This window comes from Halomonas sp. LBP4, assembly GCF_003202205.1.
Classification (GTDB): Bacteria; Pseudomonadota; Gammaproteobacteria; order Pseudomonadales; family Halomonadaceae; genus Halomonas; species Halomonas flagellata.
Window position 1 is genome coordinate 152,641 of the sequence record NZ_PDOG01000004.1, and the last position, 56,446, is coordinate 209,086.

The 56,446-nt window shown below is 67.1% G+C and carries 51 protein-coding genes (1 of these 51 cut by a window edge); 19 read left to right on the forward strand and 32 right to left on the reverse strand.

Annotation, left to right across the window (positions count from 1 at the left end; translation table 11 throughout):
- From CR157_RS23070 to CR157_RS14130, 4 genes are all read right to left on the reverse strand, one after another.
- The coding region (locus tag CR157_RS23070; protein ID WP_258364179.1) for an aconitase family protein at window positions 1-1,083 on the reverse strand (1,083 nt) is incomplete at its 3' end.
- A gap of 76 nt (window positions 1,084-1,159) precedes the next feature.
- On the reverse strand, window positions 1,160-3,109 hold the full coding sequence (locus CR157_RS14120) for a tripartite tricarboxylate transporter permease (RefSeq protein ID WP_110284173.1): 1,950 nt from the start codon (window positions 3,107-3,109) through the stop codon (window positions 1,160-1,162).
- A gap of 78 nt (window positions 3,110-3,187) precedes the next feature.
- A complete protein-coding gene (locus CR157_RS14125) occupies window positions 3,188-4,306 on the reverse strand; it encodes a Bug family tripartite tricarboxylate transporter substrate binding protein (protein WP_110284174.1) in 1,119 nt (372 codons plus the stop codon).
- Between the two features lie 64 nt (window positions 4,307-4,370).
- Entirely contained in the window at window positions 4,371-5,504 is a 1,134-nt protein-coding gene (locus tag CR157_RS14130; RefSeq protein WP_219999955.1) for a 4-oxalomesaconate tautomerase, read from the reverse strand.
- A gap of 144 nt (window positions 5,505-5,648) precedes the next feature.
- Here CR157_RS14130 and CR157_RS14135 point away from each other — a divergent pair, with 144 nt between their 5' ends.
- Complete coding sequence (locus CR157_RS14135; RefSeq protein ID WP_110284175.1) at window positions 5,649-6,557, forward strand: LysR family transcriptional regulator; 909 nt, start codon at window positions 5,649-5,651, stop codon at window positions 6,555-6,557.
- Between the two features lie 417 nt (window positions 6,558-6,974).
- Here the strand turns inward: CR157_RS14135 and CR157_RS14145 are convergent, their stop codons facing one another.
- Window positions 6,975-7,214, reverse strand: coding sequence for a hypothetical protein (locus CR157_RS14145; protein ID WP_181422069.1), 240 nt, complete (start codon window positions 7,212-7,214; stop codon window positions 6,975-6,977).
- A 238-nt stretch (window positions 7,215-7,452) separates the two neighbouring features.
- Between CR157_RS14145 and CR157_RS14155 the strand changes: the two genes are divergently transcribed.
- Window positions 7,453-7,908 (forward strand): thioesterase family protein, encoded by a 456-nt coding sequence (locus CR157_RS14155; RefSeq protein ID WP_110284177.1) that lies wholly within the window; start codon window positions 7,453-7,455, stop codon window positions 7,906-7,908.
- Here CR157_RS14155 and CR157_RS14160 read toward each other — a convergent pair.
- Entirely contained in the window at window positions 7,905-9,974 is a 2,070-nt protein-coding gene (locus tag CR157_RS14160; protein ID WP_110284178.1) for a prolyl oligopeptidase family serine peptidase, read from the reverse strand. The two genes, CR157_RS14155 and CR157_RS14160, sit on opposite strands and share 4 nt — an antisense overlap.
- Window positions 9,975-10,301: 327 nt before the next feature.
- On the opposite strand from CR157_RS14160, the gene CR157_RS14165 reads away from it, so the two are divergent.
- From CR157_RS14165 to CR157_RS22635, 5 genes are all read left to right on the forward strand, one after another.
- Window positions 10,302-11,453: a TRAP transporter substrate-binding protein gene (locus tag CR157_RS14165; RefSeq protein ID WP_110284179.1), complete on the forward strand. Its 1,152-nt coding sequence runs from the start codon at window positions 10,302-10,304 to the stop codon at window positions 11,451-11,453.
- A gap of 135 nt (window positions 11,454-11,588) precedes the next feature.
- Window positions 11,589-12,200, forward strand: a complete 612-nt coding sequence (locus CR157_RS14170; protein WP_110284180.1) for a TRAP transporter small permease subunit — start codon at window positions 11,589-11,591, stop codon at window positions 12,198-12,200.
- Window positions 12,197-13,618 (forward strand): TRAP transporter large permease, encoded by a 1,422-nt coding sequence (locus CR157_RS14175; protein ID WP_110284181.1) that lies wholly within the window; start codon window positions 12,197-12,199, stop codon window positions 13,616-13,618. The genes CR157_RS14170 and CR157_RS14175 overlap by 4 nt, the downstream gene beginning before the upstream one ends.
- Window positions 13,608-14,963, forward strand: a complete 1,356-nt coding sequence (locus CR157_RS14180) for an amidase (protein WP_110284182.1) — start codon at window positions 13,608-13,610, stop codon at window positions 14,961-14,963. Before CR157_RS14175 ends, CR157_RS14180 begins: the two co-directional genes overlap by 11 nt.
- On the forward strand, window positions 14,960-15,124 hold the full coding sequence (locus CR157_RS22635) for a hypothetical protein (protein ID WP_181422070.1): 165 nt from the start codon (window positions 14,960-14,962) through the stop codon (window positions 15,122-15,124). The genes CR157_RS14180 and CR157_RS22635 overlap by 4 nt, the downstream gene beginning before the upstream one ends.
- 128 nt (window positions 15,125-15,252) lie before the next feature.
- Here CR157_RS22635 and CR157_RS14185 read toward each other — a convergent pair whose 3' ends face one another.
- From CR157_RS14185 to CR157_RS14230, 10 genes are all read right to left on the reverse strand, one after another.
- Window positions 15,253-15,657 (reverse strand): putative zinc-binding protein, encoded by a 405-nt coding sequence (locus tag CR157_RS14185; RefSeq protein WP_110284183.1) that lies wholly within the window; start codon window positions 15,655-15,657, stop codon window positions 15,253-15,255.
- A gap of 22 nt (window positions 15,658-15,679) precedes the next feature.
- A complete protein-coding gene (locus CR157_RS14190) occupies window positions 15,680-16,417 on the reverse strand; it encodes a Crp/Fnr family transcriptional regulator (protein ID WP_110284184.1) in 738 nt (245 codons plus the stop codon).
- Entirely contained in the window at window positions 16,383-17,648 is a 1,266-nt protein-coding gene (locus tag CR157_RS14195) for a molybdopterin molybdotransferase MoeA (RefSeq protein ID WP_110284185.1), read from the reverse strand. The genes CR157_RS14190 and CR157_RS14195 overlap by 35 nt, the downstream gene beginning before the upstream one ends.
- Window positions 17,645-18,217: a molybdenum cofactor biosynthesis protein B gene (gene moaB, locus CR157_RS14200; protein ID WP_110284186.1), complete on the reverse strand. Its 573-nt coding sequence runs from the start codon at window positions 18,215-18,217 to the stop codon at window positions 17,645-17,647. Before moaB ends, CR157_RS14195 begins: the two co-directional genes overlap by 4 nt.
- Before the next feature lie 13 nt (window positions 18,218-18,230).
- Window positions 18,231-19,052 (reverse strand): peptidylprolyl isomerase, encoded by an 822-nt coding sequence (locus CR157_RS14205; RefSeq protein ID WP_110284187.1) that lies wholly within the window; start codon window positions 19,050-19,052, stop codon window positions 18,231-18,233.
- Window positions 19,053-19,228: 176 nt separating this feature from the next.
- Window positions 19,229-19,912, reverse strand: coding sequence for a respiratory nitrate reductase subunit gamma (gene narI, locus CR157_RS14210; RefSeq protein WP_110284188.1), 684 nt, complete (start codon window positions 19,910-19,912; stop codon window positions 19,229-19,231).
- 12 nt (window positions 19,913-19,924) lie between these two features.
- A complete protein-coding gene (gene narJ / locus CR157_RS14215; RefSeq protein WP_110284189.1) occupies window positions 19,925-20,695 on the reverse strand; it encodes a nitrate reductase molybdenum cofactor assembly chaperone in 771 nt (256 codons plus the stop codon).
- Window positions 20,688-22,244, reverse strand: coding sequence for a nitrate reductase subunit beta (gene narH, locus CR157_RS14220; protein ID WP_110284190.1), 1,557 nt, complete (start codon window positions 22,242-22,244; stop codon window positions 20,688-20,690). The genes narJ and narH overlap by 8 nt, the downstream gene beginning before the upstream one ends.
- Window positions 22,241-26,008 (reverse strand): nitrate reductase subunit alpha, encoded by a 3,768-nt coding sequence (locus CR157_RS14225; protein ID WP_110284191.1) that lies wholly within the window; start codon window positions 26,006-26,008, stop codon window positions 22,241-22,243. Before CR157_RS14225 ends, narH begins: the two co-directional genes overlap by 4 nt.
- Window positions 26,009-26,226: 218 nt before the next feature.
- On the reverse strand, window positions 26,227-27,525 hold the full coding sequence (locus tag CR157_RS14230; RefSeq protein WP_110284192.1) for an MFS transporter: 1,299 nt from the start codon (window positions 27,523-27,525) through the stop codon (window positions 26,227-26,229).
- 181 nt (window positions 27,526-27,706) lie between these two features.
- Here CR157_RS14230 and CR157_RS14235 point away from each other — a divergent pair, with 181 nt between their 5' ends.
- From CR157_RS14235 to iadA, 10 genes are all read left to right on the forward strand, one after another.
- Complete coding sequence (locus CR157_RS14235; RefSeq protein WP_110284193.1) at window positions 27,707-29,656, forward strand: type IV pili methyl-accepting chemotaxis transducer N-terminal domain-containing protein; 1,950 nt, start codon at window positions 27,707-27,709, stop codon at window positions 29,654-29,656.
- 3 nt (window positions 29,657-29,659) lie between these two features.
- Entirely contained in the window at window positions 29,660-30,328 is a 669-nt protein-coding gene (narL, locus tag CR157_RS14240; protein WP_110284194.1) for a two-component system response regulator NarL, read from the forward strand.
- Between the two features lie 280 nt (window positions 30,329-30,608).
- A complete protein-coding gene (locus CR157_RS14245) occupies window positions 30,609-32,237 on the forward strand; it encodes an MFS transporter (RefSeq protein ID WP_110284195.1) in 1,629 nt (542 codons plus the stop codon).
- 229 nt (window positions 32,238-32,466) lie between these two features.
- Window positions 32,467-33,849, forward strand: coding sequence for an MFS transporter (locus tag CR157_RS14250; RefSeq protein WP_110284196.1), 1,383 nt, complete (start codon window positions 32,467-32,469; stop codon window positions 33,847-33,849).
- 175 nt (window positions 33,850-34,024) lie between these two features.
- Window positions 34,025-34,465, forward strand: a complete 441-nt coding sequence (locus CR157_RS14255) for a DUF4870 family protein (protein WP_110284197.1) — start codon at window positions 34,025-34,027, stop codon at window positions 34,463-34,465.
- Window positions 34,462-35,031, forward strand: coding sequence for a cytochrome c oxidase subunit 3 family protein (locus CR157_RS14260; RefSeq protein WP_110284198.1), 570 nt, complete (start codon window positions 34,462-34,464; stop codon window positions 35,029-35,031). Before CR157_RS14255 ends, CR157_RS14260 begins: the two co-directional genes overlap by 4 nt.
- 31 nt (window positions 35,032-35,062) lie before the next feature.
- Window positions 35,063-35,356: a cytochrome C oxidase subunit IV family protein gene (locus tag CR157_RS14265; RefSeq protein ID WP_110284579.1), complete on the forward strand. Its 294-nt coding sequence runs from the start codon at window positions 35,063-35,065 to the stop codon at window positions 35,354-35,356.
- Between the two features lie 249 nt (window positions 35,357-35,605).
- Entirely contained in the window at window positions 35,606-36,454 is an 849-nt protein-coding gene (locus tag CR157_RS14270) for a cyanophycinase (protein ID WP_110284199.1), read from the forward strand.
- The gene (gene cphA, locus CR157_RS14275) at window positions 36,451-39,084 is read left to right on the forward strand and encodes a cyanophycin synthetase (RefSeq protein ID WP_110284200.1); all 2,634 of its coding nucleotides are present in this window, start codon (window positions 36,451-36,453) and stop codon (window positions 39,082-39,084) included. Before CR157_RS14270 ends, cphA begins: the two co-directional genes overlap by 4 nt.
- On the forward strand, window positions 39,081-40,256 hold the full coding sequence (gene iadA, locus CR157_RS14280) for a beta-aspartyl-peptidase (protein ID WP_110284201.1): 1,176 nt from the start codon (window positions 39,081-39,083) through the stop codon (window positions 40,254-40,256). The genes cphA and iadA overlap by 4 nt, the downstream gene beginning before the upstream one ends.
- Window positions 40,257-40,290: 34 nt before the next feature.
- Here the strand turns inward: iadA and CR157_RS14285 are convergent, their stop codons facing one another.
- From CR157_RS14285 to CR157_RS14360, 16 genes are all read right to left on the reverse strand, one after another.
- Complete coding sequence (locus tag CR157_RS14285) at window positions 40,291-40,512, reverse strand: hypothetical protein (RefSeq protein WP_110284202.1); 222 nt, start codon at window positions 40,510-40,512, stop codon at window positions 40,291-40,293.
- 10 nt (window positions 40,513-40,522) lie between these two features.
- Window positions 40,523-42,469: a nitric oxide reductase activation protein NorD gene (locus tag CR157_RS14290; protein WP_110284203.1), complete on the reverse strand. Its 1,947-nt coding sequence runs from the start codon at window positions 42,467-42,469 to the stop codon at window positions 40,523-40,525.
- A 284-nt stretch (window positions 42,470-42,753) separates the two neighbouring features.
- Entirely contained in the window at window positions 42,754-43,566 is an 813-nt protein-coding gene (locus CR157_RS14295) for a CbbQ/NirQ/NorQ/GpvN family protein (RefSeq protein WP_110284204.1), read from the reverse strand.
- Between the two features lie 54 nt (window positions 43,567-43,620).
- Entirely contained in the window at window positions 43,621-44,976 is a 1,356-nt protein-coding gene (locus CR157_RS14300) for a cbb3-type cytochrome c oxidase subunit I (RefSeq protein ID WP_110284205.1), read from the reverse strand.
- Window positions 44,977-45,015: 39 nt separating this feature from the next.
- A complete protein-coding gene (locus CR157_RS14305; protein ID WP_110284206.1) occupies window positions 45,016-45,468 on the reverse strand; it encodes a c-type cytochrome in 453 nt (150 codons plus the stop codon).
- Window positions 45,469-45,704: 236 nt separating this feature from the next.
- Window positions 45,705-46,025: a carboxymuconolactone decarboxylase family protein gene (locus CR157_RS14310; protein ID WP_110284207.1), complete on the reverse strand. Its 321-nt coding sequence runs from the start codon at window positions 46,023-46,025 to the stop codon at window positions 45,705-45,707.
- 241 nt (window positions 46,026-46,266) lie between these two features.
- Complete coding sequence (locus tag CR157_RS14315; protein WP_110284208.1) at window positions 46,267-46,659, reverse strand: SirB2 family protein; 393 nt, start codon at window positions 46,657-46,659, stop codon at window positions 46,267-46,269.
- Window positions 46,660-46,738: 79 nt separating this feature from the next.
- The gene (locus CR157_RS14320; RefSeq protein WP_306766781.1) at window positions 46,739-47,917 is read right to left on the reverse strand and encodes an NnrS family protein; all 1,179 of its coding nucleotides are present in this window, start codon (window positions 47,915-47,917) and stop codon (window positions 46,739-46,741) included.
- A 137-nt stretch (window positions 47,918-48,054) separates the two neighbouring features.
- Window positions 48,055-49,626 (reverse strand): nitrite reductase, encoded by a 1,572-nt coding sequence (locus tag CR157_RS14325; protein ID WP_306766782.1) that lies wholly within the window; start codon window positions 49,624-49,626, stop codon window positions 48,055-48,057.
- Entirely contained in the window at window positions 49,623-50,471 is an 849-nt protein-coding gene (cobA, locus tag CR157_RS14330; protein WP_110284210.1) for a uroporphyrinogen-III C-methyltransferase, read from the reverse strand. Before cobA ends, CR157_RS14325 begins: the two co-directional genes overlap by 4 nt.
- 18 nt (window positions 50,472-50,489) lie before the next feature.
- Complete coding sequence (gene nirJ / locus CR157_RS14335) at window positions 50,490-51,707, reverse strand: heme d1 biosynthesis radical SAM protein NirJ (RefSeq protein WP_110284211.1); 1,218 nt, start codon at window positions 51,705-51,707, stop codon at window positions 50,490-50,492.
- Between the two features lie 2 nt (window positions 51,708-51,709).
- The gene (gene ahbB, locus CR157_RS14340) at window positions 51,710-52,276 is read right to left on the reverse strand and encodes a siroheme decarboxylase subunit beta (RefSeq protein ID WP_181422071.1); all 567 of its coding nucleotides are present in this window, start codon (window positions 52,274-52,276) and stop codon (window positions 51,710-51,712) included.
- Window positions 52,251-52,724 (reverse strand): Lrp/AsnC family transcriptional regulator, encoded by a 474-nt coding sequence (locus CR157_RS14345; protein ID WP_258364180.1) that lies wholly within the window; start codon window positions 52,722-52,724, stop codon window positions 52,251-52,253. Before CR157_RS14345 ends, ahbB (CR157_RS14340) begins: the two co-directional genes overlap by 26 nt.
- Window positions 52,705-53,256, reverse strand: a complete 552-nt coding sequence (ahbB, locus tag CR157_RS14350) for a siroheme decarboxylase subunit beta (protein WP_181422072.1) — start codon at window positions 53,254-53,256, stop codon at window positions 52,705-52,707. Before ahbB (CR157_RS14350) ends, CR157_RS14345 begins: the two co-directional genes overlap by 20 nt.
- Window positions 53,253-53,783 carry an Lrp/AsnC family transcriptional regulator gene (locus CR157_RS14355; protein WP_110284213.1) on the reverse strand — a complete coding sequence of 177 codons (531 nt, stop codon included), beginning with the start codon at window positions 53,781-53,783 and terminating at the stop codon, window positions 53,253-53,255. Before CR157_RS14355 ends, ahbB (CR157_RS14350) begins: the two co-directional genes overlap by 4 nt.
- Before the next feature lie 57 nt (window positions 53,784-53,840).
- Complete coding sequence (locus tag CR157_RS14360; protein ID WP_306766783.1) at window positions 53,841-55,562, reverse strand: nitrite reductase; 1,722 nt, start codon at window positions 55,560-55,562, stop codon at window positions 53,841-53,843.
- Window positions 55,563-55,909: 347 nt separating this feature from the next.
- On the opposite strand from CR157_RS14360, the gene CR157_RS14365 reads away from it, so the two are divergent.
- Both CR157_RS14365 and CR157_RS14370 read left to right on the forward strand, forming a co-directional pair.
- Complete coding sequence (locus CR157_RS14365; RefSeq protein WP_110284215.1) at window positions 55,910-56,263, forward strand: c-type cytochrome; 354 nt, start codon at window positions 55,910-55,912, stop codon at window positions 56,261-56,263.
- 23 nt (window positions 56,264-56,286) lie between these two features.
- Window positions 56,287-56,446: the start of a cytochrome D1 domain-containing protein gene (locus CR157_RS14370; protein ID WP_110284216.1), read on the forward strand. It continues 1,058 nt past the right edge of the window; 160 of the gene's 1,218 nt are visible here — the first part of the coding sequence; the start codon lies at window positions 56,287-56,289; its stop codon lies beyond the right edge, outside the window.

Below are 56,446 nucleotides of genomic sequence, written 5' to 3' on the forward strand. Positions count from 1 at the left end.
ATCGCTGAAGATCGGCTCATGGCCCGGCTCGCGCCACAGCCCCTGGGCCTTGCTGTAGGCCTCGACCAGGGCGATCTGGGCATCGTCGCGGCCGGTCAGGCGCATGTAGGTGAGGGTCTCGTCGTCCACCGGGAAGAAGCCGCAGGTGGCGCCGTATTCCGGGGCCATGTTGGCGATGGTGGCGCGGTCCGCCAGCGGCAGGTCCGCGAGGCCGTCGCCGTAGAACTCCACGAACTTGCCCACCACGCCCTTCTTGCGCAGCATCTCGGTGACCGTCAGCACCAGGTCGGTGGCGGTGATGCCCTCGCGCAGCTTGCCGGTGAGCTTGAAGCCCACCACCTCGGGGATCAGCATGGAGACCGGTTGGCCGAGCATGGCGGCCTCGGCCTCGATGCCGCCCACGCCCCAGCCGAGCACGCCCAGGCCGTTGATCATGGTGGTGTGGGAGTCGGTGCCCACCAGGGTATCGGGGTAGGCGAGCGTCTTGCCGTCCTCCTCCCGGGTCCATACCGTCCTGCCCAGGTACTCCAGGTTGACCTGGTGGCAGATGCCGGTGCCGGGCGGTACCACGCGGAAGTTGTCGAAGGCCTGCTGCCCCCAGCGCAGGAATTCGTAGCGCTCGCGGTTGCGCTCCATCTCGATGGCCACGTTGTCCTTGAACGCCGTGGGGTTGCCGAACTTGTCGACCATCACCGAGTGGTCGATGACCAGGTCCACCGGCGACAGCGGGTTGATGCGCGCCGGATCCTCGCCGAGTTTCTCCACGGCGGCGCGCATGGAGGCGAGGTCCACCACCCCGGGCACGCCGGTGAAGTCCTGCATCAGGACCCGCGCCGGACGGTAGCCGATCTCGCGATCGGAGCGCGCTTGCTTCTGCCAGTCCACCAGCGCCTGCATGTCCTCCCGGGCGACGCTCGGGTCGTCGGCGAAGCGCAGTTGGTTCTCCAGCAGGATCTTCAGGGTCTTGGGCAGGCGGTCGATGTTGCCCAGCGCGTCGGCGGCCTTCGCCAGGCTGTGGTAGTGGTAAGTGTGGCCACCGGCCTCGAGGGTCTGCAGTGTCTCCGGTAGGGACGAGGTGCTCATGTTGTCTCCTTTCGTTGCGCGGGCCGATGTCGCTAATGGTCGTCGGCCCGCGGTGGACGTTCATGACAGGACTGATTCAGCCGAGCAGCCAGGGATCGATCAATCCGCTCGGGTAGGTCAGGGTCAGGAACTCGGCCATGCCAACCAGAAAAGCTGTGACCCCAAGCGCCATGACAGCTGCCACCCAAGGCTTGAGTCGCGCAATGGTCAGCAGGAAAACGAAGCAGAACAGCGTCGCCACAGTGATAAAGCCCAGTAGCAACATGGCACCTACCAAGGTAAAGAAGCCCACCAGCCAGAGGCCCTGCAGACCGATAGCCTGATGCTCCAAACGGGGCCGGCGAATCACGCAGCGGACGATCTCCGCCAGACAGGAAAGGGCCAAGATCGCGATGGCCAGCCGCGGCATGATGCCACCAATCAAGGTCAGGTCGGCGACATCCACCCAGGCGACGACCGCGGTACCCAGCAGTGCGGCGAAGAGCACCGTATCGATGACGCCCAGGGTGGGGGGGTCGGCCTTTTGGGTGGCCGCCGCGCCCACGGAGACGGCTTCCCGGCGCTTGCGCCACGCGGCAGTGATCATGGGAATGAACATGGCGCCGAGGATCAGAGCACCGATGATCATCACGCCGGGGCGCATGAAGGCGTCCGTACCCTGGAACTGCACCGCCTGATAGAAGTACCCCTCCGCTCCCGGAGCCAGCACGAAACCGATCAGGAAGGCAGGGCGCGACCAATTCGCCTGCTTGAACAGGACGCCTAAGACGCCGACTGCCCCTAGGGCGAGCAGGTCACCCGTGGAACGCGTGGCCTGAAAGGCGGCGAACATGATCAGCACCGTGATCAAAGGTGCCAGCGTGGCGAAGGGCACTCGGGTCAGGCTGGCCACCGGGCGAGCGAGCACCAGGCACAGCGCGGCCCCCAGGATATTGGCCAGGGCCAGTGACCAGATGATGGTGTAGGTCAGGTCCAGGTGAGTCTCGATCATCCCGACACCGGGCTGCAGCCCAAGCAATAACAGTCCACCCAGGAAGACCGCGGCCGTGCCCGAGCCGGGCACGCCGAACAGCAGGGTCGGTACCATGGCGCCGCAGGCGCAGGCATTGTTGGCGGATTCGGGAGCGATCACCCCGCGGATATCCCCCTTGCCAAATTCGGACTTGTCCTTGGCACTTTGCACCGCGTGGCCATAAGTGAGCCAGTCGACCACCGAGCCGGCCAGGCCGGGAATGGTACCAATCAGGCTACCGATGGCGGCACAGCGCGCGACAAGTCCGCGCTGCTGGCCAACATCTCGTATGCCTTGCCGCCAGCCCTCACCGAGCTTGCAGGGCTCTTCGGCGATGGCCCCCCGCTTGACCAGCAGGTCGATAATCTCCGGGAGTGCGAAGATCCCTAGACCCACCACTACCAACGGCAGGCCATCGTAGAGATAGTCGAGCCCCAAGTTCATGCGGAACTCGCCGGTCGCCGGCGCCATGCCGATGGCACCCACCAGCAGGCCCAGGCCACAGGCGGCCAGTCCCTTGAAGAGGTCGCGCCCGGAGAGCACGGCCACCATCGACAGGCCGAGCAGGGTCAGCATGAATAGCTCGGAGGAAGAGAACGACAGCACCAGCGGCCGAGCGATCAGGATGAACCCCGTCAGCACGACGGCGCCGATCAGGCCCCCGATCATCGAGGACAGGAAGGCGCTGGACAGCGCACGTGCCGCCTGGCCCCGCTTGGCCAGCGAGAAGCCATCGATGACGGTGGCCTGGGAAGCACTGGAGCCGGGAATACCCAACAGCACGGAGGCGAAGGTATCACCGGTGGGAATCACGGCGACTAGTCCCATCAGCATGCCTAGGGCCACCGTCGGCTCCATGCCGTAGAGGAAGGGCAGCAGCAGCGACATGCCGGCGATACCACCGAGGCCGGGAATGATGCCGACGACCAGACCGACCAGCACACCCAGGACCATGAAGAGCAGATGGGACAGGGTGAAAAGTTGCCCCAGGCTGGAGAGAAGGATATCGAGCATGGCGTATGGCTCTTATATTGTGTGATCGGGAGGAGCCGGGGCTGCCGGCCCCAAGGGGCCGGCACATCCCGCTGCGCGTTAGATCTTGGCCCCGTGCTCCGACTGCAGCCAGTCGGCCAGCCAGTCACGAGTGGCGTCATCGATGGACATGGCATCATCAAGGTGGCGCTGGACGGTGTCGCCGATAACCGGCGTGTATGGCCCCAGCTGGGCAGCGGCCGCCTCCTTGAACGCTGCGGTGTTCACGAAGTCGCGAGCCGCCTGACGATAGGTGTCGATCAGGGCCTGCGGGGTGTCCTTGGGCACCATGATCAGCTTCTGCAGGGCATAGCCGGAAGCAAAGAACTTGCGAAACGCCTCGTAGGCGTTGCCCGACGGTGCCTCGCCATGCCGGGTCTGGTAGACCTCGTTGAAGGTAGGCAGATCAGGGAAAGCCGGGTCGCGGACGATCTTTCCTTCGTCGTTCAGCACCCCGAGCGTGAACAGCGGCACCGCCTTGCCGGCCTCCACCAGCGGCTCTACGTTGCTCAGATAGGCGGAGGTGGTCTGGAAGTCGATATCGGCTTCACCACGCTCGAATGCCAGACGGCCCTCACCGCGGCTGCGCATGCCGAACACCGCCTGGACATCGGCCCCCAGCATGTCCAGGGCGATCAACACCGGCAACTCGACGCCGGTGGGGTTCTGAGCTGCCAATTTGACCGGCTGTTCCAGCAGGGCGTCCAGCGCGGTATCGGCCGTCTCACCGAGGCTGGGTTGGGCATAGACCACCCCACCCGTCGGCGTGGCCAGGATGGGAGTCCAATCGCTGTAGTCGTAGCGGACGCGGGGATCGTCGAGCATGGCCGGATACTGGGTCGAGGCCGAGGTCCCTAACCAGTCGCTACCATCCGACTTGGCACGCACGGCGAACAGATTGGCACCATTGATGGAGCCGCCACCGGGCACGTTATCGATCATGATGGTCGGCTCTCCCGGCAGGGACTCGCTAAGCCAGGGGGAGAAGAAGCGCGCCCAGACATCCGTACCACCGCCAACGCCAAATGGAATGGTCCACTTGATATTACCGGGCACTTCGGCGTCCTGAGCCTGAGCGGCGGCCGTCAGGCTCAGCCCGGAGATCGCAAGCCCAAGCAGTGCGGCTTTCTTAAGCCGTCCGAGCGTGGGGTTAGAAGTCGCAATCTTGTTGATCATCATGGTATTTCTCCTGGCGTGTTGTCGTTGTCATGGTGGTTGATGAGGGCCCTGTCGATACGAGGACTCAGCTGGCCTTTGAAGTCAGCGTATTTCGACTGGGCGTGGCAGGAAGCGAGTAGAAGATGGTCCCACTCATGATCTTCCTGGCGGTGCGGATGAGGGAAACGCGGGCGATGTCGACGGGATTTCCATTGCGGTGCTCGACGTCCAGTTCGATGAATCCAGAGGGGTGTTCCAGCCTTACCTGCGACAGCTGACCATCGGCCTCCAATTTTCCTGCCTCAAGCGCGATTCGGTTTGCCACGGTGCCAGGAACACTGACGGCCGTGGCCACCGCGATGGCGCCCGTAACGGCAATAGCCTTATGACAGCGGTGAGGCACGAAGTAGCGGGTGCACAGCGTGCTGGTGTTGTCGGACGGTGCTGACACCAATACGGGCTTGGGCAAGACACTCTGGCTAACATCCCCCAGCCCCATTCGTAGTCCGGCCTGGCGACGAATCAGCTCCAGCCGCTCGAGCATGGCGGGATGAGCGTCTAACTCCGCCGCGGACTCCCGGCCGCTGAGGCCCAGATCGGCCGCGTTGACCATCATGATGGGAGTGGCGGCATCGAGGCAGGTGACCTCGATACCATCGATCGTGTCGATGGCGTTCCCGGTCGGCAGCAGCGCGCCCGTCTTGGTGCCAATGATATCCAGGAAGCTGAGCTGAATGCCGGCGGCACGCCCCGGGACGCCGCTGATGGTCGTATCGCCCTCGTAGGAAACTTGGCGCCCTGGCGTCGGCACGCGACATTCGATCAGGCGCTGAGTATTGAGGTTGCGAACACGCACGACGGTGGTCCCTTCCTGAGGCTCCACCAGCCCCGTCTCGATGGCATAAGGCCCCACGGCCGACAGCATGTTGCCGCAATTCGGATTGAAGTCGACGCGCCGGTTGAGCACATCGACCTGCGCGAACAGGTAGTCGACATCCGCCTCGGGATGGGAGGAGTGCTCCACGATGGCTACCTTGCTAGTCAGCGGATCCCCTCCCCCGATGCCATCTATCTGGAGAGCGTGGCCCGATCCCATGAGATTAAGCAGGATCTCGGCTTGCGCTTCCTGGCTGTCGGGAAGGTCTCTCATGCGCAGGACGGGGCCTCGGGAGGTGCCGCCGCGCATGATCATGCAGGGAATGCTGTTCATCATCGTCATGCCATATCGCGTTTCAAAGTTGTGATATGAGCATGTCAGGGGGCATTTGATGCTTCAAATGCAAATAAAGATCTCTATCAATGTCATAATCGCATTAATGTGCTATAATTATTAATCGTCACTACTCCATGCAAGAGTGAGGATATGCAACATCGGCTAGAATTTCTTGATCTGCAAGCCTTTATTCAGGTCGCAGAGCTGGGTTCCTTCCACGAGGCCGCGCAACGTCTGCACCTCTCTCAGCCAGCGCTTTCTCGCCGCATTCAGAAGCTCGAGGAACTCCTAGAGATCGAGCTGCTGGAACGCACCACCCGGCGGACGCGGCTGACCCCCATCGGCACGGACTTCCTTCCCCGCGCGAGACGCATGATCGAGGAGTACGAATCATCGATCCTGGGCATCCGTGAGCTGGCCACACATCAGAAGGGGACGGTCACCATCGCCTGCATTCCCACTGCGGCGTTCTATTTCTTGCCTAGTGTGATCCGTGGCTTCAGCGAGGCATGGCCGAGGATCCGCATCAGGATCCTCGATGTCAGTGCCAAGGAAGGTCTGGAAAAGGTGATCAGCGGCGAGGCCGACTTCGGTATCAATATGTTCAGCGCCCAGAGTCCTGAAGTCTCCTTCACACCACTATTACGAGATCCCTTTGTCCTGGCACTACGTTCCGACCACCCTCTGGCGGATAAAGGTCGCATCGAGTGGTCGGATCTCGAACAGGTCAGGTTGATCACCGTGAGCCGAGACAGTGGCAACCGGATGCTGCTGGACAATACCCTCTCGGCTGAGGGCATCCGGTTGAATAGTTTCTACGAAGTCCAGCACCTTTCCACCTCCCTTGGCCTTGTCGAATCTGGTCTCGGAGTGGCGATCCTGCCCAAAATGACAATGCCTGGCCCCGACCATGACATCCTGTGTTCACGTGAGCTGCCTGAACCACACATTCAGCGCACCATCGGTCTGGTGAGAAGTAATTCGCACAGTATTTCCAGCACAGCCCAGCTGTTTATCGATATGCTCCTCGAGCATTGGGGAAGCTCCACATGCTCCTGAACGATCGGCGGTCTTAAACTGCACTGACCGCTGTGCCTTCTGCTACATGACAATGGCTCTTGGCGATACTCACTCACCACGAGCTTTATCACGAAAATGCAGAGTGGCCAGATCACAGGCCCGCAGCTTGCTATCTATCGCTAGATTAAATTGCGATAGATCGTGTGTCTTCCCGGAAAATTTTGCCGAACACGTATGGATCAAATGACTTTAAGTCGAACTGGTACTTTCCAACCGACCTGTTTGCCTTTGTTCCATGGCTCACGGATTCCAGTTGTTGAGGGGTTCATGGCATGATTCGCCACAGCTGTAGAGGAAAGGGGGGACTCAGTCCATGCTTGACGTGTTTTTGATCCTGCTGGCGGTCGCAGGCGATCCGATCATCCCGAACCATACACGTACCTGTAGCTCCCAAGCCTAGATATACCTGAACCTCCCCAGCCACAAGCATATACAGCATGAACAATATGGTTTTGGTCCTCCTAAGCCCTGCACCGGGATCAGGGCGGTGGCCGGCATCACCTGGGCCATCACCATGATCAGCAGGGTGCCACCGCCGATGCCGGCCGCGGCGGAGAGCCCCGAGGTCAGCGCCGAGAGCAGCACCAAGCCCAGGTTCAGGCTAGCCGACAGCGGTGAGAGCCATTCCAGCATCATGAACGGATCACTCGATTCGTCCCTCCTCCTCTACGGCGTGACTGGCCACCTCGCTGCCGTCATCGCGGGCGATCAGCCGCGGCACCTCGCGCGGGCAGCGTGGGAAGGCGCAGCCCTTGTGACCGTTTCTCCCACACCATAGACAAGAATGCCAACGCCTCCCCGTGCAACCTTGCAGCCGACAACCCGGCACAGGGATACTCGGGCCTGGCTGGCAAGACCGGGGAGGAGACGCCGCATGCCTCTGCTTGAAACCCGTGTGGCCCCGGAGTGGGTCGACTACAACGGACACATGAACGATGCCGAATACGCCCGGGTCTTCTCCCTGGCGGTGGAGGCGCTGATGGACCGCATCGGCCTGGATGTCGGGGGCCGGGCCCGCCACGGCTATACGCTCTACACCCTGGAGACCCACCTCTGCTACCGCCGCGAGGCCCATGAGGGCCAGCCGCTGGCGGTGGATGTCATCCTGCTCGACCATGATGCCAAGCGGTTGCACGTCTACTTTGACATGCGCGATGCACAGGGAGGCCTTCTGGCCACCAGCGAGCAGATGCTGATGGGCATGAGCCAGGAGAGCGGCCGCCCCGCCGCCTTCCCCGCCCCGGTGGCCGAGGCCATCGCCGCCCTACCCCGCGCCGACCGGGATGACTGGCCGGAGCTCGCCGGGCGGCGGATCGGGATCAGAAGCTAGCCGCCGAACAGCGTCTGCACGAGGAAGGTGAAGGCCAGCGCCTGCATGTGGGCCCGCTGGCGGTTGTCGGCCGCGCCGCCGTGGCCGCCCTCGATGTTCTCGTAGTAGAGCACCGGGTGCCCCTGTTCGCGCATGCGCGCCGTCATCTTGCGGGCGTGGCCGGGGTGGACCCGGTCGTCGCGGGTGCTGGTCATCAGCAGCAGCGGCGGGTAGTCCGCCGTGGCGTCGAGGTTGTGGTAGGGCGAATAGTCGCGCAGGAAGGCCCAGTCGTCGCCATCGGGATCGCCGTACTCGGCCATCCAGGAGGCGCCGGCGAGCAGCTCGTGGTAGCGGCGCATGTCGAGCAGCGGCACCTGGCAGACCACGGCGCCGAACAGCCGTGGATACTTCACCAGCATGTTGCCCACCAGCAGGCCACCGTTGGAGCCACCCTGGATGCCCAGGTGCCGCGGTGAGGTGATGCCGCGGGCGATCAGGTCTTCGGCCACCGCGGCGAAGTCCTCATGGGCCCGATGGCGCTTCTCCCGCAGCGCGGCCTGGTGCCAGCGCGGCCCGTACTCGCCGCCACCGCGGATATTGGCGACAACATAGACGCCGCCCCGGGAGAGCCAGCCGCGGCCGACGCCGGGGCTGTAGGACGGCAGCAGCGACACCTCGAAGCCACCGTAGCCGTAGAGCAGGGTCGGGTTGGTGCCGTTGGCCTCGATACCCTCCCTGCCCACCAGGAAGTAGGGCACCCGGGTACCGTCCCGGCTGGTGGCGAAATGCTGGCTGACGGCGAGCCCCGAGGCATCGAACAGCGCCGGCGCCTGCTTGAGTGGCTGCGGCACCTCGCCGACCCGACCGTGGTAGAGCGTGGTCGGCGTGAGGTAGTCGGTGACCACCATGAACAGCTCGTCGGACTCCTCGTCGTCCACCGCCGAGAGGCTCACCGTGCCGAGTTCGGGCGCCCCGGCCAGCGGCTCGCACGGCCACTCGCCGTCGCCGGGCGTGAGCACGTAGAGCCGGTTCCTGACGTCGTCGAGGACATTGAGCACGAGGTAGTGCCGGGTCCAGGTGGCATCCGCCAGGGAGGTCCGCTCGGTCGGCGTAAACAGCACCTGCAGGCCCCGGGCCCCCGCCATAAAGGCCTCCAGGTCGGTGGCCAGCAGCGCCCCCGCCGGGTGGGTCGTGCCGTCGAGCGTCCAGGGCTCGCGCAGCTCCAGGGTCAGCCAGCGCCGGTGCACCTGCTTGCGGGCCGAGTTCGGCACCTCGACCCGATGCAGGGTACCGTCGGCCTCGCGCAGGTAGAGTTCGTTATCGTAGAAGGCTCGGGCACGGCTGACGAAATCACGCTCGTACCCGCGGGTGTGGTCGCGCATGGCGCCCACCACCATGTCATCGGCGTCGCCCTCGAAGACGGTGGTGGCCTCGGCAAGCGGGGTGCCGCGCCGCCACGCCTTGACGATGCGGGGGTAGCCCGAGGCGGTCAGCGATCCCTCGCCGAAGTCGGTATAGACGTAGACGCTGTCGTGGTCGATCCAGGCGAGGCCACCCTTGGCCTCGTCACGGAAGAACCCGTCGCCGACCCAGCGCTGCTCGACGAGATCGAACTCGCGGGTCACGTCGGCGTCGGCGCCACCCCGCGACAGCGAGATCAGGCAGTGTCGCCACGGCGCGTCCGGATGGCGTGGCTTGAGGCAATGGGCGCCATGCCAGACCCAGTTCTCGCCCTCGGCGGCGTTGAGGGCATCGAGGTCGATCAGCACCTCCCAGGCCGGACGGGGCTGGCGGTACTCCGCCGGCGTGGTGCGCCGCCACAGCCCCCGCGGATGCGCCCCATCCTGCCAGAAGTTGTAGTAGTGCGCGCCACGCTTGACCACGAAGGGGATGCGGTCGTCGGCCTCGAGGATCGCCAGCAGGTCGGCCTGCAGGGCAGCGAAGCCGGGATCGGCCTCCAGGCGGGCCCGGGCCACCGCATTGTGCGTTTGCACCCATTCCAGTGCCCGCTCGCCTTCGACCTCCTCGAGCCAGCGATATGGGTCGGGCGCCGCGCTTTCCGGGCTCCCGGTGGGTTGGCTGGGCATGTCGACTCTCCTTACGTTGCCCGATCGAATCACATTAGCAGAGTTGCCAACCCACGGTGCGGCGCCGTCGCGAGATGGCGACCAAGGCGGGTGCGATGCACCGGAGACAAAACGGCAACGGGCACCACCCCGGCATACGACATGTAGTCATTACCTGCCGGGGGAAAGGCGGGGCTGACCCGGTCGTGGCGAGAGGGAGGGGGAACTTTTTATTACGATGTTCTTGACTATACTTCGAGGCATTGCAGGGACGTAAGTGGCCCGCCGGCCTCGCGGCGATCGGACCGCGAACGATAACGACGTTGCGTGCAATGGGAGAACACGACAATGAAAAATGCAACAGCCGCCAGCATAGACACGAAGCCGACCTCGCGCCGCCAGTTCCTCAAGGGCGGCCTGCTGGCCACCGGCGGGGTGGCAGCCAGTACCATCGGCGCCCCAGCGGTGCTGGCGCAGAGCCCGATCGTCATCAGAATGCAGACCTCGTGGCCCTCGGGCGACATCTGGATGGACTTCGCTCGCGAGTATGTCGATCGCGTCCACCGCATGTCCGGTGGCCGGCTACGGATCGACCTGCTGCCCGCGGGCGCGGTGGTCGGTGCTTTCCAGGTACTCGATGCCGTGCATGACGGCATCCTCGACGCCGCCCACACCGTGCCGGTCTACTGGTATGGCAAGCACAAGGCCGCGTCGCTGTTCGGCACCGGTCCGGTCTGGGGCGGCAACGCGACCACCATGCTGGCCTGGTTCTACCAGGGCGGTGGCAAGGAACTCTACCGCGAACTGACCCAGGACATCCTGGGGCTCGACGTCTATGGCTTCTACGGCTTCCCGATGCCGGCCCAGCCCTTCGGCTGGTTCAAGGAGCCGGTGACTACGGTCGAGGAGGTCCGGGGCCTCAAGTACCGCACCGTGGGGCTTGCCGCCGACCTCATGCAGGAGCTCGGCATGAGCGTCACCCAACTCCCGGGTGGTGAAATCGTGCCGGCGATGGAGCGCGGCGTCATCGATGCCTTCGAGTTCAACAACCCGTCCTCCGACCTGCGCTTCGGTGCCCAGGACGTGGCCAAGAATTACATCCTTTCCTCGTATCACCAGGCCAGCGAGTCGTTCGAGTTCCTGTTCAACCGGGACTTCTTCGACGACCTCGACGAGGACCTGCAGGCGATCCTGCAGTATGGCGTCGAGGCCGCATCGACCTCGAACACGGCGTTGGCGCTCGATCAGTACTCCAAGGACCTGCAGGCGCTGCAGGAGGAGCACGGCGTCACCGTACACCGCACCTCGCAGGAGATTCTCGACGCCGAGCTACAGGCTTGGGACAAGCTGATTCCTCAACTGGAAGAGGACGACTTCATGAAGCGCTGCATGGAGAGCCAGCGCGAGTGGGTCGAACGCGTTGTCTTCTATGAGTTGATGAACGCGACCGATCTTGAGCTAGCCTACGAGCACTACTTCCCGGGCAAGCTGAAGCTCTGATGGCGTCGCCTGCACCCTTCCTCGGCCCTGCGCCGGGGAAGGGCGGGATGACGCGGCATACATCAGGTTTCTCCATCCCCCGTGCGACGGTCGCCTGATCGCCGCGCGACCCGATCCGGCAGGTGCTCGCGTATCATGATCAACGTCATTCGTTTCATCGATCGCCTCACGGGTTGGTTCGGCCGAGCCTTTGCCTGGCTGATCCTGCTGATGGCATTCGGCATGGGCTATGAGGTGGTGTCGCGCTACGTCTTCAATGCGCCCACCGCCTGGGCCTTCGACATGTCCTATATCCTCTACGGCACGCTGTTCATGGTGGGGGGCGCCTATACGCTGGCGCGCAACGCCCATGTGCGTGGCGACTTCCTCTATCGGCTGTGGCAACCGCGCACCCAGGCCAAGGTCGAGTTGGTGCTTTATTTCATCTTCTTCTACCCCGGTATCACCGCGCTGGTGGTCGCCGGCTGGAAGTATGCCGAGCGCTCCTGGCGCTATATGGAAGTGAGCACTTTCTCACCGGCGGGCGTGCCGGTATTCCATTTCAAGACCATGCTCATGGTGGCCGGGATCCTGCTGTTCATCCAGGGCATCGCCCAGGTCTGCCGCTGCATCCTCTGTATCCGCACCAATGAATGGCCGCCCAGCGTGGAGGATGTCGAGGAACTCGAGGACAAACTGATCAAGCAGGCGGCTGCCGGAGAGATCGACAAGGCCGAGAAGTTCGCACACGGGAGAGACGACACATGACCGATCCGCAGATCGCCATCATGATGCTGGGGATCTTCATCCTCATCATCTTTCTCGGCTTCCCGATCGCCTTCACCCTGATGGCGCTGGGCATCATCTTTGGCTACTACGCCTATTTCAATCCGGGCCGCATGTGGCGCGACCACGACCGCGCGCTAGAGGCTGGTGCCGGTAACTGGGAACTAGCCGAGACCTGGGTCGGCGGGTTCTTCAACAACCGGATCTTCGATCTGTTCGTCAACCAGACCTACTCGGTGATGGCGAACGAGGTGCTGACCGCGGTGCCCCTGTTCCTGTTCATGGGCTACATCGTCGAGCGTGCCAACATCGTCGACCGGCTGTTCTCGACGCTCTACATTGCCGCCAAGCGATTGCCCGGCGCCATGGCGGTGGCGGCACTGATCACCTGTGCGCTGTTCGCCACGGCTACCGGCATCGTGGGTGCGGTGGTGACGCTGATGGGCCTGCTGGCCTTTCCGGCCATGCTCAAGGCGCGCTACAACACCGGTTTCGCCTCGGGCGTGATCTGCGCCGGCGGCACGCTCGGCATCCTGATCCCGCCCTCGATCATGCTGATCGTCTATGCGGCGGCGTCGGGGGAATCGATCGTGCGGCTCTACGCCGGGGCGCTGCTTCCCGGCTTCCTGCTCGCCGGGCTCTACCTGCTCTACATCATCGGACGCTCGGTGCTGCAGCCCTCAGTGGCACCCAAGCCGACGGAAGAAGAGACCGGCGACATCCCCACGCTGAAGTTGGTGGTGATGATCTTCACCTCCTTCGTGCCGCTGGCGGTGCTGATCATGGCGGTGCTGGGGTCGATCCTGTTCGGATTGGCGACGCCCACCGAGGCGGCCTCGGCGGGTGCGCTCGGCGGGCTGATGCTGGCGGTGGCCTATCGTGCACTGACCTGGCAGCGCCTGCGCGAGGCGGTCTACCTGACCATGAAGACCACGGCCATGGTGTGCTGGTTGTTCGTCGGTTCCTGGACCTTCTCCTCGGTGTTCTCCTACCTGGGAGGCGAGCAACTGATCACCGAATTCGTCACCGGACTCGACATCACCCCGCTCACCTTCCTGATCCTGGCGCAGTTCATCATCTTCCTGCTGGGCTGGCCGTTGGAGTGGTCGGAGATCATCATCATCTTCGTGCCGATCTTCCTGCCGTTGCTGCCGCACTTCGGCGTCGACCCGCTGTTCTTCGGCATCCTGGTGGCGCTCAACCTGCAGACCTCGTTCCTGACGCCACCCATGGCGATGTCGGCCTATTACCTCAAGGGGATCGCACCGCCCCACGTACAACTCGTCGAGATCTTCCGCGGTTGCATGCCCTTCCTGGCCATGGTGTTCCTGGCCATGATCGTGCTGTACAACCTGCCGCAAATCGTGTTCTGGCTGCCGGAGTTGATCTATGGGCGTTAAGAAAAATTCAACGCAGGAGCTTGCCGCGCTGACGGCGTGTGAGGCGGCCCGGCGCATCGCCGAGGGGGGCTTGACTTCGAGTGAGCTGGTGGCGGCTTGCCTGGAGCGCATCGCGGCGGAGGAGGAACGGATCCAGGCCTGGGAATTCATCGACCGCGACAAGGCGATGGCCGAGGCCGAGGAGCGCGACCGGCGCCGCCGGCGCGGGCTGCCGCTCGGGCCCCTGAACGGGGTGCCCGTGGGGCTCAAGGATATCATCGACGTCAAGGGCATGCCGACAGCGAACGGTACCGCCATCGACGCCGGCAAGCGGCCCTCCGTGGACGCCACGGTGACCCGGCGGTTGAGGGCCGCCGGGGCGGTGATCCTCGGCAAGACGGTGACCACCGAGTTTGCCTATTACCAGCCGGGCAAGACGCGCAACCCGCACGACCCGGGACGGACGCCCGGCGGTTCGTCGAGCGGCTCGGCGGCCGCCGTGGCGGCCGGCATGGTGCCGCTGGCGCTCGGCAGTCAGACCAATGGTTCGGTGATCCGACCGGCCGCGTTCTGTGGTGTGGTCGGGTACAAGCCTTCCTTCGGCGCCATCCCGCGCAGCGGTGTGCTGACCCTGGCGCCGAGCCTCGACCAGCTCGGCGTCTTCGCGCGCACGATCGAGGATGCGGCGCTGGCCGAACTGTTGATGGGGCCGGACGGGCAGGATGCGGACGCGCGGGAAAGCCCGGGGCCGCTCACCGCCACCGCGCTGGCCGAGCCGCCGGTGACGCCGGCGCTGGCTTTCGTCAAGACACCCTTCTGGGAGCGTGCGGATGCTTCGACACGGGATGCTTTTGGCGAGCTTGGCGAGGCGCTGGGCGAGCAGGCCGACGAGGTCGAGTTGCCCGAGGTCTTCGCCCGCGGCGCGGGCTGGCTCGGCGGCGTGATGGCGGCCGAGATGGCGCGCAATCTCGGCCACTATGTCGACCGCGCACCACAGGAGACCAGCGAGACGTTCCGCGAATTGATCGCCGACGGGCGGTCGATGAGGGCGCCTGACTACCTGGCGGCACGCGATATGCGCCAGGTGTTGCACGACTCGCTCGGCCCCATCTTCGACCGCTTCGACGCCATCGTCACGCCGGCAGCGCCGGGCGAAGCGCCGGCGGGGCTGGAGAGCACCGGCGATGCAATATTCTGCAGCCTCTGGACCTTCTGCGGACTGCCGGCCATCAGTCTTCCGCTGATGACGGGGGCGAACGGGATGCCGCTGGGGGTGCAACTGGTCGGCCGGCACGGACAGGACGCCCGGCTGCTCAGAACCGCGCGGTGGCTGGTGCGCACGCTCTCGGGGGAGGGGGAAGAATGACCGACAAGGTTCTGGCCATCGCGGCGTTGCTGGGGCTGATCGCCTTCCTCATCACGGTGCCGCTGTTCGTGCCGCATATCGACCTGATCATCTTCACCGTCCTCTGCGTGCTGCTGGCCGCCTTCGACTTCTGGCGCGAGTTGTTTCGCGGTAAACGTTGATCTCTCCCCTGAGTCCGCATGGTGCCGCTAGGCGGACTCGAACCGCCGACCCTCGGCGGTGACCCGCACGCGGTTGCAGGCATCGCAGGGGGAGCGGATGGCGCGGCCGAAGCCGCCGACCTGAGACGTCAGGAGGGGCGCTCCGCCGCCGGCCCGTCCATGGGCAGCCGGGCAATCAGCTCGCCGACGCCCTGGGTGACCGAGGCGATGGTGGCCTCGTCGTAGAGCCGGCCCTTGCGCTTGCGCAGGCCCTGCTCATAGAGCCTGACGTGCTCGGTGGGCGTCACCCCGGCGCTGGCCAGGCAGTGGCTGGCGCAATGCAGCTGGCAGCCGTCGATGGCCACGATGGGCCGGCCGGAGCGGGCCACGCGCACCAGGGCGGGCACGCCGCCGCCCACCCCGGCGATGCAGGACATCTCCGCCACGCCGCCGTGGTCGAGGTGCAGGGCCACTTCGTTGGCCAGCTGGGCCACGTCGGAACAGCCGGAGCAGGCATAGACCAGGGTGCGTGGCCGGTTCGCTTTGCGGGACATCTCGCCTCCCTCGTTGCGGGGTTCAGTCGTCGGCCAGCAGGGTGTCGCGCAGTTTCTGCTCGTCGAGCACCACCAGCCGCTGACGGTCGATGTTGATGGCACCGCTGTCGCGCAGCTTGCCGAGCAGGCGCGACAGGGTCTCCGGGGTCATGGCCAGCTGGGCGGCCAGCCAGCGCTTGGGAATGGTCAACCGCACCACCCGCGGTCCCTTGGCGCGGCTGCCGGGCAACTGGCGCAGGATGTAGCTGACCAGCCGCGCCATGGCATCGGCCTGGGTCAGCAACGCCATGTCCTCCAGGCGTTCGGTGAGCTCCAGGGCCAGGCGGCTCATGAACACCACCCGGCAGGCCGGATGGTTGTCCATGAGCGCACGGCAGCGGGGGGCGGGAATCGCCAGCACGTGGGTGCGGCGCAGTGCCTCGGTGGAATAGAGGTAGACGCCCTCGCTGGACACCATGCTCAGCTGGCCCAGGGGCCCGCCACGCTCCACGCAGCGGATGGTCGCCTGGCGGCCGTCGATGGTGTCGCGCACCAGCCTGACCACCCCGCTGATGACGATGTAGAGCCAGTGCGCCGGGGCGTCCTGGCGGAACAGCCACTCGCGGGTCTTGAGGGTGCGCACCTCGGTGTCTTCCAGCAGGGCGTCGACCTCGTCGTCGTCGAGGGCGGAGAGCCAGGGCACCCCGCGCACCAGGTCGCGCAGCTGCCGGGGCCGGAACAGCAGCTCAGTCGAGGAACTGGGCGACGGGACAGAATCCATGGGCATTCCCTTCCTCCGCGTGGGTATCGGCATCGATCATCAGGTAGCCGTGGGCCTGGCTGGCGGCGCCGAGCATATGGGAGCCCTGGCCTCCCGCGAGGGTCGCGACGGGGGCGCCGCCGGTCCAGTCCAGCACCACCCGCAACAGTTCGCGGCGTCCGCGCGGGCCGCGCCGCGAGAAACCGGCCGCCACCGGGTAGTGCTGCAGCGGTGCCGGGGTACGGCCCTGGCGACCGTGCACGAAGGGCAGGGCCAGCAACTGCCAGCCGACCAGCGAGGCCACCGGGTTGCCGGGCAGGCCGATCAGCGGCGTGCCACTCGCGGCACCGGCGCCGAGCCAGCCGAAGACGAAAGGCTTGCCGGGCTTGATGGCCACGCCATGGAAGGCGATGCCACCCAGGCGCTCGACCACCGGGCGCACATGGTCCTCTTCCCCCACCGAGACCCCGCCGGTGCAGATCACCAGGTCGGCGCTGTCCCGCGCGACGATCAACGCCTCCTGCACGGCCGAGGCCGTGTCGTCGACGATGCCCAGGTCGAGTACCCGGCACTGCTGCTGCGCCAGCAGGGCACGCAGCATGGCGGCGTTGCTGTTGTAGACCTGCCCCGGCACCCGGGGCGAACCCGGTTCGATCAGCTCGTCGCCGGTGGAGATCAGCGCCACCGTCAGGCGCGGGCGCACCACCACCTCGGCGATGCCGTGGCTGGCCAGCAGGGCGATGGCCGCCGGGGTCAGGCGCGTGCCGGCGACCAGCACCCGCTCGCCGGCACGGGCCTCCTCGCCACGGCGGCGGATATTGGCAGCGGCCGACACCTCCCCCTCGACATGCACGAGCCCTTGGGCATCGATTCGGGTGCGCTCCTGGGGCACCACGGCATCGGCGCCCAGCGGCACCGGCGCCCCGGTGAAGATCCGCGCGCAGCCGCCCGGCGGCAGGTGCAGCACCCCGGCACCGGCGGGCACCCGCTGTGCCACCGTCAGGCCACGGCCCTTCGCCTTGGCGTCCTCGAGATCGGCCAGGCGCAGGGCGTAGCCGTCCATGGCGCTGTTGTCGACGCCCGGCAGGTCGAGATCGCCCAGGGCGTCCCCGGCCAGCACCCGCCCGGCCGCCTCGCCCAGCGCCAGGCGCTCCCGGCCGGCCACCGGCACCGCCGCGTCGATCATCCGGGCACGCGCATCGAAGAGATCGAGCAGGCCCGGGGTGACGACCTCCGCACAGCCGCAGTTCATGTCGTCGCTCCGGCCGGGCCGGCCGACTGGCGGCTCGCGCAAGGCTCGGCCTCGGGCAGCACCATGGCGACGAAGTTGCACGGCCGGGTGCGGGCGTCGAGCTGGGCTTTGATGATGCCGTCCCAGGCCGTGGCGCAGGCCTTGGGCGAGCCCGGCATGGCGAAGATCAGGGTGCGGTTGGCCCCCCCGGCCACGGCCCGGGACTGGATCGTCGAGCTGCCGATGGTCTCGAGGGAGAGCTGGCGGAACAGCTCGCCGTAGCCGTCGATGGCCTTGTCGAATAGCGGCGTCAGGGCCTCGGGCGTGGTATCGCGGGGCGTGAAACCGGTGCCGCCGTTGACCAGGATCGCCTGGATGTCGTCGCGTGCCACCCAGGCGGAGACCTCCGCGCGGATGCGGTAGAGGTCATCGGGCACGATGCGCCGTTCGACCAAGCCGTGGCCGGCCGCGGTCAGGCGCGCGCTCAGCAGGTCGCCGCTGCCGTCCGCGTCGAAGCCGCGGGTATCGGAAACGGTCAGCACCGCCATGCCCAGCGGCACGAAGGGGGCATCGGCATGCACATGGGCCATCGGGAATCCTCCGTCACTGCATCAATGAGCGGCCGGCATCGTCGTCCAGGGTGACCCCCTCGACGCCGATCTCGGTCTCCAGCGCCAGCAGGTAGTGGCGCAGGGCACGGCGGGTGGCCTGTTCGCGCAGGCTGTGACGGACGTGCTCGGCGACCCGCTCGTAGGGCAGCTCGCGCCCCTCGACGCGCTCGTCGATGCTGACCAGGTGCCAACCGTAGCGCGAGGCCAGCGGCCGTTCATGGAGCCCCTCGGGCAGGTGCTGCAGGGCGCGGTCGAGCTCGGCCACGGTCTGTCCCGGGGCCAGCCAGCCCAGCTCGCCACCCTGCTCCTTCGATGGGCACGCGGAGTGACGCTGGGCGAACTCGGTGAAGCGCTCGGGCACTGCCTGCAGCTCGCGGATCAGCGTCTCGCCCAGGCGATAGCCGGCATCGCGGGCCTCGGCATCGTCCGGGGCCGCGGCCAGCAGCACGTGGCGTACCCGCAGGCGGGTGGGCTCGCTGAAGCGCTCGGGATGGGCGGCGTGGAAGCGCCGGCAATCCGCCTCGGCGGGGTCCGGCACGTCCAGCTCCTGCTCCAGCAACTCGGCGATGGCGGCATCGGCCTCGTCGAGTTCGCCATTGGCCGCATCACTCAGGCCCAGGGCCGCGGCGCGCTGGCGCAGCAGCTCGCGCACCACCAGCGCACGGGCCGCCTTGAGCTGGGCACTGCCGGCGCTGTCGGCCGGGTGGTACTGCATCTCCTGGGCGATGGCGGCCTCCTCGATGGTGGCCTCGCCGACCCGGATGGGCGGGGGGCTGGCGCCCCCCGGGATCTGCTCGATATCGATCTTTTGCATGGCTAAATCCTTGGAGCTCTTCTCAACGGTCTGGTAGGAGGGGGCTTTTCCGGCGGCAGGGCTGCGAGGAGGCGCTGTGGCCCCCTCCCTGGGCGCTACATTTGCCATCCATGGCAAATGACCTCCTCTTCGCCCTGCCCCCGGCGCCCCTGCCGGAGGTGTGGGCAAGGCCTGTCTCAGCCCCGCTTGCGGACCAACTGATAACGGCGCGTCACATAGCCGAAGGGCACGCTCCAGACATGCACCAGGCGCGAGAACGGGAACAGCAGGATGATGGTCAGCCCGAGAAAGACGTGGAGCTTGTAGATCCAGGAGACCTCGGTCATGTAGTCCGCCGCACCACCGCCGAAGAAGACGATGGCCTGGGCCCAGGCGGCCAGGGTGAGCATCATCTCGCCGTCCAGGTGGCCCAGCGAGAAGTACACGCTGATCACGCCCAGCGCCGCCTGGAAGACGATCAGCCCGAGGATGACGTTGTCCATGATGCTCGACGAGGCCTTGACCCGCGGGTTGGTCAGGCGACGGTAGAGCAGCATGGCGCCGCCCACCAGGCACATCACCCCGGCGATGCCACCGATGACGATGGCCAGCATCTGCTTGGCACCCGCCGACAGGAAGGGCGCATAGGCCCAGTGGGGGGTCAGCATGCCAAACAGGTGGCCGAAGAAGATCACCAGGATGCCGATATGGAAGAGGTTGCTGGCCAGGCGCATGTGCTTCGACGAGAGCATCTGGCTGGAGCCGGTCTTCCAAGTGTACTGGCCATGGTCGTAGCGCAGCAGGCTGCCGACCAGGAACACCGTACCGGCCAGATACGGATAGTAGCCGTAGATCAGGTGTTGCAGGTATTCGGAAAACATGGCGATTCTCCTTCAGCTGGCAGCCGGGCCGGTGCCAGGCATGATACGGACGGGGTCACTGGGCACCTCACGCTTGCGCTCGGCGAGTCGGCGTCCCTCGGCGGACTGCAGGGCGCAGTCCTGGTCGGACTCGGCGGAGAAACGCACCGCCTCCTCCTCCCAGACCTCGTCCAGCGCCTCGGGGGTGTCGTCGCGGGGCTCCTCGACGACCCGCTCGCGGTGGGCGTCGACGTCGGCCTCGGCGCCGATCAGCGCCAGCAGCGCCAGGGGCACCAGGGCGTGGTCGGCGTCGCGCTCCTCCAGCCGGGCGGCGAGCAGCGCCAGGATATGGCGGATCTCGCCCAGCCAGCGGCCGATGTCGGCCTCCGGTCGGGTGGAGAGGTACTCCAGGAACAGCGGCAGGTAGTCCGGCAGCTCACGGGCGTCGAGCTCGAAGCCCGCGGCGCTGTACTCGGCCAGCAGGTCGACCATGGCCTGGCCGCGGTCGCGGGACTCGCCGTGGACGTGTTCGAAGAGCAGCAGCGAGGTGCTGCGCCCGCGATCGAACAGCGCCACGTACTCGGCCTGCAGGTCCATCAGGTCGGCATCCAGCAGTCGCTGGCACCAGTCCATCAGGGCGGTGCGCAGCGTCGCCGGCAGCCGGAGCTCGGCATCGGTGATCTCGATCATCTCCGGCGCCGCGGCCTGCAGCGCCTCGGTGGGGTAGTCGAGCAACCGGGCCAGCACGCGCAGGCTCAGCATGTCCGGCTCCGTCGCGGGGTATTGCATCGCGGCCTCAGCCATGACGGACCTCCTCGGCTTGCGGGTCATAGGTTTCCACCGGCTTGACCAGGGTGGTGGTCGTCTTGCGACCACCGAACAGGCTGTCGCCGCTCTCGCCGTGGCAGCCGTCGCCGAAGCTGAAGCCGCACCCGCCGCGCTCCGGGAAGGCCTCGGTGGCCATCTCGCGGTGGCTGGTGGGGATCACGAAGCGGTCCTCGTAGTTGGCGATGGCCAGGTAGCGGTACATGTCCTCCACCTGGGCCTCGGTCAGGCCGACGCTCTCCAGCACTTCGGTCTCGGCCTGGCCTTCGACATGCTTGCCGCGCATGTAGAGACGCATCGCCATCAGGCGCTTGAGTGCCAGCACCACGGGCTCTTCCTCGCCGGCGGTGAGCAGGTTGGCCAGGTACTTCACCGGGATGCGCAGCGACTCGATCCTGGGCATCACGCCGTCGAACTCGACCTTGCCCGCCTCGGCGGCAGACTGGATCGGCGACAGCGGCGGCACGTACCAGACCATCGGCAGGGTGCGGTACTCCGGGTGCAGCGGCAGCGCCAGGCCCCAGTCCATGGCCAGCTTGTAGACCGGCGAGGCCTGGGCGGCGGCGATCACGTTGTCGGTGATGCCGTCCTTCCTGGCCTGGGCGATCACTTCCGGGTCGTGGGGGTCGAGGAAGATCTCGCACTGGCGATGGTAGAGGTCGCGCTCGTCCGCCGAGCTGGCCACCTCCTCGATGCGGTCGGCATCATAGAGCAGCACGCCGAGGTAGCGGATGCGGCCCACGCAGGTCTCGGAGCAGACGGTCGGCTGGCCGGCCTCGATGCGCGGGTAGCAGAAGATGCACTTCTCCGACTTGCCGGTCTTCCAGTTGTAGTAGATCTTCTTGTAGGGGCAGCCGGAGATACACATCCGCCAGCCGCGGCACTTGTCCTGGTCGATCAGGACGATGCCGTCCTCCTCGCGCTTGTAGATCGCCCCGCTCGGGCAGCTCGCCACGCAGGTCGGGTTGAGGCAGTGCTCGCACAGCCGCGGCAGGTACATCATGAAGGTGTTCTCGAACTGGCCGTAGATGTCGGCCTGGATCTGCTCGAAGTTCGCGTCCTTGCGCCGCTTGGCGAACTCGGTGCCCAGGATCTCCTCCCAGTTCGGGCCCCACTCGATCTTGTTCATGCGCGCCCCGGAGATCAGCGAACGCGGCCGCGCGGTGGGCTGGTGGTCGCTCTGCCTGGCGGTGTGCAGATGCTGGTAGTCGAAGGTGAACGGCTCGTAATAGTCGTCGATCTCCGGCAGGTCGGGGTTGGCGAAGATGTTCGCCAGCACCCGCCACTTGCCGCCGATGCGCGGCTCGATGCGGCCGTCCTTGCGACGCAGCCAGCCCCCCTTCCACTTGTGCTGGTTCTCCCACTCCTTGGGATAGCCGATACCGGGCTTGGTCTCGACGTTGTTGAACCAGGCGTACTCCACGCCCTCGCGGCTGGTCCAGACGTTCTTGCAGGTCACCGAGCAGGTGTGGCAGCCGATGCACTTGTCGAGGTTGAGGACCATGCCTACCTGGGAACGAATCTTCATTTCACGGCCTCCTGCACGGTGTCATTGCCTTCGCCATCCAGCCAGTCGATCTTCTTCATCTTGCGTACGATGACGAATTCGTCGCGGTTGGAGCCGACGGTGCCGTAGTAGTTGAAGCTGTAGGACAGCTGCGCATAGCCCCCGATCATGTGGGTCGGCTTGGGGCATACGCGGGTCACCGAGTTGTGGATGCCCCCCCGGGTGCCGGTGATCTCGGAGCCCGGCATGTTCAGGATCCGCTCCTGGGCGTGGTACATCATCGCCATGCCGTTCTTGACCCGCTGGCTGACCACCGCCCGGGCGGCGATGGCGCCATTGGCGTTGTAGAGCTCGATCCAGTCGTTGTCCTCGACGCCGATGGCCCTGGCGTCATCCTCGGACATCCAGACGATGGGGCCGCCCCGCGACAGGGTCTGCATCAGCAGGTTGTCGCTGTAGGTGGAGTGGATGCCCCACTTCTGGTGCGGGGTGATCCAGTTCAGGGCGATCTCCGGGTTGCCGTTGCCCTTCGTCTCGGCCAGGCTGATCGCCGCCTTGGTATCGATGGGCGGACGATAGACCAGCAGGCTCTCGCCGAAGGCGCGCATCCAGGGGTGATCCTGGTAGAACTGCTGGCGGCCGCTGACGGTGCGCCACGGGATCAGCTCGTGGACGTTGGTGTAGCCGGCGTTGTAGGAGACATGCTCGTCCTCGAGGCCGGACCAGGTCGGGCTGGAGATGATCTTGCGCGGCTGGGCGACGATGTCGCGGAAGCGGATCTTCTCCTCCTCCTTGGGATGCGCCAGGTGGGTGTGGTCGCGCCCGGTGATCTTCGACAGCGCGCCCCAGGCCTTCACCGCCACCTGGCCGTTGGTCTCCGGCGCCAGGGCCAGGATCATCTCGGCGGCGTCGATGGCGGACTCGATCCGCGGCCGACCCTGGTGCGGCCCGTCCAGCTTGCGGTGGTTGAGCTTGCCGAGCAGGTCCACCTCCTTCTCGGTGTTCCAGCTGATGCCCTTGCCGCCGTTGCCGATGCTCTCCAGCAGCGGGCCCACGGAGGTGAAGCGCTCATAGGTCTCGGGGTAGTTGCGCTTGACCTCGATCAGCGCCGGCATGGTCTTGCCGGGGATCGGCTCGCACTCGCCGCGCTTCCAGTCCTTGACCTCGACCTGGGCCAGCTCGGCGGGGGAATCGTGCTGATGCGGCAGGGTGACCAGGTCGGTCTCCTCGCCCAGGTGCCCCACGCAGGCCTTGGAGAACGCCTTGGCAATGCCCTTGTAGATGTCCCAGTCGCTGCGCGACTCCCAGGCCGGGTCCGTCGCCGCGGTCAGCGGGTGGATGAAGGGGTGCATGTCGGAGGTGTTGAGGTCGTCCTTCTCGTACCAGGTCGCCGTGGGCAGCACGATGTCCGAGTAGAGGCAGGTGGTGGACATGCGGAAGTCCAGGGTCACCAGCAGGTCGAGCTTGCCTTCCGGCGCCTCGTCATGCCACTTGACCTCTTCGGGCTTCTGGCCGCCGACCTCGCCCAGGTCCTTGCCCTGAATGCCGTGGCGGGTCCCCAGCAGGTACTTGAGCATGTACTCGTGGCCCTTGCCGGAACTGCCCAGCAGGTTGGAACGCCAGATGAACAGGTTGCGCGGGAAGTTCCGGGGGGCGTCCGGATCCTCCGCGGCGAAGGCGAGCTTGCCGCTCTTCAACTGCTCCACGGCGTAGTCGGCGGTGGACAGGCCGGCCGCCTTGGCGTCCCTGGCCAGGCGCAGGGGGTTGACGCCCAGCTGCGGGGCCGAGGGCAGCCAGCCCATGCGCTCGGAGCGCACGTTGAAGTCGATCAGGCTGCCGGGGTAGTCCTCGACCCTGGCCAGCGGCGAGAGGATCTCCTTGATCTGGAGCTTCTCGTAGCGCCACTGGGAGGAGTGGTTGTAGAAGAAGGAGGTGGAGTTCATGTGCCGCGGCGGGCGCTGCCAGTCGAGGCCGAAGGCCAGCGGGGTCCAGCCGGTCTGCGGGCGCAGCTTCTCCTGGCCCACGTAGTGGGACCAGCCGCCGCCGCTCTGGCCGATGCAGCCGCACATGACCAGCATGTTGATCAGGCCGCGGTAGTTCATGTCCATGTGGTACCAGTGGTTCATGCCGGCACCGACGATGATCATGGAACGACCCCGGGTCTTGTCGGCGTTGTCGGCGAACTCACGGGCGATACGGGTGGCCTGCTCGGCCGGCACGCCGGTGATCCTCTCCTGCCAGGCCGGGGTATAGGGCCTGACCTGGTCGTAGGAGGTGGCGCCGTCGTCCTCTCCGAAGCCGCGGTCGATGCCGTAGTTGGCGCACATCAGGTCGAAGACGGTGGTGGTCAGCACCTCGCTGCCGTCGGCCTTCTTGAGACGCTTGACCGGCAGGCTGTGGAACAGCAGCTCGTTGCTGGCCCCCCCGCTCTTCACATGGTCGAAGTGCTCGTGCTCGATGCCACCGAAATAGGGGAAGGCGACCCTCGCCACCTCGTCGTGGTGGTCGGCCAGGGTCAGCAGCGGCTTGATCTCGGTACCCTCGGCGTCCAGCGACTCGAGGTTCCACTTGCCCACCTCATCGCCGGTCTCGCCCCAGCGGAAGCCGATGGAACCGCGCGGCACGACGAGCTGGTCGCGGGTCTCGTCCCAGGCCACGGTCTTCCACTCCGGGTTGTTGCCCTGGCCCAGGCTCGCCTCGAAGTCGCTGGCGCGCATCTGGCGGCCCGGCGCGTAGCTGCCATCCTCGCGGGCCTCGAGCTCGACCAGGAAGGGCATGTCGCTGTAGCGCCGCACATAGTCGGTGAAGTAGGCACTGGACCGCTCGAGGTGGAACTCCTTGAGGATGACGTGGCCCATGGCCATGGCCAGCGCCGCGTCGGTGCCCTGCTTGGCGGAGAGCCACTCGTCGGTGAGCTTGGAGACCTCGGCGTAGTCCGGGGTGATGGAGACGGTCTTGGTGCCCTTGTAGCGCACCTCGGTGAAGAAGTGGGCATCCGGCGTGCGGGTCTGGGGCACGTTGGACCCCCAGGCGATGATGTAGCCGGAGTTGTACCAGTCGGCGGACTCGGGCACGTCGGTCTGCTCGCCCCAGGTCATGGGCGAGGCCGGCGGCAGGTCGCAGTACCAGTCGTAGAAGCTCATGCAGACGCCGCCGATCAGAGACAGGTAGCGGCTGCCCGCGGCGTAGCTGACCATGGACATGGCGGGAATCGGCGAGAAGCCGATGATCCGGTCCGGGCCGTACTGCTTGGCGGTGTAGACGTTCGACGCCGCGATCAGCTCGTTGAGCTCATCCCAGTCGGCGCGCACGAAGCCGCCCATGCCGCGGGCCCGCTTGTACTGCTTGGTCCGGGCCGGGTCCTCGACGATGGAGGCCCAGGCGTCGACGGGGTCGCCCTTCTCGGCGACGGCCTCGCGCCACAGCTTGAGCAAGGGCTTGCGGATCAGCGGGTACTTGAGGCGGTTGGCGCTGTACAGGTACCAGGAGTAACTGGCGCCGCGCGGGCAGCCCCGCGGCTCGTGGTTGGGCAGGTCCGGCCGGGTGCGCGGGTAGTCGGTCTGCTGGGTCTCCCAGGTGACAAGACCGTTCTTGACGTAGATCTTCCAGCTGCACGACCCGGTGCAGTTGACGCCATGGGTGCTGCGCACGACCTTGTCGTGCTGCCAGCGCTGCCGGTAGCCGTCCTCCCAGCCGCGGGACTCCTCGCGCAGCTCGCCGTGGTCGTTGGCGAAGGGCTCGCGAGTCTTGCGGAAGAAGTTCAGCCGATCAATGAAGTGACTCATGGTCGCTCTCCAGGCTCCTCGAAAGATGTGTGACCGCTTCCGGCCACCCGGCCCGCCGTGCCGCGTGGAGCTCGTGCCGCACGCCAGGCAGGTTCATGGCAAGGATTCTGGGGGATCGATCGGCGAATTACTGCCCGGTTACCTCCATATACCGCGCCTCTACCCCCAAGGGGATAGAGGCCGTGAAACAAGGGGATAAGCCGATGATGACAGGGTCGTCAGGCCGCCGAGTGCGGCGCCCTGGCGTGGTCGGCGAGCATCACCAGCATGCATACCGCCAGCGAGCCGTAGAGGAACATGAAGCCGGCACTGCGGATGCCGACCCACTCGTTGCCGAGCACGAACATCATCGGCAACAGCGCGGCGAAGAGTCCCCCCAGGGTCAGCGCCAGGCCGCCCACCAGCGCCATGTCGTCGCCGTGGTCGCGGTGGATCAACCGCATCAGGCTACCCTTGCCGATGCCCATGGCCATGCCCATGGCGGTGAGCATCGACAGGAAGCCCCACAGCGGGGCTTCGTAACGCAGGGCGATTGCGCCGTGGACGCCCTCGATCTGCATGGTGAAGGGGGGGTAGGAGAGCAGGAAGAGACAGGCCAGCACGAAGGCGCTGACCCACCAGCGCAGGGCCCGGAAGTCGCGCCAGTCGGCCAGTGCGCCACCGATCACCTGTCCCAGGCCCACCGCCAGGGTGAAGGGCAGCGCCCAGAGCGCCGCACTCCCGAGCGGCAGCCGGTACTGGGCCGCCAGGTAGCCCGGCAACCACAGCGCCAGCGCCACGAAGGCGCCGAAGAAGAAACTGTAGACGAAGGCGAGCCGCCACAGCTGCCAACAAGCCAGGCGCTCCCGCGCCCGGCGCCAGCCGGCGGGCGGTGGGGGCACGTCATCGAGCTCGAGTACCTCGTCCACCGCCCGGGTAGAGGCATCGGCCTGGTCGTCGGCGAACAGCCACAGCAGGCCCGCCACCAGCAGCACCGGCAACAGGTAGAGCTGCGGCGCCAGGCGCCAGCCATAGGCCTGGCTGATCAGCGGCAGCAGCAGGTAGCTCAGCCCGGCACCGAGCATGCCGGCGCCGTAGAGCCCCAGCGCCAGGCCGGCATGATGACGGGGCCCCTGGGTCGCCACATAGACCAGGCCGGCGGCCAGCGACCCGGCCCCCAGCCCCAGGCCGGCCCCGGCCAGCAGGAACTCCAGATAGTGACCCGCCTGGCTGATCCACCACAGGAAGGGGCAGATCAACAGCAGGCAGCCGAGCATGACCCGGCGCCCACCGATCTTCACCGCCAGGCCCGCCATGGGCAGGCTGGCCAGGCCGCCCACCAGCATGGGCACGGCCAGCAGGGCGGCGAAGGCGAGCTCGCCGAAGCCGAGCACCGCCTTGAGCTCGAGGCCCAGCACGGCGAACAGCGTCCAGCAGGCGAAGACCAGGGCGAAGGCCAGCGGCGAGAGCAGCACCACCACCAGCGAGCGGTAACCACCTTCGGTGTCGCGGACGGGGTCTTCCCGGAGGGGCATCATGGGATGGCAGGACTCCGAGACAAGGGAAAGGAAGCATGGGAAAATTCTCGTGAGCCTTGGCCCGCCGGTCAAAAGGGCATGCGAGGTACACCTTTGAGGGGGCAGGGCCTACCTACTAGGGTATGATGATGGCCTTGTGACTCCTTCAGCCCGCCCCGATGCCGGAGGGCCCGCCTCACCCATGAAACTGCTGCAACGTTCCCTGGTGGCCCGCATCATCGCCTCCCTGCTGGCGATCAGCGCCATGGCCCTGATCAGCATCGTGGTCACCATGACCGTGGCCAGCAACAGCCGCGGCGACGCCGCCGCCATCAACATGGCCGGCTCGCTGCGCATGAACACCTACCAGATCGTCGCTGCCCTGCAGCGCTACCAGCAGCAGCCGGAGGCCGAGCACCGCGAGCGGGTGCGTGCGCTCTCGCAGCGCTTCAGGGAACGCCTGACCAGCCCGCAGCTGACCGGCGCCATGCCCGGGGCAGCCGATCACGCCCTGCAGGTCCAGTACCGGCGGCTGCTTGAGCGCTGGGACCAGGAGCTCACCCCCCGGATCGAGGCGACTACCGCCGGCCCTCGGGGCGAGAGCGGCGATCTCGGTGCCCGCCTCGAGGGGCTGGTGGGCGAGATCGATGGCCTGGTGACCCTGCTGGAGGAGAGCAGCGAATCGAAGATCCGCCTGCTCAGTGTGCTGCAGATCATTTTCCTGGGGCTGACCGCCGTGGTCGTGGCCATCGCCCTGTACGATATCCGCCACAACCTGGTCACCCCGTTGCGCCAGTTGATGGTGCTGGCCCGGGAGGCCGCCCATCGCAACTTCGGCCATCGCACCCGCCTGCAGGGCCACGACGAGCTGGCGATGCTTGGCCGCACCCTCGACACCATGGCCGAGGAGCTCGGCGCCAGTTATGCCGAGCTGGAGGAGCGGGTGTCGCGCAAGAAGGCCGAGCTGGAGCGCAGCAACCTGGCCATGCAGGTCATGCACGACGGCAGCCGCCAGCTCTATGGCGGCGGCAACGACCTGTGCTCCAGCGCCGCGCCCATGCTGCGTCGTCTCGAGCAGTTGCTGGAGATCGGCCCCATCCGGTTGTCGCTCAACGACCCCATCGACGACCGCCAGATCCCGATACTCGCCACCCACTCGGCACGCCGCCCCGAGTACTGCCGCGACCACGACTGCCACGCCTGCCTGATCGACCCGCGCCCCCTGCGACTGCGCGAAACCGAAGAGGGCGAGTGCCTGCTGCTGCCGGTGACTGTCGGTGACGAGATGCTCGGCACCCTGGAGATCTGGCACCCCAGGAAACAGCCGCTGACCAGCAGCACCCGGCGCCTGCTCAACGCCCTGGCCGACCAGTTGGCCACCGCGGTCTACCTGCAGCGGCGCATCGAGGAGCAGCAGCAGGTCTCGCTGATGAACGAGCGCACCATCATCGCCCGGGAGCTGCATGACTCCCTGGCCCAGTCGCTCTCCTACCTGAAGATGCAGGTGGCACGGCTCGAGCGCATGCAGCAGAAGGACATGCCCCGGGAGGCTCAGGCCGCCGTGTTCGACGAACTGCGCACCGGCCTCGACAGTGCCTATCGCCAGTTGCGTGAACTGCTCACCACCTTCCGCCTCAAGCTCGAGGGGCCGGGACTCTCGAGCGCCCTGCGCCAGACCACCGCGGAATTCGCCGAGCGCATGGCGGCGCCCATCGAGCTGGACTTCGACGTGCCGCCCCACCTGCTCAATCCCAACGAGGAGATCCACGTCCTGCAGGTGGTCCGCGAGGCCCTGGCCAATATCCACAAGCACGCCCGGGCCCACTGGGCGGGGGTCTCGGTGCGCTTCGCCGAGGCCCGTATCCGGGTGCGGATCGAGGACGACGGCATCGGCCTCGAGGACGACCGCTCGCCACCCATGCACTACGGCCTGGTGATCATGCGCGACCGTGCCGAGACCCTGGGGGGCGAGCTCAGCCTGCGCAATCGCCCCACGGGTGGCACCCTCGTCGAGCTCGTCTTCACGCCCCAGACCGCACGCCTGATCACCCAGCAACCCGCTTCACATGTCCCGGATGCTGCCACCGCCCCCGTCACTGAGCACCGGGCCGGTGATCGCATCGCGCTCAAACACAATGGCAACAGGGAATAAGTCATGATGGCCACGTCAGCCCACGATACGCCCGCCAGCATCCTGATCATCGACGACCATCCGCTGCTGCGTCGTGGCGTCTCCCAGCTGCTCGAGCTGGAGGATGACCTCGAGCTGGTCGGCGAGGCCGGCGAGCCCGAGGAGGGCGTGCGGCTCGCCGCCGAGCTCGACCCGGACATGATCCTGCTCGACCTCAACATGCCGGGCATGAACGGCATCGAGACCCTCAAGCGGCTGCGCGAGACGGACTATGCAGGACGCATCGTGATGTTCACCGTCTCCGACCACGAGGAGGACGTGGTGGACGCCCTGCAGAGCGGCGCCGACGGCTACCTGCTCAAGGACATGGACCCCGACGAGATGGTCCGCCAGCTGCGTCAGGTGGCCCTGGGGCGCATGGTGATCAGCGAGAGCCTCACCGCCCTGCTCGCCGAGGCGCTGCGCAGCCAGCGCAGCCGGCCGGTGGCACCGGACCTCCACAGCCTGACCCAGCGCGAGCGGGAGATCCTGCGCGAGCTCGCCGCCGGGCTCTCCAACAAGCTGATCGCCCGCAAGCTCGATATCACCGAGGGCACCGTCAAGGTCCACGTCAAGCACCTGCTGAAGAAGCTCAACCTGCGCTCCCGGGTGGAGGCCGCGGTGTGGGCCGTCCAGGAAGGCGTCGACCGGTAGCAGGTAACGGGTTCTCTGTGGATACCTCCAAATAATCCCGGGCCGCGCAAGCGGCCCTGCCTCTTTCCCCCCGTGCGAAAAAAACGCTTGGCTATCAACCGGATGGCCTTATACCCCGGCTACCCCTCAAGAGGTATTTCGCTGATTTTTCGGCATTTTTAGCCAGTTTCGCCCCCTCGAGCCGCGGCGTATCTTTCGCCTCAAAGCCCCGCGTGCTGATCCGTGTCACGCCGTGGACCGCAAGGCGGGGCGCAACGGTAATACCCAAGGGGGAATCACCATGGCTAAATCGAGTGCCGACACCGGTCGCATCGCCAGGCCCGGCAGGAATGCCGATATCGAACACTGGGATGTCGAGAACGACGATTTCTGGGAGCGGGAAGGCAAGAAGGTCGCCAACCGCAACCTGTGGATCTCCATTCCCAGCCTGCTGATGGGCTTCGCCGTCTGGCTGATGTGGGGGATGATCACCACCCAGATGCAGAACCTCGGCTTTCCGTTCACGGTCAGCCAGCTGTTCACCCTGACCGCCATCGCCGGCCTCTCCGGGGCCACCCTGCGCATCCCGGCCTCCTTCATGATCCGCATCGCCGGCGGGCGCAACACCATCTTCCTGACCACCGCCCTGTTGATGCTGCCCGCACTGGGCACCGGCCTGGCCCTGATGAACCCCGGGACCCCGTTCTGGGTCTTCCAGGCCCTGGCGCTGCTCTCGGGCATCGGCGGCGGCAACTTCGCCTGCTCGATGAGCAACATCTCGACCTTCTATCCGAAGCACCAGCAGGGCTATGCCCTGGGCATGAATGCCGGCCTGGGCAACTTCGGCGTCACCACCATGCAGATCCTGATCCCGCTGGTGATGACCGTAGGCCTGTTCGGCGCCATCGCCGGTGATCCCATGGAGCTGACCCGCGCCAGCGGCACCCTGATCGGCCGCATCGAGGCGGGCACCGACACCTGGATCCAGAATGCGGGCCTGATCTGGCTGGTCTTCCTGATCCCGCTGGCCTTCGCCGGCTGGTTCGGCATGAACAACCTGCGCACCATCACCCCCAACCCGGGCAACCCCGCGCAAGCCTTCGGCAAGATCCTCGGCCTCTACGGTGTGGGCCTGATCACCTCCGTGGTCGGCGTCGTTGCCCTCGGCTGGCTCAACATGTGGCTGGCGCTGCCGCTGACCATCGTGCTGACCCTGTTGCTGCTGCGCCTGATCCCCGGTGACATCAAGCCGAACATCCAGAAGCAGTTCGAGATCTTCCGCGACAAGCACACCTGGTCGATGACCGTGCTCTACATCGCCACCTTCGGCTCCTTCATCGGCTTCTCCGCCGCCCTGCCGCTGTCCATCACCGTGATCTTCGGCAACATGATGGAGGTCGCCGTCGACGGCAGCGTGACCCGGGTCGCCAACCCGGACGCCCCCAGCGCCCTGACCTGGGCCTGGATGGGACCCTTCGTCGGCGCCCTGATCCGCCCGGTGGGCGGCTGGATCTCCGACAAGGTGGGTGGCGCCATCGTCACCCAGATCATCTCGGTGATCATGGTCGCGGCCTCCGCCGCCGTGGGCTACGTGATGATGCTCGCCTACAACGCCACCGACCCGAACCAGTACTTCTGGATGTTCCTGGTCCTGTTCATCGTGCTGTTCGCCGCCAGCGGCATCGGCAATGGCTCCACCTTCCGCAGCATCGGCGTGATCTTCGATCAGCAGAAGAAGGGGCCGGTGCTCGGCTGGACCTCCGCCGTGGCCGCCTATGGCGCCTTCATCGCCCCGCGGGTGATGGGCGAGCAGATCAAGGCCGGCACCCCGGAGATGGCCATGTACGGCTTCGCCGTCTTCTACGCCCTCTGCCTGGTGGTCAACTGGTGGTTCTACCTGCGTGGCAACGCCTACGTGAAGAACCCCTGAACCGCGCGGAGACCTGAAACCACGCCATCCAAAGACCACCGGGCCCCGAGACGGGCCCGGTCGTCGTTGGCGGCATCGTCGAAGGGAGCATCGGCCCCTACCCCCAAAGGGATAGGCCCGGAATATCAAGGGGTAGCGGCGAGACGGACTTGATGTACGTCAATATCCTCCGCCCCCCAGCTGCCAGTCTGGAAGGCGACCATTCATGCATCGCCGAAGGAGGCTCGACATGAAACATCTCGAGGGCGTGACCCGACCTCAGCAATACCGGGCACTGACGCTCAGCACCCTGGCGTTCACCACCTGCTTCGCGGTGTGGACGATCTTTTCCATCATCGGCATCAAGATCAAGCAGGACCTGGGGCTCAACGAGACCCAGTTCGGCATCCTGGTGGCCACGCCGATCCTCACCGGCTCGATCAGCCGTATCTTCCTGGGCATCTGGACCGAGCAGTTCGGCGGCCGCCGGGTGTTCAGCGTGCTGATGCTGGTCACCGCGGCCTGCGTCTTCCTGCTCTCCTATGTCGAGTCCTACGCGATGTTCCTGGTCGCCGCCCTCGGCGTCGGCCTGGCCGGCGGCTCCTTCATCGTCGGCATCGCCTACACCTCCTACTGGTTCGAGAAGGAGAAGCAGGGCACCGCGCTGGGCATCTTCGGCGCCGGCAACGCCGGGGCGGCGGTCACCAACTTCGCGGCCCCCTTCCTGCTGCTGGCCCTGGGCTGGGAGCAGACCGCGGTGGTCTACGCCATCGTGCTGGCGGTGGTCGCCGTAGGCTTCTGGGTATTCGCCAAGGAAGACCCACTGACCCGGGCCCGCCGCGGCCAGGGCGGCAAACCCACCTCCGCCCGAGAACAGCTGGAGCCGCTCAAGCACTTGCAGGTCTGGCGCTTCGCCCTCTACTACTTCTTCGTCTTCGGCGCCTTCGTCGCCCTGGCCTCCTACCTGCCGCGCTACTACGTGGGGGCCTATGACGTCAGCATCGCCGTGGCCGGCTCGCTGGCCGCCCTCTACACCCTGCCGGCCAGCGTCTTCCGCGCCCTGGGGGGCTGGATGTCCGACCGCTACGGGGCCCGGGCGATCATGTACCTGACCTTCATCGCCTCCCTGGTCTGTCTCTTCCTGCTCGCCTACCCCGAGACCCACTATGTGGTGGAGGGCAAGGAAGGCCAGATCGCCTTCTCCCTGGCCATGCCGCTGTGGGGCGTGGTGCTCCTGACCGTGCTGCTGGGCTTCTTCATGTCGCTGGGCAAGGCCGCGGTCTACAAGCACATACCGGTCTACTACCCGGAGAACGTGGGCTCGGTGGGCGGCCTGGTCGGCATGATCGGTGGCCTGGGTGGCTTCTTCCTGCCCATCCTGTTCGGCGCCGTTCTCGACCTCACCGGGGTCTGGACCAGCTCCTACATGGTGCTCTTCGTGCTGGTGGCCATCTCGCTGATCTGGATGCATGGCGCCATCCGCCGCATGGAGCGCGCCCGCCTGCCGGAACTCGGCGAGGAACGCTATCGCTACCTGCCCGAGATCCAGGATGTGGGGGACCATCCCGCCGGCCAGAAGGAGCAGACCATCGAGTCTAGCCCACTACGCCCTGGCCGCCAGGCCGAGGCCTGATCTCTCGGCACTGCGCCGCGAATGCCGCCCCCGGGCGGCATTCGCGTTTATGGAATTAGACTTGATCCAGGCCAGGAAATCTCGGTGCCTTTCGCGCTATAGTGGTATTTCATATACATCAATAGGTCGGTATCTCACGAGGGGACGGCCGACCATCGGATGCGAGGTCACCATCATGTCCGCAGCCCTCTCCTCTTCCGCACCCGCCCAGGGCAGCAAGGCCGACCGCGGTCGCGGCACGGCCATCGTCGTCTACATGCTCTTACTGGGCAGCATCCTGGCGGTGATCACCGCCCCGCTGGGCGTGCTGATCGCCCACCTGGCAAGGCGCCACGCCGAGGGCTGGGTCGCCTCCCACCTGCAGTTCCAGATCCGCACCTTCTGGCTGGGCGTGCTGGGCGGCGGCCTGTTCGTGGCGGCCTGGCAGCTGCTGGGCCTGGTCGGCCTGCCCGCCCTGGCCCCCTGGGCGCTCGGCTACCTCTACTTCACCGCCTGCCTGATCTGGATGGTGGGCCGCTGCGGGGTGGGCATCGCCCGCCTGACCGACAACCGCCCGGTCGACAACCCGCGCAGCCTGGCCTTCGGCGGCGCCCGGGTGACCCTGGCGGACGGATGAGCGGCCGCGCGCTGCCCAACCCCGGCTGGGGGCCTCTCTCGGCACTGCCCGGCAACCCGCTGATGTGGGTGCTGATCCTCAGCGAACTGCTGGTCTTCACCGCCTTCTTCGCGCTCTACGCCTGGCAACGTGCCGCCGACACGGCGCTCTTCGATGTCTCCCAGCGCGAGCTCGACCCCTTGATGGGCGGGCTCAACACCCTGGTGCTGCTGACCAGTGGGCTCTGCGTGGCCCTGGCCGTGGAGGCAACTAGTGCCGAACGGATCCGCCGCGCCCGCCAGTGGCTCTCGGCCTCCATGGGGCTGGGGGTGGGGTTCTGCGTGATCAAGGTCGTCGAGTACGCCGACAAGCTGGCCGCCGGCCTGACGCCGGAGACCAACGCCTTCTTCGGCTTCTACTACGGGCTGACCGCCTTCCACTTCGCCCATGTGCTGTTCGGCCTGGGGCTGCTGGCGCTGGTGACCTGGCGCACCTCGCTGGACAACGTGGAGACCGCCGCCGCCTTCTGGCACCTGGTCGACCTGATCTGGATCCTGCTCTATCCGCTCGTCTATCTGCTCAGATGACGGCAACCGACCGATGACTGCAGAGGTGATCATGACCGCCCATCCCGGCACCCGCCGCCTGCTCGCGACCTGGGCCACCCTGATGGCCCTGACGGTAATCTCGATGGTCTCGGCACGCCTGGACCAGGGCGACTGGCAGGCGCTGCCGCTGTGGTCGGCGGGCCTGGTGCTTGCCGCCACCGGCTTCAAGGCCCAGCGGCTGCTGATGGTCTACCTCAACCTGCGCGCCGCCACACCGGCCTGGCGGGGAGCCTTCGTGGGGCTGGTGGTGCTGACGCTGGCGCTGATCGGCGGCGGTTACCTGGTGGCGCGGCTGGCCGGCTGACGCTGACTCCAGCCCCAAGGTACCCCTGCCGCGGATCGAACGCTCGAGCCTGCCCGTGGCGACTCCTGGCAGGCAGCGGTATCGATTCGCCCCTTATCGTTGCGCAAGAGGCAGCGAGAACGTGCCCCGCGCCAGGATGACTGTTATAAGTGAAAGCGTAGGCAGCAATCATCATGCCATTCGGCAAGTGACTCACGCGGACATGGCGTCTGCGCTTGCTCAAAAGCGTCGCTGGGCGACGAACAGGTTATGGCTTCCCAACACCCCGTGGCACCTGGCCGCATCGTGGCCATCGGCGGAGCCGAGGACAGGACCTCCGATCTCGAGATCCTGAGACAGGTCTTTGCCCTGGCACCCGAGGGCTATGGCGAGGTCGCCGTCATCGCCACGGCGAGCAGCATTCCCGACGAGGTGCTGCCCGACTACGAAGCGGCCTTTTCGCGCCTGGGTGCCAGCCGCGTCCATTCCCTGGACATCCGCGACCGCCGCCAGGCGGCCGAGGCCGACACCGTACGCCTGATCGAGCAGAGCGGCGTCATCTTCTTCACCGGCGGTGACCAGCTCCGCCTGACCAACGTGATGGGCGGCTCGGCGACCCTGAAGGCCATCCGCAACCGCTTGAAGGAGGGCGCGGTAGTGGCCGGGACCAGTGCCGGCGCGGCGGCCATGCCGGGCACCATGATCTATAACGGCGCTGCCGCCGATGCCCTGCGCAAGGGCGCCGTCAACATGACCTTCGGCCTCGGGCTCGTCGAAGGCTTGATCATCGACAGCCACTTTCTCGAGCGCGGACGGTTCACGCGCCTGATGGAGGTCGGGGCGACCAACCCGGAGTACCTGGGCGTGGGGCTTGGCGAGGATGCCGCGGTGATCATTCATGCGAACCGGGTTCTCGAAGTCATCGGCCCGGGCCATGTCATCCTCATCGACAGCCGCGACCTGGCGAACTCGAACATTGCCGAACTGTCGATGGGGGAGGCGGTGGCCATCGAGCACCTGATCCTGCATGCGCTGGTCAGCGGTCACGGCTTCGATATCGAGGCGCGTCGCTATCTTGCCGCCGACGCGCTGGTCACCACGCTGGCAGATCTCCGATGAATATCCTCGAGCACCGGGCCCTGCGGGGCCCGAACTACTACAGCCGCTACCTGGCCATCTTCATGCGCCTGGACATCGGCGAACTCGAGGAACGGCCCAGCGATACCGTTCCCGGCATCGTCGAACGCCTCCTCGGGTTACTGCCCACCCTGCAGGAGCACCGTTGCTCGGTCGGCCGACCCGGCGGCTTCGTGGAGCGTCTGGAGCGAGGCACCTGGGCCGGTCACGTCGTCGAGCATGTAGCGATCGAACTCCAGAACCTGATCGGCTTCTCGGTCGGCTACGGCAAGACCATCGACAGCTACGAGCCCGGGATCTACAACGTCGTCTACCGCTACCGGGACGAAGCCTGCGGCCTGGCGGCCGGGGTCGAAGCCGTCGAGCTGGTCACCCGGCTGTTCCATGGCGGCGAGATCGACATGCCAGCGATCATCGCCCGCCTCAAGGCGGTGCGCGACGCCCACATGCTGGGCCCCTCCACCGCCTCGATCGTGGCGGCCGCCGAGCGTCGTGGCATTCCCCACATCCGCTTGAGTGACGAGAACAGCTACATCCAGTTGGGTCACGGCCACCGCCAGCAGCGAATCCAGGCGACGGTGACCTGCCATACGGACCTGATCGGCTACGGCATCGCCGACGACAAGGCCTGGACAAAGCAGGTGCTCGGCGATGCCGGCATCCCGGTTCCCCACGGCCGGGTCTGCGCCTCCGTCGATGAAGCCCTCGATGCCGCGCGCGACATCGGCTATCCCGTCGCGGTGAAGCCGCTGATCGGCAACCACGGCCGCGGCGTGAGCACCAACATCGATGATGGCCAGGCCCTGCGCGAGGCCTTCGGCATCGCTTCCCACCGCAACCCCTCGGTGATCGTCGAGCAATACATCGAGGGCGAGGACCATCGTCTGCTGGTCATCGGCAGCAAGCTGGTGGCCGCCGCCAGGCGGCGACCGGCCCATGTGATCGGCGATGGGGTCGCCACGCTGCAGGCCCTGGTCGACAGGGAAAACCAGGACCCGCGTCGCGGCGTCGGGCACGAGAACCTGCTCACGCAGATACAGCTGGACGAGCAGTCGCAGCGGCTGATCGACCAGCAGAACCTGACCCTGCGCAGCGTGATCCCGAAGAATGAGATCGTCTATCTGAAGTCCACGGCGAACTTGAGCACCGGGGGCACGGCCACGGACGTGACCGACGACGTCCATCCGGAGGTACGCTACGCGGCGGAGCGAATCGCGCGCCTGATCGGGCTCGACATCATCGGCATCGACCTGCTGGCCGAGACCCTGACCCGGCCACTGGAGGAGCAGTCCGCCGCGGTGGTCGAGGTCAATGCCGGGCCCGGTTTTCGCATGCACCTGTCGCCCACCCACGGCAACGGCCGCGATGTCGGGCAGCATGTGATCGACATGCTGTTCCCGGACAGCGAGACCGACGCCCGCATTCCCATCACTGCGGTGACCGGGACCAACGGCAAGACGACCACGGTGCGCCTGCTCTCGCATCTGCTGCGCCAGGCGGGACGCAACGTCGGCATGGCCTGTACCGGCGCCATCGAGATCGACAACCATGTCATCATGCGCGGCGACTACAGTGGCCCCCAGGCAGCGGCCATCGTGCTGCGCGAACCCACGGTCGAATACGCCGTGCTCGAAGTGGCCCGCGGCGGTATCATGCGCCGAGGCCTCGGGTTCGACGAGTGCGACGTGGGTGTGCTGCTCAATATCGCCAGCGACCACCTGGGTGAGCATGACATCCACACCCTCGACGAGCTGGCGCGCTGCAAGACCGTGGTGATAGACGCCGTGCGCCGTGGCGGTACGGCCGTGCTCAATGCCGATGACCCACGGGTGCTGGCCGGCCAGGAGTGGGCCCGGGGCGATATCATCTTCTTCACCCTGGACCCGGATTCCCGCCCCATCCGCCAACATGTTCGCGATCACGGCGTCGCCTTCACGGTCCACAATGGGCGTATCGTGATGCGTCAGGGCCATGTCGAGGCCGAGGTGATCCCGGTGGTGGACGTGCCGATCACCTTCGAGGGGCACGCCCGCTTCAATGTCGCCAATGCCCTGGCCGCCAGCGCGGGCGCCTATGCCCTGGGGCTCTCCATCGCCGATATCCAGATGGGTCTGCAGACCTTCCATCCCACCCCCGGACAGAATCCCGGACGCACCAACCTCATTGACGCCAACGGCATGAAGGTGCTGATCGACTACGGGCACAATGTACCGGCGCTCGAAGCCCTCAGCGAGCTGGTGAGCTGTATCCCGGCGCGACGACGCATCAGCGTGGCCAGCGCGCCCGGGAATCGCCGCGACGAGGACCTGTTCAGCCTGGGCACGCTGCTCGCCCGGATGCACGATGTCGTCTTCATCTACGAGACCGACGCCCGCGGTCGTGCCATCGGCGAAGCCGCCGGCCTGTTGCGCGACGGTGCCGAGTCGATGGGGGCCTGCCGGGTCGAGATCGTCCTGGAGGAGCACCAGGCCGTCGACCGGGCCTTCGAGGAGGCCGGCGAAGGTGACCTGCTGGTGTTGCTGATCGACGATGTCGAGGGCACCATCGAGCGCCTGAAGGGCCGCCGCTTCTCGCCGCCGGCGTCGACTGAACCCACCGGCGAGCCGCCATGATGCCCCTTGATGATCGGGACGCCCCCCTGCTGACCCTGCTGCGCGTCGGCCGCATCTTCGCACCGGCGCCCCTCGAGGCCACCGATCTGCTGATAGCGGACGGACGGATCGCGGCGCTGGGGCGCGATCTCGCCGTACCGGAAGGGTGGCCCGTGCGCCTGGTGGAGGCGCGTGACCTCACCGCCGCTCCCGCCTTTATCGACCAGCACGTGCATGTGACCGGTGGCGGCGGCGAAGGCGGCTGCGGTACCCGCTGCCCGGCGATCACCGCCCGGGAGATCGCCGCCATGGGTATCGGCACCGTGGTGGGGGTGCTGGGCACCGACGGCATCAGCCGCTCGCCGGCGGACCTGCTGGCCAAGGTGCGTGGGCTCAAGGCCGAGGGCATCGCGGCCTATATGTACACGGGGTCGTATCGCGTGCCGCCACCGACCCTCACCGGCGACGTGCAGCGCGACCTGGCCTGGATTCCCGAGGTCATCGGTCTGGGCGAGCTGGCGATCTCGGATCATCGCTCCAGCCAACCACGCCAGGACGAGATCGCGCGGCTGGTCAGCGAGGCGCGCGTCGGTGGCATGCTGGCCGGCAAGCGCGGCATCTGCCACTTTCATGTCGGCGACGGACAGCGGGGGATCGAGCCGCTGCGCCGGCTGCTCGCGGAGACCGAGATTCCCGCCGAGCAGGTGATCCCCACCCACGTGAACCGCCACCGCGCCCTGCTCGAGGAGGCCGCCGACTATGCGCTGGCCTTCGCCGCCAGCGTGGATGTGACCGCCTTCGACGACCCCGGGGAGGAGGGCCTCTCCGGCTTCGATGCAGTATCGCGGCTGCTCGTGCGCGGCGTGCCGGTAACCCGTATCACCATGAGCTCCGACTGCAACGGCAGCCTGCCCGAGTTCGATCACCAGGGTAACTACATCGGCATGCGGGTGGCGCGCAACACCGCGCTCATTGCGGACTGGCAGCGCCTGGTACGCGAGGAAGTGCTGCCACTCGATCAGGCCCTGGGCCTGATCTCGGGCCATGTGGCCCGGGTGCTGGGGCTGCATGACCACAAGGGCCGCCTGGCCGTCGGCCATGATGCTGACGTGACCCTGCTCGACGGCGACCTCCAGCCGCAACAAACCTTCGTGGCAGGGAAGCGCATCTACGCCAGGGACGTCCCGCCGTAGTGCCGTGGCCGCCTCAGGTACTACAAACAGTTTACTACCGAAAACCCTCGCGCCCGGACGGCGGCGGCATCGCCCGGGCCCAGCCCTCCAGGGCCCGGCCCAGGCGCAGCAGGCCGTAGACCACGAAGGGCACCGGCAGCATCAGCGCCACGCCCCAGTCGCGGTTGTTGATCAGCCACACCAGCGGCAGCACCACCGCCACGGCGGCCAGGCACCAGGCCGTCACGGCCAGGGCGAGTCGGGAACGGGTCGTCACGGCAACCTCCTCAGGTGGCGATGATCTGGCGGTAGATCCCCGGCAGGGCCAGGGAGAGATGCTCGGGGCGCTGTACGATGGCGTAGCCGCCACGGCCGAACAGGTGCGGGATGTACCGCCCCGCCTGGCGGTCGATGGTCACGCCGAAGACGCGCACCTCCTGGCGGCGTGCCTCGAGCACCGCCTTGCGAGTGTCCTCGATGCCGTAGCGCCCCTCGTAGTAGTCGTTGTCGTTGGGCTTGCCGTCGGTGAGCAGCAGCAGCAGCCGATGGCGGTTGGGTCGTTCGGCAAGCTGCCCGGCCAGGTGGCGGATGGCCGGCCCCATGCGGGTATAGGCACCGGGCTTGAGCGCCGCAATGCGCCGCGACACCCGCTCGCCCATGGGCTCGTCGAAGTCCTTGAGGGTGTTGACCCAGACCTTGTGGCGCCGCTGGGAGGTGAAGCTGTGGATGGCGTAGTCGTCGCCGCAGCCAGCCAGGCCGTGACCCAGCACCAGCAGCGCCTCCTTGGCCACGTCCAGCACCCGGCGATCCTCCAGCCAGGCCTCGGTGGAGAGCGAGACGTCCACCAGGATCGATACCGCCAGGTCGCGGGCCTGGGGGCGGCTGGCCAGGTAGAACCGATCGCTGGCCTCGCCGGTGGCGGCCAGGTCGCAGCGCGCGCGGATCACGGCGTCCATGTCCAGGTCACTGCCGTCCAGCTGGCCGCGCAGGATCTCGCGACGCGGGCGCAGCGCCTCGAACTCGCGCCGCACCCGGCGGATGCGTCGACGCGTCACCTCGTCGGGCGTCCAGTTCTCGCCCTCCTCGCTCTGCACCTCGCTGTGCACCACGCAGTGGTCGGGCAGGTAGGCCTGCTTGCGATGGTTCCACTCCGGGTAGGTATGGCGTCCCTTCAGCCGGCCGCCGGCGGCCTCGTCCGGGGCCAGGTCGAGATCGAGCTTGAGCCTGGAGGCCGCCTTCTGGCGGTTGGGGCTGAGCACGATCTCGTCGATCTGGTCGGCGGCCTGTTTCGCCGCTTCCTCCTCCTCGTCCTCAACGTGACGGTTGAGGTTCACCATCTCGGCCCAGGAGAGCATCTTCTCGGAGGCATTGAGGATCAGCGGATCGTCGCGGTCGGCCTGGTCCTGCTCGCGGCGGTCGGCCTTGCGCTTGCCATGGTCGTCCTCCGCCTGCGGCCTGTCGTCGGCAAGGGAGGCCTCGTCGTCCATCGTGGCCTCGCGGGCCCCGCCACGGGTCCCCAGGGTCACGGCCTGGCCCCATAGCGGTACCGGCAGTGGCGGCCGATAGCCACGCGGCACACGGAAGCCGTCCAGCGGAAAGGCCGCGTCGCGGATGGCGCGCTGCATGGCCAGGGCCCAGTCTCCCTCGGGGTCCGGGGCGCCCAGCTCCGCGCACAGGGCGGTTTCCAGGGCCGCCTCGCGGGGCGGCAGCCGCTTGCGTCTCGGGCGGATCGCCAGCAGCTCGCCGCACAGGTGCACATAGCGGTCGGTGAACCCGGGGAAGCGGGACAGCGCCGCGCGGGTGGCACGCCGCGCCTCGCGCAGCCGCAACAGGTCGGCCTGCAGCGGATCGGCGGCCGGTTCGACCGGCCGAGCCTCGGCCAGGAAGGCCGTGAGCCACAGGTAGAGGTCGCGGTTGAGGGCGGCCTCGGGGAACAGCGCCAGGCGCGGCGGTAACAGCAGGTGTTCCTCGTCGCGGCGGGCCTGGTCGAGGTCCTCCTCGTCGAGGCCCAGGCGCTGGCGCAGGCTCAGCCGGTGGGCGGAGCCACGCCGGGCGATGGCGGCCACCTCGAGGCCCGCCTCGCCGCCGCCGGCGCGGAAGAAGACCCCCAGCATGGGGCGCAGCGACTCGAGCGTCACCGCCGCCTCGGGGTGGTCGGGATAGCTCGCCGCCCCGGAGGCCCAGCGGTGCCAGTGGCGGCCGACGAACTCCTCGACCTCGAGGAAATCGAGCATCTATACCCTCCTGGAGAATGTGTCGGGCTGGATTAACGTAACGCTCACAAACCACCGGGGCTTTGCCGGGAACAGGCCTACGAGGAGGCGCTGTGATCCCTGGGCGCTACATTTGCCTTGCGGCGCTCTCGCATCCTGCTCCGCTTGCAGGACCTGGGTTGGCCATCCATGGCCAACCCGTTCGGCTTTCGCCTCACCCATGGCAAATGACCTCCTCTTCGACCTGTTCCCGGCGCCTCTCACACGGGCGATGTCCGCTAGTCCAGTGGCGCGGCGGCGCCTGGCTAACCGAAGGTGGCGTAAATGGCTTCCATCAGTCCCTCCTGGACGTCGGCATCGTCGGAGAGCGGCTCCACCAGGGTGGCGCGGGCGGCCTCCAGGATCGGCATGCCGGCATGGATCAGGGTCGCGCAGTAGACCAGCAGGCGCGTGGAGACGCCCTCCTCCAGGTCCTGGCCCTTCATGGCCCGCAGGCTGGCCGCCAGGTTGACCAGCGCCGCGCACCGCTCGGCGGGCAGGCCGCTCTCGCGGGCCACGATGTCGCGTTCCGTCGCCGGCGGCGGGAAGTCGAAGGACATGGCCACGAAGCGCTGCCGGGTACTCGGCTTGAGCGACTTGAGGATGTGCTGGTAGCCGGGGTTGTAGGAGACCACCAGCATGAAGTCGTCCGGCGCCTCGAGCAGCTCGCCGGTACGCTCCAGCGGCAGCAGGCGGCGATCGTCGGTGAGCGGATGCAGCACCACGGTGACGTCCTTGCGTGCTTCCACCACCTCGTCGAGGTAGCAGATGCCGCCCTCGCGCACGGCACGGGTCAGGGGGCCATCGACCCAGCGGGTCTCGCCGCCCTGCAGCAGGTAGCGGCCGGTGAGATCGGCGGCGGTCAGGTCGTCGTGGCAGGAGACGGTGAACAGCGGTCGCCCGAGCTTCGCCGCCATATGGCTGACGAAGCGGGTCTTCCCGCAGCCGGTCGGCCCCTTGAGCAGCAGCGGCAGGCGCTGTCGAAAGGCCTGCTCGAACATGCCGCACTCGTTGCCGACGCTCTGGTAGAAGGGCAGCTCGCGCTCGCTGGCGGAGGTGGCCAGGGGGGAAAGGGGCATGGGGATCACTCCCGGTTCGGATTCGAGGCAGGCGGCCCGTGGGGGCCGCCTCGTTCAGAGGCGCTGGGCGCCCGCGGTCAACTGGGTGCCGCCGCCCGGCACCTGCTCGCGGGCCGGGCCGAAGAAGGCGTAGATCAGCATGATCGCCCCCACGGCCACGGCCACACCGGCGCCCAGGCGCATGATGTAGAAGAGGCCGAGCTGGCTCTGCACCTCCATGAAGTTCATGCCCAGCACGCGCTGCAGGTGGGTCTGCACCACCCCGGCGAAGGTCAGGGTGAAGGTCATGAAGCACATCGCCGAGGTCATGATCCAGAAGCCCCACATGTTCAGCACCTGGTTGTAGGGCTGGACGCGGCGCAGCTGCGGCATGGCGAAGGTGATGATGCCGAGCATCAGCATCACGTAGGCACCATAGAAGGCCAGGTGGCCGTGGGCGGCGGTGACCTGGGTGCCATGGCTGTAGTAGTTGATGAACGACAGGGTGTGCATGAAGCCCCACACCCCGGCCCCGAAGAAGGCGATGGTCGGGCAGCCCAGCGCCCAGAGCATGGCGGCCTTGTTGGGGTGGTTCCGGCTGCCTTTCCAGAACATGGTGAAGGCGAACACCACCATGGCGAAGAAGGGAATCACCTCCAGGGTGGAGAAGATGCTGCCGATGGGCTGCCAGTAGCTCGGCGCCCCGATCCAGTAGTAGTGGTGACCGGTGCCCAGCAGACCGGAGAACAGCGACAGGCCGACGATGACGTAGAGCCACTTCTCGATCACCTCGCGGTCGACCCCGGTCATCTTGATCAGCAGGTAGCCGAGCAGCGAGGCCATGATCAGTTCCCACACGCCCTCGACCCAGAGGTGCACGACCCACCACCAGTAGAGCTTGTCCACCGCCAGGTTGGTGGGGTTGTAGAAGGCGAACAGCCAGAACACCGCGGCCAGCCACAGCCCCAGCATCAGCACCAGGTTGATGGCGGTCTTGCGGCCCTTGGCCAGGGTCAAGCTGGTGTTGAACAGGAACATCAGGAAGGAGATGGTGATCAGCACCTTGACCCAGAACGGCTGCTCGAGGAACTCGCGTCCCTCATGGATCCCGAACTGGTAGCCGACCAGGGCGGCGGCACCGGCGAAGGCGAAGATCGCCAGCTGCACATAGGCCAGGCCGGGGCTGTGGATCTCTTGCTCGGCCTCTTCCGGCATCAGGTAGTAGGTGGCGCCCATGAAGCCGATCAGCAGCCAGACGATCAGCAGGTTGGTGTGGCTGACGCGCATGACGTTGAAGGGCATCAGCTCGGCCATGAAATTCGGCGCGACATAGACGGAGGCAGCCAGCAGGCCGAAGACGACCTGCAACGCGAACAGTGCCATGGCCACCATGAAGAAGGGCAGGGCCACCTTCTGGGTTTCGTATTTCATCGGTGTCGTTCTCCTTGGTTCATCCGGCGTTCAGGCGGCTCAGCCGGCGGGATGCGGCGGCCAGTCCTGGTCGTCGATGCCGTCGGTCCACTCCAGGAAGTCGATCAGCGACTGCATCTCCTCCTCGCTGAAGTCGTAGGCCGGCATCTGACGACGCCCTTCGGCACCCAATGGCTGGGCACGGATCCAGGCGGCGAGGCCCGCACGGGCCGCCTCGGGGTTCTCGTGGCCACCGTAGCGCTCCCAGACGTTGCCCAGCTCCGGCGCGAAGTAGGCCCCCTCGCCCATGATGCTGTGGCAGTTGATGCACATGTTCTTTTCCCACACTTCCTTGCCGTGCTTGACGGACTCGGTGAGTCCCGCACTGTCGGTGGATGTATTGACCATGTACCAGTGGCTGTGGGCCGTCAGCGCGGCGAACAGCAGAAAGAAGAACAGCGACCCGCCATAGAAGATATTGCGGGCCGCCGATCGAGTGAGACCCTCGGCCATGAATCATTTCCCCCTTGCTGGTGTGATGTTCCCTCGGAACAGGACAGCCTCGGCTGCCTGCCGCCATGAACATGCATATCACATACATGTTAAAGAGTAGCAGCTCGAACCGGCCCTTGGCTTTGACACCGGTCAAGTTGCGATGGACGGAATGTCGCAGCAGGGTTTGACGAACGCAGAAAATCGCGGCAGACAGCAGAAGGCGCCGCCGGCGACGCTGCGCCGACGGCAGGCCCTCACCCCTTGTCGGTGATGTCCTCGATCCAGGTCAGGGCGGCGACACCGGCGGGAAGCCCGATGGTGGGGATGGCCAGCATGGCCACCTGCTTGAGCGCCTCGGGCTCGACGCCTTCGCGCAGGGCACGACGCATGTGGGAGTGCACCGCCCCTTCGGACCCGGCGCCCACCGACAGCGCCAGCTTGACCAGCCGACGGGTGCGCGCATCGAGCGGCCCGCTCTCGGAGCAGGCCTTGCCGAGCCGGGAAAAGGCCTCCCACACCTCGGGATACTGGGTCGCCACCTTGCCGGCGCCGGAGGGAAGATCCTGTGGACTCATGGTCGGGCTCCTCGTCATGGTAGGGCTATGGAGAGACTTGATAAAAGCCGTCGTGAAGTGAAGGCTCGCCGCCTCAGTATAGGAGACACGTGGGGGATCAGGTTCTGTACGAAAAGTCGACGAACAATGATCAGACAAGGCAAAAATCAGCGAAAAAGCGGAGTTTACATTGGAGTAAATGAGCATTTTGAGCTGATTTTTAACGCCGTATGATCGAGTGCAGGCAGTTTTCGCCTAGAGCCTAGAGGCCGGCCAGCCAGGAGAGCGGGCTATGGCGGATGGCGGCCCCCAGCATATAGAGGAAGGCGGCCACCGCGGCCAGCGCCGCCGCACCGCGCATCGCCGGCGTGCGGCCACGCTTGATCGCCACCGTGCCCAGCCCGATGTAGGCCAGCAGGGCGAGCAGCTTGGCGGCCAGCCAGGGGTGCTGGTGCGGCCAAATCGAGAGCATCACCATCAGGGTGACGCCCAGTGCCAGCAGGGCGGTGTCGACCAGGTGCGGCACTACCCTCACCCACCGCTGCTGGAGGAGCGGGGCCTGGCGCACCGACCACCAGGCCCTCAGCACGAAGAAGAGGATGCTCACGGTGGCGGCGGTGATATGCAGGTGCTTGATCGGCAGGTAGTACTCCATCACGGCGCGCTCCTTGCATCGGGCGGCGGGCAGAGTCGTGGCTCGTGGCTCGTCGCCAGCTGCTGGCGCGAAGCGCCGGCTAGCCGTCCTTGCCATCCAGACGAGGCATGAACAGGGGGACAGTGTAGTGGAACAGGAAGATCAGGTAGGCGAGACACCAGAAGAGGATGCCCAGGTTGTAGGTCCAGTGGGTGATCTGCGGGAAGAGCGCCAGCACCGGGGAGCGCAGCAGGGCCGCCGCCAGCATCAGGCCCAGCGCCACCCCGATGCCCGGCAGGGTACGGATGGGGCGCGCGGTATGGCCCAGCACGACCCGCGACATCATCGCCAGCATCATGGTGCCCATGCCGCCGATGGTCAGGGCGTGCACCGCCAGCTCGGCCCGGAAGACGCCCAGCGCCGCCAGGGCCCACATGGCCAGGCCCACGGGGATGAAGGCGTAGCTGCCGTGCAGGCCCCAGAGCAGCGGCTCGCGCCAGCTGGCAAGGCCGCCCCAGCGGCCCAGGCGCACGGCATTGGCCAGGGCGGCCAGGCCCATCAGGGCCGCCAGCAGGGCGCCGGGTAGCGGCACGCCGAGCATCACCAGCAGCTGGGCCGCCACCACGGCCAGGGTGCTGCCCAGGGCCAGGGCCTCGAGGGCGGGGACCGGCGCCGGCTTCGCGCGCCCCAGGCGGTTGGCGGTGAACATGGCGATCACCCGGCCGCCCACCACCACCATCAGCAGGGTGACCAGCAGCACCGCCAGGTAGGCGGCCTGGCGAATCAGCTCGGCATCGCCGTTCATCACCCCCAGGTGCATCGCCAGGTTGGCGAGGGTCAGCAGCGCGAGTGCCGGCAGGAAGATCAGGTTGCGCCAGCGCTTCGCGGCGATCACCAACCGGGCCATGACCCCCGCCACCAGCGGCAGGAAGGCCAGGTCGACCAGCATCGGCAGCCAGGCCGGCAGCCCCAGGGGAGCGGCCATCAGCAGCCGGCCCGCCAGCCAGACGCCGACCAGCGCGAGCAGCGGGCCGCCCCGGAGGCTCGGCAGGCCGGTCCAGTTCTGTACCGCGGTGAGCAAGAAGCCCGCCACCACGGCGGCGGCGAAGCCGAACAGCATCTCGTGCTGGTGCCAGAACATCAGCCCGCCATGGGGGCGCAGCAGGATGTCGCCATGCCAGAAGGCCAGCCAGACCACCATGGAGACCACGCTGAACAGGGCGGCCAGCAGAAAGAAGGGCCGGAAGGCCAGGCGGGCCACCGGCAGGCGCGTCAGCATGGAGGAACTCGCGGGGAGAGAGGATGGCTGCATGGCACAATACCCGACCGGAACGCTTGGATATGCCCATTCTGCGTCAGCCACCTCCTGGAAACCATGACTGGCATCAAGAATGCTTCTTATCGACGCCACCGGCGTCAGTGACTCGTCCCTTCTTCATAGCGCGTCTTGTTCCAGACGTTGTACTTGCCCGACGGCTTGCTCATGGGAATGCGCTTCTCCTCTTCCAGACTGTCGCCGTCGTAGACGATCACCGCACCGTCGTCCTCCCAGAGGCTGAGCAGCAGCTTCTCGCCGTCGCGGTCGAACTCCACGTGGGCGGCGGTCTTGCCGGGCTCGGGAGTGAGGGTCTCGATGATCTCCAGGCTGGCCTTGTCGATCACGTGCACCCGGTCGCGGTGGGGGCCGAAGAAGACATCCACCCAGGCGTAGGGCGAGTTGGCGTGGCTGCGCATGAAGAAGCCGGGGCCGTCGGTCTCGAGGGTCTTGATCAGCGACCAGTCGCTCATGTCGATGATCGACACCGCCGCCTTGGCCAGGTGCGGCAGCGCCATCACCCGGCGCCCCTCGTGCTCCCAGGTAATGCCGGAACCCAGGTGCGGCATCCCCTCCAGGGGCAGGTCGGCGACCTTCTCGCCGCTGTCCAGGTTGACCACCATGCCGCCCTGGCCACCCCGCGAGGCACCGATGACGTGCTCATACTCGAGATCGAAGAAGAAATCGTCCAGGTAGTCGGGCACCGGGAGGCGCCGCACCTGGAAGCTGGGGGTGTCATGCCCGCGTTGCTGCTCCAGTGGCGTGGCCATATGACCGGTGGAGACCACCGGCTCGGTGGGCAGCGGCCAAGGGATCTCCCACACCTCCTCGAGGTCCTTGAGCGCGGCGATGAAGCTGCCCCGCGGCGGCGCGGCGTAGACAGCGCTGACCCGCGAGCTCTCGCCGCTCTCGCCCACCACCGGGTAGACCTTCATCAGCTCGAGGTTGTGGGCGTCGAAGAGCACCAGGCTGTGGGGCAGGGTGTTGGCGGCCATCACGTAGCGGCCATCGCCGGAGACGGCGATGTTGCGCATGTTGATGCCGGCGCGCACCTCGGCCACCACCTCCAGGTTGTAGAGGTCGTACTTGGTGATCCAGCCATCCCGGGAGCCGAAGAAGACATGGCGCCCGTCGGGGGTGTACTTGGGACCGCCGTGCAGGGCGTAGCGGGTCTCGAAGCGGTGGATCCGTTCGAAGGTGTCGCCGTCGAGCAGGCTGGCATGGTGATCGCCGGTCTCGACCACGATGAAGAGGTTGAGCGGGTCGGCGTCGAAGCGCGGCACATCGGGCAGGCTGCCCGCGGGATGCCGCACGACCTGGCTGGCCAGGATCTCCTCCTTCGCCCAGCCGGGCTCGACCTCGGGCTCGCGGTAGATCCACTCGGCCAGGGAAGCGATCTGGCCGTCGTCGAGCTGCTCGCCGAAGGCCGGCATCTGGCTGGCCGGGCGCCCGTCGCGGATCACCGCCGCGGCGGCCTGCGGCTTGAGCCGCGAGAGGTTGCCCGGCAGCAGCGCCGGGCCGATGCCGCCCAGCCGCGCCTCGCCGTGGCAGGAGGCGCACCGGGCCTGGTAGAGCGCCCGGGTGTCGTCGGCACCGGCCGGCGCCATGGCCGAGACCAGCACCGCCGCGACCAGGGCCTGCAGGGACGTCCGGAGAGAAACGGCTCGCTTCACAGGGCAATCTGCTCCCGCGCCAGCTCCAGGGTCTCGCCCTCGGCGAAGGTCGCCTCCTTGGGGGCGGGCTGGGCCAGGGTGTCGGCCAGGCGCACCACCTCGCCCACCACGATCAGCGTCGGCGGCTTCAACCCCTCGCGCTCGAGGGTCTCGACCAGTTCGCCCAGACAGGTGATCACCCGGCGCTGCTCGGGGGTGGTGCCCCGCTCCACCAGGGCCACCGGGTGGCTGGCCGGCAGGCCGTGGGCCTGCAGCCGTTCGCTGATCAGCCCGGCATTGGCCAGGCCCATGTAGAACACCAGCGTATGGTGGGGCACCGCCAGGGAGGACCAGTCCAGGGCCAGGTCGCCGTCGCCCTTGCAGTGGCCGGTGACGAAGGTGACGCTCTGGGCGTGGTCGCGATGGGTCAGCGGGAAACCGCCATAGGCGGCGCAGCCCTGGGCGGAGGTGATCCCCGGCACCACCCGGAAGCCGATGCCGTGGTCGATCAGCACCTCGGCCTCCTCGCCGCCGCGCCCGAAGATATAGGGGTCGCCGCCCTTGAGCCGCACCACCCGCTTGCCCTCCCCGGCCAGGCGCACCAGCAGGGCGTTGGTCTCGTCCTGGGTCAGGGCATGGCAGCGCGAGGCCTTGCCCACGTAGAAGCGCCGGGCCCCGGGGCTGGCCAGGGCCAGCACCTCCCGGGAGACCAGGCGGTCGAAGACCAGGCAGTCGGCCTGCTCGAGCAGCGACAGGGCCCGCAGGGTCAGCAGCCCGGGGTCGCCGGGACCGGCACCGACGATGGCCACCTCGCCGGACGCCAGGGGCGCCTCGGCCAGAGCATAGGAAACGCGACGTGACGGCATGGCGGAATCCTCGCAAGCCTACTGGATTTCGACGGCCTGGATGGCCTCATAGGGGGCACAGACACGACGCCCGCCCTCGTCGGCGACCCCGATCTCGCGGTGGGTCAGATAGCAGCCCGGATCCTCCTCCCAGGGGTCGCCGGTGACCTTCCAGGCGCGCACCCGGGTGTTGCCGTTGCAGATCGACAGGAAGTGGCACTCGGCGCAGCGCCCCTTGAGCGGCCGCGGGCGCTGGCGGAAGCCGGCCATCAGCGGGTCGCGGGTGTCGCGCCAGATCGCCGAGAAGGGCCGCTCGCGCACGTTGCCCAGGCCGTGGTCCCACCAGAAGGTGTCGGGGTGGACGTTGCCCAGGTTGTCGATGTTGGCGATATGCTCCCCGGAGGCGTTGCCGCCCCAGTTCACCAGCCGCCGCTCCAGGGCCTCGGCCTGCTCGGGGAAGTGCTCCCGCGCCCACATCAGCAGGAAGGGGCCGTCGGCGTCGTTGTTGCCGGTGACGTACTCCCGCTCCACGCCACGCTCGAGTTCGCTGCGGCAATGGTCGAAGAGCCGGGTCATGGCGTCGCGGGTCATGCGGTACCAGGCGTCCTGCTTGCTGTGGCGCCGGCCGCGGCCGCCGTAGTTGAGGTGCGAGAGGTAGAACTTGTCGACGTCGTGCGCGTCGAGCAGCGCCAGGATGTCGCCGAGCTGCTCGACGTTCTCGCGGGTCAGGGTGAAGCGCAGGCCGACCTTGATGCCGCGCGCCTTGCACAGCTTCACCGCATGCATGGACTCGCGGAAGGCCCCCTGGCGCCGGCGGATAGCGTCGTGGGTGGCCTCCAGGCCGTCGATGCTGATGCCCACGTAGTCGTAGCCGACCTCGGCGATGGCATCGATGTTCGCCTCGGTGATCAGGGTGCCGTTGGTGGAGAGCCCGGTGTAGATGCCCAGCTCCCGGGCGCGGCGGGAGAGCGCGAAGATATCCGGGCGCATCAGCGGCTCGCCGCCGGAGAGGATCAGCGCCGGCACCCGGAAGGCGTGCAGGTCGTCGAGCACCGCGTGGGCCTCGGCGGTGGAGAGCTCGCCGGCGAAGTCGATATCCGCCGAGGTGGTGTAGCAGTGCTTGCAGGTCAGGTTGCAGCGACGGATCAGGTTCCAGATCACCACCGGGCCCGGCGGCTTGCGCGCCGGCGCTCTTGTTTCATGACCCGGGGGCCCCGGCTCGATCAGCGACTTGATGTAGCGGGTGACGCGGAACATGGCTACCTCCTGGGCGGATCCTCGGGACGAACGGCGAGCCGCAGTCCGGTCTTCTTGAGGATGCGTGAGCTATAGAGGATGCGGTGGTCGCGGCACGCCTCGCCCAGGCGCTCGCGCAGTACCGCCGCCTGGCGCTCGACCTCATCGAAGCTGCGGCCATGCAGCATGGCGAACAGGTTATAGGGCCAGAGGGGCAGGTGGCGCGGGCGGCGATAGCAGTGGCTGACGCCCTCGATGGCGGCCACCTCGCGGCCCAGGCGGTCGATCTGGGCGTCGTCCACGTCCCATACCGTCATGCCGTTGGCCACGTAGCCGAGCCGGTAGTGGTTGGGCACCGCCGCGACCCGGCGGATCACCCCGCGTTCCTGCATGGCCTGCATGCGCTCGAGCACCGCCTCGCCGCTCATGCCCACCTCGCGACCCACCGCGCCCCAGGGGTCGGGGACCAGCGGCAGGCCGGCCTGGGTGGCCAGCACGATGGCACGGTCGGCGGCGTCCAGCCCCTGGGCGTCGCGATGCTGGACGTTGCAACCCCGGGCCGGCCTAGACGGGCAGATGGAGACGGACATGGAACTCCTCTTCCTTGGGCATGTTGTAGACGGCCAGGCCGGTGGCCGCCTCGATCCCGGCGATCGCCTCAGGGATGCGCTCGGGAGTCTCGGTGGCCAGCACGAACCACATGTTGAGTTCGTGCTCGCGGCGGTAGTTGTGGGCCACCTCGGGGAAGGCGTTGACCGCCTCGGTGGCGCGCTCGAAATCGACCTCGGGCACCGCCAATGCCGCCAGGGTCAGGCCGCCGCCCAGGCGCTCGGCGTGGTACATGGGGCCGAAGCGGCTCAGCACCCCGTCACGCAGCAGCAGCTCGAGCCGATACAGCAGCTCGCCCTCGCTGATGCCCAACTCGGCGGCCACCGTGGCGAAAGGGGCCTCGACCAGCGGCAGCCCCTCCTGCAGGCGGTTGATGATCCGGCGATCGGCAGCGTCCAGCGCTGCCGTGTCAGGGCGCAAGGCGGTCACGGGGCTCGTCCTCCCGGGCATAGCGGCCGCCGCACTGGCGGTAGGCGTGGGTGCTGAAGAGCGCCCGGTGCTCCAGGTCATCGAGGCCCAGGCGCTCGACGATGGCCGCGAGCTCCGACAGCACCCGATCGCGGCGGGTGCCGTGGATCATGCAGAAGAGGTTGTAGGGCCAGTCGGGCAGGCGCCGCGGGCGACGATAGCAGAGCGTCACGGCGGTCTCCCGGGCGAGCCGACGGCCCACCAGGGCAACCCGCTCGTCCGGCACGTCCCATACCACCATGGCATTGGCCTGAATACCCAGGCGGCGATGGCGCAGCACCAGCCCCAGTCGCTTGATCAGCCCTTCGGCCTGCCAGCGGCGCACGCAGGCCATCACCTCCTCCTCGGTCATGCCGGCCTGTTCGGCCAGGGCCTGCCAGGGCCGGGGGGTGAGCGGCAGCCCCTGCTCGAGCAGGGCACGCAGGCGGCGGTGGGCATCCGGCTCGCCGGGCGAGCGGGCGGCCTCGAGGGACAGCGGGGTCGCGGTGTTCATGTGCGCTCCAGTTCGGCCCAGGGAATGGGGAAGGACAGGTTGATATGGAAGCCCTCCAGCATCGGCAGGCGCAGGATCGGCACGCCCAGGCGGACCTCCAGGGCCTCGAGCCGCGCCTCGAGCTCGGGCTCGTCCGGCGCGGTCATCACGAACCACAGGTTGTAGCCGTGCTCCCGGGCCAGATCTTCACGGGCATGCTCTTCACGTGCATGCTCTTCACGTGCGTAGTTGTGGTTGACGCCGGGGGCGGCGTTGATGAGCTCTGCGCAGGCATCGCGCTCGGCCACGGCCACGGCCACGGCGGCGAGCAGGCTGGCGCCGGCCCGGGCATGGTCGAAGACCGGCCCCACGCGGCTCACCACGCCCAGCGACTGCAGGCGCTCGAGGCGGGAGATCACCTCGGCCTCCGGGCAACCCAGTCGTTCGGCCACGGTCGCAAAGGGGCGGGTGCAGACCGGCAGGCCGCGCTGGTAGCAGTCGATGAGGCGACGGTCCAGCGCATCGAGGTCTTGAACTTGGCAATACATCGGCATAGCTCACTTGCGGCGGGTGGCGGCGGGCTTGCACCCGCCGCCGGTTCCCGATCAGTAGATGTCGTGCTGGGTGTTGATCACGTTGAACTTGCCGGTCGGGGTGACCAGGCGCTCGTCCTTGATCACGTGCTTCAGCTCGCGAGTCTTGTCATCGACGACCACGATTGCAGAGGTCTCGTCCATGGTGTTCCAGACGGAGAACCACACCTCGTCACCGGCCTGGTTGTACTCCGGCTGCACGACACGCTTGGGTCCCTCGCCCACGTCGGCCCACTCGGCGATCGGCAGGACATCAAAGCCGGCCTCCAGGTCGTTGATGTCGAAGACCGCCACGCTCTGGCTGATCGCCTCGCCCGGGTTGAGGGCGGTGTCGACATAGAGGTTGTCGGACTCCGGGTGGGTCTTGATGAACAGCGAGCCGCCGCCCTGACCCTCCAGGGTGCGCACCACCTGCCAGGCGTTGTCCGGATGCCCGGCCGGGTCGGTGCCAATCAGCTGGATGCTGGCGTCGCCCAGGTGGCTGGTGGCCCAGACCGGCCCGAACTCGGGGTCGACGAAGTTGGCGCCGCGCCCCGGGTGCGGAATCTTGCCTACGTCGACGATGGCCTCGAGCTCACGCTCCTGCGCGTCGATGACCACGATCTGGTTGGACTCGTTGGCTGCGGTGAGGAAGTAGCGGCCCGAGGCGTCCCAGCCGCCGTCGTGCAGGAAGCGGGAGGTGTCGATCTCGACGGTGGAGAGGGCATCCAGGTTCTCGTAGTTCACCAGGCGGACCTTGCCGGTCTCCTTGATGTTGACGATGAACTCCGGGTGCTGGTGGGAGGCCACGATGGCCGCCACGCGGGGCTCCGGGTGGTACTCCTGGGTGTCGACGGTCATGCCGCGGGTGGCCACGATCTTCTTCGGCTCCAGGGTCTGGCCGTCCATGATCACGTACTGGGGCGGCCAGTAGGCGCCGGCGATGGCCAGGTCGTCCTCGTAGCCCTCGAACTTGGAGGTCTCCACGGAGCGCGCCTCCATGCCAATCTTGATGGTGGCGACGATCTCCGGCTCCTCCATCCACAGGTCGATCATGTCGACCTTGGCATCGCGACCGATGACGAACAGGTAGCGGCCGGAGGCGGACATGCGCGAGATATGCACCGCATAGCCGGTGTCGAGGACCTTGACGATCTCCTTGGAGTCGCCATCGATCAGGGCGACCTGGCCGGCGTCGCGCAGGGTGACCGAGATGAGGTTCTCGATGTCCAGGTCGTTCATCTGCTCGGTGGGACGATCCTCGGGAGCAACCCGCACCTCCCAGGTCTCCTTCATCTCGGGCATGCCGAATTCCGGCGGCTGCGGCGGCTCGTGCATGATGTACTTGGCCATCAGCTCGACTTCGTCCTCGGTGAAGTCGCCGGAGGTGCCCCAGTTGGGCATGCCGGCCGGAGAGCCGTAGTTGATGAACACCTTGAGGTAATCCAGGCCGCGCTCCTGGGTGATATCGGTGGTCAGCGGCTTGCCGGTGGCCCCCTTGCGCAGCACGCCATGGCAGCCCGCGCAGCGCTGGAAATAGATCTCCTTGGCCTTCTCGAACTCCTCGTCGGTCAGGTCCGGCGCGCCGGGCGTGCGTACCACCTTGGCCGACCCCGGATCCACGCTCGAGGACGAGCCCTGATAGGCGGTCTTCGATTCATCTTCCGCGTGCTGGGCCTGGGCCGCGCCGATTCCCAGGGCGACGGTAGTTACCGCCACCGCCAGGGGCTTGAGATACCCGTCTTTCTTCATCATCGTTCCACCTCTGTCGTGATCCACGAAAGCAGCATCGCCAGGCGGTGACATTCTTGTTGTCGGCGGGGGTGGCCGGGGGTCCGGCGCCGCACTCCCGGAGCAAGACTGGGCCAGTAAAAGTCATTTTTCATGCACCTTTTGCATCTCCCACCCCGCTTTCGCACTCCCCCTTGACGTGCGTCAACGCGAGCTCGACCTACCTCCAAAGACACGTTGCCAGACGCCGGAAAGCTTGATCCTCTCGACCCGTCGCATGCTCCATTGACGCCGGTCAAGGCGAGCCGGAGCCGTGGGCCCGACACTGGGCCCCGACGACACCGGTCGCTGCCGACCCGAGGAAACCCCCCATGCTTCGCCGCCATCGTCTTGCACTGCTCTGTGCCCTCTGGCCGCTCTCCGGCCCGGCCACCGCGGCGGAACAGGCTGCCATCGACCCGGCCCGGGAGGCGGAACTGGAGACCCTGCTCTATCAGGACTGCGGCTCCTGCCACGGCATGACGCTGCGTGGCGGCCTGGGGCCGGCACTGCCCCGCGATCGCATGCAGGCGCTCGGCGCGGATGCGCTCAGCCATGTCATCCTGCACGGCATCCCCGGCAGCGCCATGCCCGGCTGGAAGGCGCTGATCAGCGAGGCGGACGCCCGTTGGCTGGCCGACCACCTGCAGACCGACAGCCGGCTGGAAACGCTGGAAAAAGACTGATCTCTCGGCACAGGAGACCCGCCATGCCCCTTTCGCCTTTGTTCAAGTCACTGCTCGCCGGCGTTGCCCTGGCCCTGCTGGTCGCCGGCCAGAGCCTTGCCGAACCGGCCACGGGAGAGATCGAGTTGCGTGGCACGGGGGACCTCGGCGTGGTGATCGAGCGCGCCACCGGCAGCGTGGCGC

What these genes read in the sequence shown, in the direction of transcription:
- CR157_RS14265 (WP_110284579.1), top strand. Translation starts at nt 35,063, where the DNA reads ATGACCGCCCATCCCGGCACCCGCCGCCTGCTCGCGACCTGGGCCACC.
- CR157_RS14190 (WP_110284184.1), bottom strand. Translation starts at nt 16,417, where the DNA reads ATGGATTCTGTCCCGTCGCCCAGTTCCTCGACTGAGCTGCTGTTCCGG.
- cphA (WP_110284200.1), top strand. Translation starts at nt 36,451, where the DNA reads ATGAATATCCTCGAGCACCGGGCCCTGCGGGGCCCGAACTACTACAGC.
- CR157_RS14145 (WP_181422069.1), bottom strand. Translation starts at nt 7,214, where the DNA reads ATGATGCTGGAATGGCTCTCACCGCTGTCGGCTAGCCTGAACCTGGGC.
- CR157_RS14320 (WP_306766781.1), bottom strand. Translation starts at nt 47,917, where the DNA reads ATGCTGACGCGCCTGCCGGTGGCCCGCCTGGCCTTCCGGCCCTTCTTT.
- CR157_RS14160 (WP_110284178.1), bottom strand. Translation starts at nt 9,974, where the DNA reads ATGCCCAGCCAACCCACCGGGAGCCCGGAAAGCGCGGCGCCCGACCCA.
- CR157_RS14225 (WP_110284191.1), bottom strand. Translation starts at nt 26,008, where the DNA reads ATGAGTCACTTCATTGATCGGCTGAACTTCTTCCGCAAGACTCGCGAG.
- CR157_RS14195 (WP_110284185.1), bottom strand. Translation starts at nt 17,648, where the DNA reads ATGAACTGCGGCTGTGCGGAGGTCGTCACCCCGGGCCTGCTCGATCTC.
- narL (WP_110284194.1), top strand. Translation starts at nt 29,660, where the DNA reads ATGATGGCCACGTCAGCCCACGATACGCCCGCCAGCATCCTGATCATC.
- CR157_RS14170 (WP_110284180.1), top strand. Translation starts at nt 11,589, where the DNA reads ATGATCAACGTCATTCGTTTCATCGATCGCCTCACGGGTTGGTTCGGC.
- CR157_RS14365 (WP_110284215.1), top strand. Translation starts at nt 55,910, where the DNA reads ATGCTTCGCCGCCATCGTCTTGCACTGCTCTGTGCCCTCTGGCCGCTC.
- CR157_RS14245 (WP_110284195.1), top strand. Translation starts at nt 30,609, where the DNA reads ATGGCTAAATCGAGTGCCGACACCGGTCGCATCGCCAGGCCCGGCAGG.
- nirJ (WP_110284211.1), bottom strand. Translation starts at nt 51,707, where the DNA reads ATGTTCCGCGTCACCCGCTACATCAAGTCGCTGATCGAGCCGGGGCCC.
- iadA (WP_110284201.1), top strand. Translation starts at nt 39,081, where the DNA reads ATGATGCCCCTTGATGATCGGGACGCCCCCCTGCTGACCCTGCTGCGC.
- CR157_RS14310 (WP_110284207.1), bottom strand. Translation starts at nt 46,025, where the DNA reads ATGAGTCCACAGGATCTTCCCTCCGGCGCCGGCAAGGTGGCGACCCAG.
- CR157_RS14185 (WP_110284183.1), bottom strand. Translation starts at nt 15,657, where the DNA reads ATGTCCCGCAAAGCGAACCGGCCACGCACCCTGGTCTATGCCTGCTCC.
- CR157_RS14305 (WP_110284206.1), bottom strand. Translation starts at nt 45,468, where the DNA reads ATGGCCGAGGGTCTCACTCGATCGGCGGCCCGCAATATCTTCTATGGC.
- CR157_RS14295 (WP_110284204.1), bottom strand. Translation starts at nt 43,566, where the DNA reads ATGCCCCTTTCCCCCCTGGCCACCTCCGCCAGCGAGCGCGAGCTGCCC.
- CR157_RS14360 (WP_306766783.1), bottom strand. Translation starts at nt 55,562, where the DNA reads ATGATGAAGAAAGACGGGTATCTCAAGCCCCTGGCGGTGGCGGTAACT.
- CR157_RS14255 (WP_110284197.1), top strand. Translation starts at nt 34,025, where the DNA reads ATGTCCGCAGCCCTCTCCTCTTCCGCACCCGCCCAGGGCAGCAAGGCC.
- CR157_RS14290 (WP_110284203.1), bottom strand. Translation starts at nt 42,469, where the DNA reads ATGCTCGATTTCCTCGAGGTCGAGGAGTTCGTCGGCCGCCACTGGCAC.
- CR157_RS14260 (WP_110284198.1), top strand. Translation starts at nt 34,462, where the DNA reads ATGAGCGGCCGCGCGCTGCCCAACCCCGGCTGGGGGCCTCTCTCGGCA.
- CR157_RS14155 (WP_110284177.1), top strand. Translation starts at nt 7,453, where the DNA reads ATGCCTCTGCTTGAAACCCGTGTGGCCCCGGAGTGGGTCGACTACAAC.
- CR157_RS14125 (WP_110284174.1), bottom strand. Translation starts at nt 4,306, where the DNA reads ATGATGATCAACAAGATTGCGACTTCTAACCCCACGCTCGGACGGCTT.
- CR157_RS14250 (WP_110284196.1), top strand. Translation starts at nt 32,467, where the DNA reads ATGAAACATCTCGAGGGCGTGACCCGACCTCAGCAATACCGGGCACTG.
- CR157_RS14175 (WP_110284181.1), top strand. Translation starts at nt 12,197, where the DNA reads ATGACCGATCCGCAGATCGCCATCATGATGCTGGGGATCTTCATCCTC.
- CR157_RS22635 (WP_181422070.1), top strand. Translation starts at nt 14,960, where the DNA reads ATGACCGACAAGGTTCTGGCCATCGCGGCGTTGCTGGGGCTGATCGCC.
- CR157_RS14300 (WP_110284205.1), bottom strand. Translation starts at nt 44,976, where the DNA reads ATGAAATACGAAACCCAGAAGGTGGCCCTGCCCTTCTTCATGGTGGCC.
- CR157_RS14230 (WP_110284192.1), bottom strand. Translation starts at nt 27,525, where the DNA reads ATGATGCCCCTCCGGGAAGACCCCGTCCGCGACACCGAAGGTGGTTAC.
- narI (WP_110284188.1), bottom strand. Translation starts at nt 19,912, where the DNA reads ATGTTTTCCGAATACCTGCAACACCTGATCTACGGCTACTATCCGTAT.
- CR157_RS14205 (WP_110284187.1), bottom strand. Translation starts at nt 19,052, where the DNA reads ATGCAAAAGATCGATATCGAGCAGATCCCGGGGGGCGCCAGCCCCCCG.
- ahbB (WP_181422072.1), bottom strand. Translation starts at nt 53,256, where the DNA reads ATGAACACCGCGACCCCGCTGTCCCTCGAGGCCGCCCGCTCGCCCGGC.
- CR157_RS14130 (WP_219999955.1), bottom strand. Translation starts at nt 5,504, where the DNA reads ATGACGATGATGAACAGCATTCCCTGCATGATCATGCGCGGCGGCACC.
- CR157_RS14315 (WP_110284208.1), bottom strand. Translation starts at nt 46,659, where the DNA reads ATGGAGTACTACCTGCCGATCAAGCACCTGCATATCACCGCCGCCACC.
- CR157_RS14355 (WP_110284213.1), bottom strand. Translation starts at nt 53,783, where the DNA reads ATGTATTGCCAAGTTCAAGACCTCGATGCGCTGGACCGTCGCCTCATC.
- narJ (WP_110284189.1), bottom strand. Translation starts at nt 20,695, where the DNA reads ATGGCTGAGGCCGCGATGCAATACCCCGCGACGGAGCCGGACATGCTG.
- CR157_RS14235 (WP_110284193.1), top strand. Translation starts at nt 27,707, where the DNA reads ATGAAACTGCTGCAACGTTCCCTGGTGGCCCGCATCATCGCCTCCCTG.
- CR157_RS14135 (WP_110284175.1), top strand. Translation starts at nt 5,649, where the DNA reads ATGCAACATCGGCTAGAATTTCTTGATCTGCAAGCCTTTATTCAGGTC.
- CR157_RS14180 (WP_110284182.1), top strand. Translation starts at nt 13,608, where the DNA reads ATGGGCGTTAAGAAAAATTCAACGCAGGAGCTTGCCGCGCTGACGGCG.
- narH (WP_110284190.1), bottom strand. Translation starts at nt 22,244, where the DNA reads ATGAAGATTCGTTCCCAGGTAGGCATGGTCCTCAACCTCGACAAGTGC.
- cobA (WP_110284210.1), bottom strand. Translation starts at nt 50,471, where the DNA reads ATGCCGTCACGTCGCGTTTCCTATGCTCTGGCCGAGGCGCCCCTGGCG.
- CR157_RS14120 (WP_110284173.1), bottom strand. Translation starts at nt 3,109, where the DNA reads ATGCTCGATATCCTTCTCTCCAGCCTGGGGCAACTTTTCACCCTGTCC.
- ahbB (WP_181422071.1), bottom strand. Translation starts at nt 52,276, where the DNA reads ATGTCCGTCTCCATCTGCCCGTCTAGGCCGGCCCGGGGTTGCAACGTC.
- CR157_RS14165 (WP_110284179.1), top strand. Translation starts at nt 10,302, where the DNA reads ATGAAAAATGCAACAGCCGCCAGCATAGACACGAAGCCGACCTCGCGC.
- CR157_RS14270 (WP_110284199.1), top strand. Translation starts at nt 35,606, where the DNA reads ATGGCTTCCCAACACCCCGTGGCACCTGGCCGCATCGTGGCCATCGGC.
- moaB (WP_110284186.1), bottom strand. Translation starts at nt 18,217, where the DNA reads ATGGCCCATGTGCATGCCGATGCCCCCTTCGTGCCGCTGGGCATGGCG.